The following is a 57,671-nucleotide window of genomic DNA, read 5'->3' as shown; positions in this document are numbered from 1 at the left end:
AATTTCTACTATTAAAATAATGCTAAATCCTAACGCATACGCTAAACGTGTGTTACGGCTATATATCATAATTCACTGAGTTTTAAAAAGCGTTCACTTATAAAATAGAGCACGGTTAATAGTGTTCCAAAAATAAAGGTAAATAACCATACTTCACTATTTTCTACGGGGGATAGGACAAATTGCAGCAGTGTTTTAAAAAGAACTGTAGGATTAGCTAAAATATCCCAAGAATTAAATCGTAAAATTCTACCAAGGTATATCCCCAAAGCTGATAAATATAATACAGCTATAATACCTGTATTTAAAACAGAAAGGTTGAATTTTTTTCTGAATATCATTTTAAGTTCATAAATAGATAAAAAACCAAAATATAATCCCGTTATCGCAAAGCTTATAATGAGAATACTATCATAGTAAAACCAGGACGGATTGCTGTAAGAGAGATGTATAAGATCTGTGAGTATATACGGTGAATTAGGTAAAAATAAAAGCCAAATACCAAATGCAAGTGCGACAATAAAATTATTTTTTATTAAGGTTTTCTGCTCCTTCAACAGCCAGACAATCCCTAAGGGTATAGAAGCTAAAAAAAGATTCCATACGAGAAACAGACCAAAAAAATCACGTGTGATTTTGAGTCGGATCATTAATAATACTGCACAGCAAATCGTTGCTATACATATAAATTTGAGCTGCGTGTAATGAGTTTCTATACGTGTTTTCATAAATACAGATAGTAATCAGCCAACGGGTATGTCTTACCTGCCGGCTGATTAGTTTAAATTTAATTAAGCATTCCAATCAATTTTCCGCGAAGCGTACATAACTAGCGCAAGAATTATAAATAAGCCAATGCTGCCTACAAGCAATGCATAATTTTCAAGCTGAATTATTACATATATAAAGCTGTATAATACACTTAGTGAAGCACCTATAAATAAAGGGAACTTTACACTTTTGAGAATGCTTCTAGAATAAAGTGTGATTAGAATAACTACAGAACAACCGGAAACAAAATAGGCATTGAGGTAACTGCTGTGCTCAGAAATGGAAATGAGTAGTGTATAAAACATAACGAGTGAAATACCAATCATCAAATATTGAAACGGATGAATGCTTATTTTACTTAGGGTTTGTATTAAAAAGAAAATAAGAAAGGTGAGCCCAATAACCAGAAAACCGTACTTAGCAGTTCGTTCACTTTTCTGATATTCATCTACCGGAATCATAAAATTTACACCAAAAGCATACTCATTTAATTCAGGTAACCGGTCAAAAAATTGTTGTGAGAAAGGGCGGTTGATATCCAGCACGTTCCAGCGTGCATCAAAGCCGGTATCGGTAAGTTTGTCTTGATTATACGGTAAATAGTTACCCGTAAAATTGTTTGTTTCCCAGCTAGAAGTAATTTGAGCTTCGGTAGTTTTACCTATGGGTACAAAACGTATTTGTTCGCTTCCGTTTACTTCTAAATTAATGCTAAATGCAACTGCTTTTTCCTGCGGAAGTTGCGCAACTTCAATAGGTTTGCTTTCCATTAAATGCATATTCAACCCACTAGTCCTGGGATTTTCATGAGTATCATATTTTGAAGAAAAGGGATAATTATGTTCATTGAGTTTAATTTTCACTTCGGCGCTTACGCCTTTTAAATTAGAGGTTTTTAAAATAACGCGCGCTTTATCCCACAGGATATCTTCAGGCTGAAGCGATACGTCTGAGAAGTCTGGGATGGCAAACATACCGTTTAATAGGGTTTGCGAACTAAACACTGTGGTTTTGTAAATACTTCGGTTTTTAATTTCAGGGTTGACCGTTGAGGTTATACCTAATTTTTCAGGAAAGAAATAGGCATATTTAATTTCTTCTATAACTTCAGTTAAAATCTCTTTGGTTTGTTTATTTGTAATAGCCTTCTCGTGGTAAGTTCTATACGGGATTTTTAAAATAGGACCATAAATTAGAACTTCATCACCCCATTTATTGTTGATTTCACTTACGACTTGCTTTTGCCTAATGGCGCGTTCTTCAATGAGGTTTTGCACAAAAAATAATGGTATTAATAGAATAAGAGTAAGAAAGCCTACCATAAACATACGGGCGGTGATCGAGTTTTTTACCCAATAGATAATCTTGTTTTGCTGTTGTGGATGTTGTTCGCTCATAATAGAAATTTTAAAGTGTGATTAGTGTCTTTTGATAAATGAAACTCGTTAAAATAAAGTACTTTGAAATTCAAAGTAAATAGATAAAAAAATAGATTTGTTATTAAGGGTTGATCAGTTTTTCTAAGGCTTCGATATGCTTTGTAAATGCTTCTTTCCCTAAAGGCGTAGCAATATACCGTGTATTGGGTTTTCGGTTAATAAATGATTTTTCTACTTGTATGTAGGACTCTTTTTCAAGGGCTTTTGTATGACTGGCAATATTACCATCAGTAGCGCCTAGTAATTCTTTCAGCATATTAAAATCTGCAAAATCATTAACCATAAGAATGCTCATAATACCCAGTCTTATACGGTGGTCAAAAGCCTTATTTATATGTTGAATGATGTTTTTCAATGTATTGAATTCGTTATCTGTTTTAGCTTTAAATTCGCTTTGTGTTAACCGTAATTAAAAGATTTACCGGTCGTATTTATTGTATAAAATAGCTCCATAAATAATATGGAGAATACCAAAACCTAAGCTCCAAAAATACAATCCGTATCCTATAAATTGAGTGGCTATTAAGCTAATTAGTATATTGACTAAGCCCAAATATTTAATATCACCGATTGTAAATTTACTGGCATTTACCAGGGCAAGTCCATAAAATAAAAGTGTAGCAGGAGCAACCAGGCCGGCAATATTATACTGAATAAGTACTACACAAAATAGACCACCAGCAATAAGCGGAATCGCAAAATTTGCCAATAAGCGTTTTGAAACCGGATTCCAGATTTTCTCGTTCTGTTTTTTTGCTTTGCGTAATGTGAGTATAAAGCCGGTTACTACGGCTGCAAAAAGAACAAGAAGAGCAATACCAATTAAATTAAAGAAGAGCGTAGTATAGGTGTCATCTGAAATATACTGATTCTCTGTATAGCTCAACTCTTCAAACTTCTGAATCTGAAAGTAGGCAGCTACAGCACCTATAAGAGCATAGATGCCAGCAAGTATTCCTGAGAGTCCGCTAAGTGAAATAAATCGAGACGAACGACTCATCATGTTTTTGATGTCGCTAATATCTTTGAGATAGTTTTGTGTTTCCATACAAAAGTACTTTGAAATGCAAAGTAAGTATATATTTGGATAGTGTACAACAAAAAAAAGCTTCATTTTATAATGAAGCTTAAGTACAAGTTTAAAATCTATTTTACTATGAGTAGTGCGCTTATCAAGCTTTCATTAAAAAGCTCTTCGGTAAGCCCTCCTATGAGCAGCGAAGAAATATTACTTCCGCCTTTATCAGAAAGGATAACGAGGTTAGGTTTTCGTTTCTCTATTTCAACTAAAAACTTCTGACCTATACTCTTATCATTAGCATAAAGGAATTCGTTAGTATCTGGGGTTGCTACTCCTAATTTGCTAAAAAATTTGATTGATTTTTGTTTTAGGTGTTTCTCAATTTTTTCAATAGCCTCAGCACGTTTTATGTAGGGTGAAAACTGCATAGGGATTTGATAGATATGTATTGAAGACAATTGTGAAGAAACACGCTCTTGCAAATCATTAGCAAAAAAGAAAGATTTTCTTGAATGGCTAGAAAAATCTGTACCCACCCATACGGTATCTAAATTTAACTCTGCTGTTCTAGGTACTGTAAGTATACTGCATTTTAATAGCCTTAATAATTTTGAAGTAACAACGCCAGTACCGTCTTTAGCAGATTTATTACCTACAATAGCTAGGTCAATGCTATATTTATTAGCGATGTAATGTATCAGGGATTCTGTATTTGAATCTTCAGAAATAAGAACCTCCCAATTTACATTTGCTGTAAATATTTTTTCAATATTTTCGTTAAGTTCGTCGCCTATAAGCTGGTCAAGATTTACTTTTTGTAACTCCTCTTCAAAAAGATCTGATATCTCATATTTTTTAATGTTATGCACAAAATAGACATTTTCTGCATTCAGGCTATCTGCTAGAAAAGAGCTATATGCTATTAAATGATTGTCTAATGAAGAGAGATCTAGTGCAACCAGTATGTTTTTTGCTTTTTCCATAGTTAATCGTTTTGTTTTCTACGTGCTACAATTTCTTTTACTACATCTTCGTAATCATCCATTTGCTTTTCAGATTTTTTCTTTTCGAGTTTTTGATAGTCTTCCCGAAGGCCTTTGTACAGAGAATAGCACATTATAAGTAAAATCACAGCAAAGGGTAAACCGGTAACAATGGTAGCGGTTTGAAGTGCTTCGAGACCACCGCCTATTAGAAGTACAGCTGCTACCGTACCTTCTGTAATGGCCCAAAAGATACGTTGACCTACCGGAGCTTCAATTTTTCCGCCAGAGGTTAAACTATCTATCACAAGCGAACCAGAATCTGATGAGGTGATAAAAAAGCCGGCAATTAGAATTACAGCAACTACATTTATTACCATCGAGAGCGGGTAATCTTCAAAAAAGACAAACAATGCAGTAGCAACATCATCTTGTACTGCTGTCACAATGCTGGTGTCCCCGCCCAGAGCTTGTTGTATTGCAACACTACCGAAAGCCGACATCCAGAAAAATGTTACTAATGCCGGTACTAGTAATACACCTAAAATAAATTGACGTATGGTTCTACCTTTAGAAATACGAGCAATAAACATCCCTACAAATGGGGACCATCCTATCCACCAACCCCAGTAAAAAACCGTCCAGTCATTTTGCCATGAGGAGCCTTCAAAAGTCTCACTCCAGGTAGAAATCTGTATAAAGTTGAATAAATAGCTTCCCGTGTTTTCTACAAAAGATCTAAAAATAAATAGAGTAGGACCCAGAATTACAGCCAGCAGTAGTAATACTACAGCCACTCGCATATTCCACTCACTTAAAATCTTAACTCCTTTGTCTACACCTAAAACTACCGAAGTTGTGGCTATTAGCGTTATCCCTGCAATTAAAAGAACTTGAGTTAGCGTTCCGTCAGGAACTCCAAATACATGATTAAGACCACTTGCAATTTGCTGCACTCCAAATCCTAAAGAAGTTGCCAGACCAAATAGTGTTGCGAGTACTGCAAAAATATCTATTGCGTCACCTATTCTCCCATGTATTCTATCTCCTAAAAACGGGTAAAATATAGATCTAATAGTGAGGGGCAAACCGCGTGAATAGGTAAAATAGGATAATGCCAGGCCTACCAGTGCATAAACACCCCAGGCGTGAAAACCCCAGTGCAAAAAGGTGAAATTCATCGCTTCCTGGGCAGCAGCAACTGTATTAGGATCTGCAGTAGGTGGCGCAATTAAATGTTTTACAGGTTCTGCAACTCCAAAAAAGAGCAGACCTATACCCATACCTGCACTAAAGAGCATTGCAAACCACGACATGGTTTTAAATTCAGGTTTTGCTTTTTGACCACCTATACGCATATTACCATACTTACCTACAGCCAGATAAATAAGAAATATGAGGAATAAATTTATTGTGAGTATAAAAAACCAGTCTGCCTTTTCTGCAACTGCATGTTGTATATCACCAAATATTTTTTGTGCTTGCTCTTCAAAAACAATTGTAAGCGTAATGCTTATAATGATAAAGATAGCCGAGGTAAAAAATACCGGACCGTTGACTTCAAGACCAAATATTGATTTCTTTTCGTCACTGCGTGTAATTTTCTTTGCCATAATTTTATTCTATTAAAAGTAGTAACCAACATTTATATTAAACCGAGCTTCCCATTTTGCATCGGGATTACCTACTGCAAAATCATCTACAAAGTTTCCGCCTAGCCATGAATGATTATAACCGGCAGCATAGTCTATATAAGTATAAACACCCCCTGCAGTAACCAAAACTCCGGTTACATTTTGAAAGGAATCTGTAAATTCTTTCTCTTTCTTTTGCATATAACCAAAATCATTATACAATTCAATTTGTGAAATAGGTCCCCAGTTAACTTCAATTTTTTTAGATATAGCGGCAGTATACATAGTAAAATCACTAGCAATGGCATACGGGGTACCGTAAGCTCCCTTCATAATGGTTTTATTAGATTCACCTAATTTATTTTCTGGCGAATGAGAGACAGTTATAGCCTCTGCTTTTAAGTTCCAGTTTTTGTAATCTAGCTCATAGTGAACGGCAAGGGCATAATGACTCCCATTTTTATCTGTGTCTATATTGTACAGACTCCCATACTGCCCTGAAAAACCTAATCTTTGCGCAGCCTCATTACCAAATTTACGTACTACCTTTCCATTAAATTGATTGGTTTCTTTATTGCGGCCTACCACATCGTATGAATACCTGCTTGAGCTGTTTTCTACATCTCCTCCAAAATTTAATTCTTCAGCGTTTTTTAAAAAAGCAAACGCATATTCCCAGTCATCATCTGTATGCACGTATTTTAATCCCATATCGTGATCATCTTCGAGACCTACGTAATAGGTAATATTGAAAAACCAATTATGTGAATTGTATTGCTTGATACCAAAAGGCACATAGACTAGGCCGGCGTGCAGCTCATTTTTTTCATTAAAGCGATATCCTACCCAACCTTGCTTTAAGAAACTACCACCAAAAGCATCGGAGTAAAAGCGATATTCGGCATTTAAGAAAATATTTTTATAAGAAGCTTTTGCATTAATTCTAAACATATCATAACCCAATTCACCTCCTCTGGTTTTTTGCTCTTCCTTCCAGGAAGAATACACATAATTAAATCGTAGCGCACCGCCCAATTCAAGTTTTGGTTTTTCTTCTTCCTGACTAAAGCACCACATAGGTGTCATAAAAAAAATAAGTATTTTAAAGAAGGTTGGGGGCTTTAAAATCTGGTACATTGTTGTTGTGAATAGTGTTAATTTGGAAAACTAAGCGGAAATTTATTTAATACTGAATTTTGACTTATCAATTAATATTTATTTAAGATGCTAAGCTTAACTTTAAGAAAATATTTAGATTTAAAGTAAGATCTACAATGAATCCTGCAGAAGACTACATTCTTAAAAAGCCTGAACCGTATAGAAGTATTTTAATTGAATTACAAGTACTAATTGAGCACGCCGTGCCACAGGCAGCTTTATTGTATAAATGGCACTTGCCTTTTTATTATTTAAATGACAGGATGTTTTGCTTCCTAAATTTTCGAAAAAACCTTTGTTGAACTAAGTTTCCCTAAAGGAATAATGCTCAATGACCCTAATGAAAAACTTACAGCGGGAGAAAACCGAAAAAATTTACGTTCGCTGCGGTATCACAGCGTGGAAGATATAAATGCCGAAATCGCAATCGGATTTTTAAAGGAGATGAAAAATAAGTTGTAGTTCAGAATCATTAATTGATACTAATGAATTCGAGCCTAACGAGAGGATTAGAAGGTTAAATGCAATTAAAAAAAATCCGTGTAGAATGAATTTTCTACACGAATTTTTTACTTCTATAATTTTTTTTTTACTCGGCAACCACTTTGCGTATTGCTACCAGCTTGGTTAATAAATCTTCTAGCAAACTTAAATCAAGCATATTGGCTCCGTCACTTTTTGCATTTTTAGGGTCAAAGTGCGTTTCTATAAATAGACCATCTACACCTGCAGCAATACCGGCTTTTGCCATAGTGCCTATAAGTGCAGGACGGCCACCGGTTACGCCACTGGTTTGATTGGGTTGTTGCAAGCTGTGGGTTACATCAAGTACGGTAGGTGCATATTGACGCATAGTTGGGATGCCTCTAAAATCTACAATCATATCCTGGTAGCCAAACATGGTCCCACGATCTGTAATCCATACGTTTTCATTGCCGGTTTCTGTTACTTTAGTAACGGCGTGTTGCATAGATTCCGGACTCATAAATTGTCCTTTTTTAAGGTTGACAACTTTACCGGTTTCGGCGGCAGCCACAACAAGATCGGTTTGACGTACCAGAAACGCAGGTATTTGTAAAACATCAACATAAGCAGCAGCCATAGCGGCATCTTCATTTACGTGAATATCGGTTACGGTAGGTACGTCAAAAGTTTCAGAAACTTTGCGTAGAATTTTTAGAGCTTTCTCATCTCCAATTCCTGTAAAACTATCAAGACGGCTACGATTTGCTTTTTTAAAACTTCCCTTAAATACATAAGGAATATTCAATTTGTCAGTGATTCCAACAATTTTTTCAGCAATGCGTAATGCCATTTCTTCGCCTTCTATAGCACAAGGCCCTGCAAGTAAGAAGAAGTTATTAGAATCTGTATGTTTAATTTTAGGAATATTTGTGAGTTTCATTGTCTGGGATTTAAAGCTGTAAAGATAAGGCTTTAGAAATAGGAAAAAGTTAGAAGTTAATGGTTAAAAGTAGAAAGTAGAAAGTAGAAAGTAGAAAAGAGAAAAGAGAAAAGAGAAAAGAGAAAAGAGAAAATGAAACTTAAAACTTTAAAAATAAAGCGGTATGTCAGTTCGAGCGCAGTCGAGAACTTATTGTTGATTACAACTACCAACAATTAAGTACAAAATAAGAATAAACAGGAAATATAAATAATTACGATTTTCAATTAACTGGAAACAGCAACAGCAATAAATATAAACCCGCGGCAGGGATAGTAGCGGCATCCTTTTTTGTAACGAGAGACTTTCTACGCCCTTTGGCGTATTCCGTAAAGTTGTTAGCGAAAAAGATATAGCGAATAGCCAGGTTGCTGCTTGTGACTGATTTTCAATTTTTTAGAAGTTTTTTAATAAGCAGCAAGCCGCCCAGATTATAATTAAAAATAAGTGCTTAAAAATTCATTAATTAACCATATCTTTGCGCCCTTAAAATAAGGGCATCTTATGGAAATTAAAAACATTGCGATTATCGCTCACGTTGACCACGGTAAAACTACGTTGGTTGACAAAATCATGTACCATTGTCAATTGTTTCGTGAAAACGAAAACACGGGAGATCTTATCCTGGATAACAATGACTTAGAGCGCGAACGCGGTATTACTATTACGTCTAAGAACGTATCAGTAATGTATAAGGGTACAAAAATTAACATTATAGATACTCCTGGTCACGCCGATTTTGGTGGAGAGGTAGAGCGTGTATTAAACATGGCTGATGGTGTACTTTTATTAGTTGATGCTTTTGAAGGACCAATGCCACAAACCCGTTTTGTACTTCAAAAAGCGATAGACTTAGGTCTTAAGCCTTGTGTGGTAATTAATAAAGTAGATAAAGAAAACTGTACTCCAGAAGAAGTTCACGAGAAGGTTTTTGACTTAATGTTTGAACTGGGTGCCGAAGAATGGCAGCTAGATTTTCCTACCGTTTACGGTTCTGCTAAGAACAACTGGATGAGTGATCATTGGGAAAATCAAACCGAAAATATAGAACCACTTCTTGATATGGTTATGGAGCATATTCCTGCACCAAAAATAGAAGAAGGTACAGTACAAATGCTTATTACATCATTAGATTTCTCTTCTTTCACCGGTCGTATCGCGATAGGTCGTTTACAAAGAGGTACTCTTAAAGAAGGTATGCAAGTATCTTTAGTGAAGCGTGACGGTACCGTTAAAAAAGTAAAAATTAAAGAATTACACACTTTTGAAGGTTTAGGACGTCTAAAAGTTCCTGAAGTTCTTCCGGGTGATATTTGTGCACTCGTAGGTATTGAAGGATTTGAGATAGGGGATACTATCGCAGATTTTGAAAATCCTGAAGCTCTTAAAACAATCGCTATTGATGAGCCTACAATGAGTATGCTTTTCACTATTAACGATTCTCCTTTCTTTGGTAAAGACGGAAAATTTGTGACTTCACGTCATATTAAAGACCGTTTATGGAAAGAACTTGAGAAAAACCTTGCATTACGTGTTGAAGAAACCGGGAGTGCAGATAAATTTATGGTTTTTGGTCGTGGGGTATTACACCTTTCAGTTTTAATTGAAACAATGCGACGTGAAGGTTATGAACTACAGATAGGGCAGCCACAGGTAATCATTAAAGAAATTGATGGTGTTAAATGTGAGCCTATAGAAGAGTTAACAATAGATTTACCAGACTCAGTTTCCGGTAAAGCTGTTGAGATGGTTTCTATGCGTAAAGGTGAGATGCTAAGTATGGAGGCTAAAGGTGAGCGTATGATTTGCCAGTTTATGATCCCATCACGTGGTATCATTGGGTTACGTAACCAGTTGCTTACAGCTACTGCAGGTGAGGCTATTATGGCACACCGTTTTAAAGAATATCAGCCTTTTAAAGGTACTATTCCAGGACGTATTAGTGGTTCTCTTGTCTCTATGGAAAACGGAAATGCAATTCCATATTCTATAGATAAATTACAGGATCGTGGTAAGTTCTTCGTATCTCCAGGGGAAGATATTTATGAAGGTCAGGTAATTGGTGAGAATTCACGTCAGGATGATATGAATATCAACATTACTAAAGCTAAGAAACAGTCTAACGTACGTTCTTCTGGTGCAGATGATAAAGCGAAAATTGTACCTGCAATTAAATTCTCTCTTGAAGAAGCATTAGAATACATTCAGAAAGATGAGTATGTTGAGGTAACTCCTAACCACTTACGTTTACGTAAAGTTTGGTTAAATGAAAATGATCGTAAACGTAACAAGATTTAATCTTACGTTTTAAATTATAACAGAAAGCACTTCCTAAAGGAGGTGCTTTTTTTTTTGAATTGGTTTACAAAATGACGCAACCCTTTTTCTTATTTTGCATCTGTTTTATACAACGCTAAAACAGTTTATATGTTAATTAAATTTAAGTTTGTATTGGTTTTAATGGGGATCTTACTTGCAGGAAGCTGTTCTGATAATGATAAAGATTTCCCTACTACTACCGCAGAGTTACAGGTAAAAGTTAATGATACATTACTCATTGCATCTAGAGATACCGCACCTGTTGAAGGTGGTCGAGATGTTTCGGTAGAACCAAAACACGGTAAAGTATTTATTGATGCATTTACAATTAAATACCTGGCAGATACAGGTTACATGGGTGAAGATTTTATAGAAATTACAAATAAAGGTTCTATAGGAGATGGTAATTATTTCACTACATCTGTAGAGCAATATTCATTAAAAATTAGTGAATAGATAAAATCGCAATAAACGTTATTTTTTAAAGCACTTCTTCTAAGAAGTGCTTTTTTAGTTTAGCATATTTCCAGAATTAATCCTAAACTTTGATTGCTGTTGCTCAAATCAATTTTTTGTAATTTACCCTGTTCTAAAACCGCACGTTTGTCAACTTTTAAAATTGTAAAATATACTACAGCATACAAATCCCGTTGGGATCGTTTTGTAGCCTCGTTAAACGGAACTTACAAAGGTTCTAAAAATACTTCATTTTTATTTCAACGTGATTTTATGGATTATCATAACGACCGGTTTGAAGATTACAGTTTAATGGTTTTTGAAGGAGACCAGGTGCTTGCGGTGCTCCCTGCAAATAAAAATGGAAACACAGTTTATTCACATCAGGGTTTAACTTATGGCGGTCTCGTACTTAAAGCCGAAATTCGCCTGCAGACTGTCTTAGAGGTATTTAAACAGTTACTTCAATTTCTTTCGCAAAGCGGAATACAAATGCTTGAAATTAAAGTATTGCCGCAATTTTATCAGGAATTACCGGGGGATGAACTTGATTATTTATTATTTCTAACCAAAGCAGCACTCATAAAAACTGAAGCAGCTTCTGTAATTGATTTGCGTAATCGCATCCCACTGCACAACTCTCGTAAAGACGGAATACGAAAAGCAAAAAATAACGGTTTAGAACTCATAGAGACTAAGGATTTTACATCTTTTTGGAATACTATTCTTATCCCAAACCTGCAGTTACGACACGACACCATTCCCGTTCATAGCTTAACGGACATTAGTATGCTTGCTAAAAAATTTCCATACAATATACGACAGTATAATGTGCTTGATCGTGAAGGAAGATGCGTAGCGGGCGCTACTATTTTCGAAACGCCTACAGTAGCACACGTTCAATACATTTCGGCAAACGAAGACCGGCAGCGATTAGGAAGTTTAGATTTGCTTTTTGATTTTTTAATTTCAAAATATAGTAAAGAGAAGTATTATTTTGATTTTGGAACTTCAAACGAAGAAGCCGGTAAAAAGCTAAATGGCGGACTACAATTTTGGAAAGAAGGTTTTGGCGCTCGAACTCGTGTTCAGCGAACTTATAGCGTCGCTACAGCAAATCATTGTCTCCTTAATGATGTTGTACTATGATCCCGTTTTTAGATCTTCAGAAAGTTAATACGCCATATACAGACTCGTTTAAGAAACGCTTTGATGATTTTTTACAGGATGGTACTTTTATTTTAGGTAAAACCGTTACTCAATTTGAACTGGAATTTGCAGAATACTGTAATACTTCAGAATGCATAGGTACAGGAACTGGTTTTGATTCACTTCGGCTTATTTTTGAAGGCTTAAAGCTTCAAAAAAAACTAAATAATGGAGACAGCGTTATAGTCGCTGCTAACTCGTATATAGCTACTGTTCTTGCGATTTTACAGGCAGGGTTAAAACCTGTATTTGTGGAAGTTGAAGAGCAGTTTTTTAATATTGACTTACAGAAGATCGTTGTGGCTGGAGCATCAGTAAAAGCGGTATTGATCACGCATTTATACGGACAATTAGAAGCAGTTGAAGCAATTTCTACCTATGCAAAAAAATATAATTTGCTGTTGATTGAAGATGCAAGCCAGGCACATGGAGCACATTTAAAAGGTCAAAAAGCAGGAAGTTTTGGTGTTGCGGCGGCCTTTAGTTGCTATCCTACAAAAAACCTTGGTGCATTAGGCGATGCAGGTTTGATCACAACTTCAGATGCAACTCTGGCGGAAATTATTAAAAAACTAAGAAATTACGGAAGAAGCTCAAGTTATGAAAATGAATATGCAGGTTTTAATTCGCGTCTAGACCCGTTACAAGCTATATTTTTAAGTGAGAAGCTAAACGATTTAGATGCACAAAATACCCAGCGCAGATCAATTGCCGCGCGCTATGCTGCAGAAATTAATAATGAACATATAAAACTTCCGCTTTGGGATTTATCTGAAAATCATGTTTTTTATGTTTACGTAATTCGGGTTAAAAACAGATCACATTTTTTAATGTATTTAGAATCTTGTGAAGTTGGTTTTGCACTTCATTATCCTATACCGCCGTATAGGCAGGCGGCTTTAAAAGACTACAATTCACTCAGCTTTCCCATAACGGAAACCTTAGCAAACGAGAGTGTAAGCATCCCTTTAAATACAACACTTACCGAATCTGAAATTACAATCATAATAGCAGTTTTAAACGCGTATAATGCTTAAGTATTTACGACTGCTTATCGCACAAAATATACTGCTTAAAGTAAGTTCGTTTAATGCCATAGGTATTTTTGTGCGTGTGGTTTGCGGATTAATCACTTCAAAATTAATTGCGTTTTATCTGGGCGCTTCGGGAATGGCAATTCTTGGGGATATGCGTAACTTTTTAAGCTCGGTACAGAGCGTAAGTCAGTTGGGTATTAGCAACGGGGTCATTAAATATACTGCTGAATATAAAACAGAGAACCCTAAATTTAATCGTTTAGTAGCGACTGCTCTAAAAATAGGATTAGGATGCTCGATAGTAGTAGGTGGTATTTTAGTAGTGTTCTCTAATCCCATAAATTATTTTGTGTTTAATGGAGTACATGACTATACATCTATAATTAAAATTACAGGTTTTGTATTGCCTCTATTTACTCTTAATGCATTACTGGTAAATGTTATTAATGGGATGGGAGCTTATAAAAAAGTCATTCAAATTAATGTAGCCACTAATGTTCTGGGTGTGGTCGTGTCTGCCTTATTAATTATTTACTTCAATCTTTTTGGAGCTTTACTGGCCTTAGTGATTTCAGGAGTAATGGCTTTAGGGATAACAGGTGTTTTTCTGTTGAACAAGCGGCATTGTTTTTTGCAAATTGTAAGAGCGCGCATAGATATTGAAATCGTAAAAAAGTTAGCATCTTATGGCGGGATGACTCTTTTTTCTGCAATTGCATCTCCTTGGGTTTATATAGCGATTCGTAAACATATTATTAAAACTGACGGAATTGTAAATGCCGGTTACTGGGATGCGATGCTGCGCCTTTCTGAATATTATATGATGTTTGCCACCACATTGATGACGCTTTATTTTTTACCTAAGCTCTCTGCGGTTGCCTCAAAAAAGGAATTTAGAACAGAAGTTTTAAATTTTTATAAAACCATTTTGCCATTTTTTGGAGTTGGTTTAATTCTTATTTTTTTGTTGAAATCATACATTATAATGATTGTATTTAATGCCTCATTCTTAGAGATGCGATCTATTTTTATATGGCAACTTGCAGGAGATTTTTTCAGGGTGGCTAGCCTGGTAATTGCATATCAATTAGTAGCAAAAAATAAGTTTTGGTTATTTATTGGTACTCAAATACTTTCATGGACAATCATTTACTTATCTAGCCGGTTTTTTATAGATGCTTATGGCTTTATAGGTGCAGCAATGGGACATTTATTAAGTTATGCCTTGTATTTGCTGGTTATGGTTGGGGTATTTTACAAATCCTTATTCGGTAGATTATGATTAAATCACTGGCTTCATTGCGTTTTGTGTTTGCTTTTATGGTGTTTTTACATCATATAGGTATTTTACAAGATGCTATAGGTCACGCCTTTTTTTACAGTCTCAGCGGTTTTATACTCTCGTATGTTTATCAAGAGCGATTTGTGCAACAGCGGTTTACTACACGTGCATTTCTAAAACTTCGATTTAGTAGATTATATCCTTTGTATATTCTCACACTGCTGGTTGCAATTCCTCTTACAATAGATGCATTTGCGCTTGAGCCTACTCACGAAATTTTAAAATTGGTGAGCAGTATTTTTATGCTTCAAAGTTTTATTCCTGTAGCAGATTATTATTTTTCTTTTAACGGTTTGGCGTGGAGTATATCAGATTTATTCTTCTTTTATATGCTCTTCCCAATACTTATTAAAAGGATACCTAAGGCTTCCGCGAAAGCATTACTGGGAAGTTCTATTTTAGTTATGCTGGGTATTTTTGGCTTAATGCAAATTGTACCCGAAGCCTGGCAGCACTGGTTTTTTTATGTGAATCCGTTTTTGCGTTTAGCAGATTTTGTATTGGGAATGGTGCTCTTTCAATTATTAAAAAATGTAGTATTTAAAAAATACGAATCTAGATTCACATTTTACGAAATAGTTGCGTGTTTACTGCTTATAGGATTTTACTGGGCGGCACCATTGTTTCCTAAAGTGTTGCGGTATTCAATCTATTATTGGATTCCTATGACGGTTTTTATTGGTGTTTTTGCAGTTCAAAAAGGATATATATCACGTCTTTTAACTAATAGGGTGATGCTATTTTTAGGAGAACTCAGTTTTGGGTTTTACCTCTGGCATCAGCTAATTATACGTTATGCCTATCGTTTTGTAAATCATTACCAATTGGGAATAAATATATGGCTTTTGATAAGCCCGTGTTTTATACTAATACTTGTAGTGAGTTGGTTCTCGTATCGCTATTTTGAAATGCCACTCAAGCGGAAATTGCGTCAGCTTTGGGTTTAGCCGTTTCCCAGGCTTTAATGTATTTTTTTGCTATAGCAGTACTATCGTGATATTCTTCTATAAACTTTCGGGCATTCAAGCCTATTTCAGCGATGCGAGAAGGATTTAAAATGAGTTGCTCCAAATCATCAGCGATTTTTTCAGCGTCAGGTATAGTATGTATAGCCACACTTTTTTTAGCAAGCTTGTAGTGTTTTGTAAAAAGCTCACCGGCACCGGTAAACACTACTTTGCCTTTTGCCATCGCTTCCAGGGCATTGTAGCCTTGATCTTCGGCGTAGGTCTGATCTAAAATGATATGTGCATTATCGTATGCGTTTATATATTCGGCGTACGGAATATTAGAAACTGAAACTACCTGAATACGATTGGGATATTTATTCTGAATAATTTCAAGTGCTGCTTCAAAATAGTTGTTTCCCTTTTTATAATAATTTACCTGATTGATGCCGTGAAAAATCACAATAGGATTCGGTTTAGGAAATGGTAGCGCAACGAGTTTTTCTAAATGAATAGGATTGGGAATAAGGCCATAATAATCATCCACGTTTGTATAAGCAAGATGGTAATCAAAATCTGTACTTATAATGAGGTCCTTTAATTTAAATATGAAGTCGTGGTATTTTTTATGGCTTAAAGAAATATACTGCTCACTATACGGAAACTCAATTTCAGGATGTTGTAAGATAGGATGATGCTTCAGTTTATTAAGATTGCTCAAATAAATTAAATCATCGCCACAAGCCAAAATAATTAATTTAGGTGTAAGTTGGCGCAGCCGTTCTATAATTCTACGTTCTATAAAATAAGGAGTTTTTAAGGGGTATTCATTGATGAGCTGTATAACATCATAAGGTTTTTGATCTACCAGATAATCTAATGCTCTGTAACCAATTTCAAGCGTAGCAATATCAAATTTTGTGAGTCGGTAAAGGGCTTTTCGATAAAAGTTTAACAGCGAGTAACCGGTTATACGCTTTGCTTTTAGTTTTACGTCTGAAGGGTAATCTTTAAAAGCATCACCCGTACTCATTAAGGTCACGCTGTGACCTAAATTTTCCAGTCCGGCTTTTAGACTGTTGTGCAGATTGCTGTATTCACCTACAAGCAGAATTCTCATAATTTGCGTTACTTTAGCTTGAAAAGATACACATTCTCTGAAATCAAAGCTTAAAAATATAGGTATTCTAACCGAGTCACTGGCTGGAGGCGGTGCAGAGCGATCTGCGGCGTTACTCTCAATAGAACTTACAGATTTAGGCTATGAGGTGCATCTTTGCACAATTACAGATGCAGTAGGGTATGCCTATAAGGGGAAGTTGCTTAATCTTGGATTATTGAAGAATACCGGTAATGATCCCTTTAATAAATTAAAAAGGTTCCTCTATTTTAAAAACTACCTGAAACAGCATCAGATTCAGGTGGTGCTTGATTTTAGAATGCGCAACTCAATTATAAAGGAAATTGTAATTAGAAAGTTTCTTTACAAAACGAGTCTTCCGGTTTATATGGTACGCAGTTCTCACGTAGCGTATTACTTTCCAAAAAATAAAACGCTCAACAAATGGTTTTTTAAGAATAGCTTTATAAATGTACTCAGTCATTCAACAAGATTAGAGCTAGGAAAATGCTACAAGCTTCAACATATTGAAGTTATACCTAATTCTATTTCGTTAGCATCTTACGCAGATTATTATGATTTGCCAGAAGGTATTCAAAATACATATATTATTGCTTCTGGAAGATTAGAACGGGGTGTTAAGCAATTTGACAAATTAATCGAAGCGTATGCAGAAAGTATATTGCCCAAACATAATATAGATCTGTTGATTCTCGGACAGGGCGAAATGCTTGAAACTTTAAAAGCACTGGTGGCAAGGAAACATTTACAACATCGTGTGCATTTTAAAGGCTTTGTAAAACATCCTGAAAATTATGTAGCCAATGCGCTTTTTTCGGTTTTGTGCAGTAACTACGAGGGATTTCCCAGAGTTATTCTTGAAAGTCTGGCGTGTCAAACTCCTGTAATTGCGACCAACTGTCCTACCGGTCCCGCTGAAATTTTAGATGGCAGTAACGGCGTTCTCGTACCGTATCAAGATTTTAAAGGCTTAACTAAGGCCATGAATGAATTAGCCTTAAACACCGAACTTAGACTTAAATTTAAGGCTGCTGCCCGAGCTAGTATTCGTAAATTTGACACTTCAGTAATTAGTACAGACTGGCAAAATTATTTGGAACGCATTTATGAATATTCCCAGACGCATAGCATTACCTAAGATAGAGGATCAACGAGGAAATCTTTCGGTAATAGAACAAGATTCGCTCCCTTTTAAATTTAAAAGGGTTTATTATTTATATGATGTGCCTAGTGGCGCTTCGCGTGGCGGCCATGCACACCGTAAACAGAGTGAATTTCTAATTGCGCTATCAGGAAGTTTTGATGTGCTTATAAAAACGGGCTTAGGTGAAGAAGTTTTTACGTTGAATAAACCTAATGAAGGTTTGCTGATCCCTAATGGATATTGGCGTGAGCTTGATAATTTTTCAAGTGCTGGTATTTGCCTGGTTGCAGCAGAAGAAGCTTTTGAAGAAGACGATTATATACGAGACTATGATGATTTTGTCGCTTTTAAAAAGTCGTAAGTCGCTTTCCTTTTAAAAGCATTTTCTGTTTAAAATAGTGTAGGCCGTTAAGTATTGCGGTAGGTGCGTTTAATAAAAATCGTTGCTTACTATTTAATAAGTCGGTATCCACATTTTTCCTCATTTCTGTAAAGGCTTCTGTGGCTCCTTCTGCCTTATAATAATTACAGATGTAATAATAATTAAGATTAATAAACTTTTTTAAAGACTCATTATGCGCGTTTTCTAAAAGATACTTAGCATAATCTGGTTGTTTTCTAAAACTCAATTTACTACGCGTAATTTGATTTTCACTTTCGTATCTATAGTGACAACTAGTAGTAGTGTCAAAAGCCAATTTGTAGTTTAGGTTTGCACGTATAAAAAAATCGGTATCCTCAGCATAGGTTATTGTTGGATCAAAGCCGCCTATATGCTGTATGATTTCTTTTTTAAAACCGAAGCTGCTGGGAGTAATAAACGGCTGTTGTGCACTTGTTTTAAAATAATTTTCAATGAGAAGAGTAGTTTTTTTAAAGCTTGTGTTTGTTTTTGGTTTTATGAGTAATCCGTTAGGCAATAATTCACTATAAGCAGTGCCGTAAAGCTGAGCTTCAGGATAGGAATCAACGAGATTGGCAATCTTTTGAAGATGATTGGGAAGCCATACATCATCTGCATCAAGAAGACAAATTACTCTACCCGAAGCGTGGCCTATTCCGGTATTTCTGGCATTCGAAAGCCCGTTATTAGGCTGATTTATAAGTTTTGTTTTTTCATTTTTAAGACTTAATACGTGATGCTCACTTCCATCGGTACTCCCGTCATTAATAACCACTACTTCATAATCTGTAAAGTTTTGAGCATACACAGATTGTAAGGTTTCTTTAATGAAATTTGCCTTGTTATATAGCGGTATGACGACAGTGATTTTAGGCATCTTCTTTCGTGATTTTAAGAAAATAATACAACCGATAGGCATCAAAGAGTTTTAACGAGGGTTTTGTAGAAAGTAAGTTTTTTACCACCTGCTTTTGAATGCGATGGAACAATTTTATATAGCCGTTAGCAACACCTGTTTTTTGCATTTTGAGTGCGATTTGCTGTAAGGGTCTGTAATCTTCTGCAATAAGATCGTGACGCTGCAAATAGACTAAAGTTTGCAAACCTTCATAGGTTTTTTGAAGATATGATTCAGAATCTTCAAGTCCTAAATGCATCACCGGGTTTTCAAGATGCAAAACAACTGCCTTAAGTTTTTTTAATTGGTAGGTTAGGTAAATGTCTAACCCATACAAATTAGTGAGAGGAATCTTTAAATCCAGATAAAGATTTTTAGTAATTGCTAATCCCGCTGCGGTGATAGATTTATAGGGATTTAATTCACGTTCGTTTTTTAACCGGCTTTCGCGGTTTTTACCATAAACCCATCGCAGCATTTGATTCTTCTCAGGGATTTTTTCAGCATATGCGATACCCCCAAAAATAACCTGAGCGTTCTGAAGGTTTGAAAGTATTTTTTCAAGAAAATATGAGTTAACCGGCATTACATCTGCATCTAAAAAAAGAAGCCAGTTATAACGCGCCTCTTCTGCAAGAAATTGACTGGTAGCGGTTCTACCTCTATTGATCTCAAACTGCGTATGGGTACAATGTTGAAGACCTATTAAAAACTGATTTTTAGAGCGTGTCTGAAAATCTGTAGATGCATCATCTGCCACCCGTATTTCGTATACGAGATTTAAGGTTTTAGCCATATTACGAATGCTGAAAACCAATTCTGAAACATCAGTATTAAAAACCGGTATGAGAATAGATAACATACCTACAAGTTAAACTTAAATGGTCTTTTGTACGACTTCGAAGATTTTATTTCCGTCGCATTTAAGGGTTTTTGAAGGGTATTTTAAAAGCAATGCATAATCGTGAGTAGCCATTAAAATGGTATTGCCATTTTTGTTGATTTCCTGTAATACGCCCATAACTTCAACAGAAGTTTGCGGGTCAAGATTTCCGGTAGGCTCATCTGCTAAAATAAGCTCAGGGTCGTTGAGCAAAGCACGGGCAATTGCTACACGTTGTTGCTCACCACCAGATAGCTGGTAGGGGTATTTAAAACCTTTAGTTTTCATACCTACTTTATCTAAGACTTCATCAATCTTAGTATCCATATCTGCCTGAATTTTCCAGCCGGTTGCTTTTAAAATAAACTTTAGGTTTTCTTTTACGGTACGATCATTTAGTAATTTAAAATCCTGAAAGACAACGCCAAGTTTTCGGCGTAAAAAAGGAATTTGCTTCTCTTTTAAGGTAACTAAATCAAAATCTACTATAGTGCCTTCACCTTGTTGCAAAGGCAAATCACCATAAAGCGTTTTCATAAAACTACTCTTACCACTTCCTGTTTTACCTATGAGATACACAAACTCACCTTTATTTATTGAAAGACTTATATCTGAAAGAATAAGACTTTCACGCTGAAAAATAGATGCATTTTTAAGTTGCAGAACCGGTGTTGACATAAAACAAAATAAATAAAACCCACACAGTGTGGTGATTAACTGCTAAAAATCTGCCGTTACTCGTTGGCTGATTTAATTCAGTTTTTAAAGAGACATTGATCATAAGACTTATATGCCGCCATTTTTAAAACCGAAATCAAAAGTACAATAACTATTTGATTTGATTGCAGGCCCCGCACGTCAAAGCCTTGTTGAAAACTCGTTTAAAATAAGCGTTTAAAGTTCTTTTGAAGAACTGTACTCTAGATATAATTATCCTAGTTTTGTAGCGTTACTGGTAGTAGTCATTTAGTTTAGCTAACGCTGAAGAATCGCTACTAATTGAATTTAAACACAACCATTTTTATGATGAAGAAATATGTACTTCTGGCACTAATAACGCTGGTTACGTTGCCCGCAGTTACTGCACAGCAGTCTGAGGCTTTTACAAATGAGCTTGCAAAATACAATAAGGCACTTACCTTATACAACAGTAAACAATATCTGGCTGCTCAGGCTCTTTTTGGAGAAATTAAGCAGGAAACTACAGACCCTACGATAGAAGGAGATTGTGCGTATTATATCGCTAATGCTGCAGTACGACTCAATCAGAGTGGTGCAGATGCTTCTATGGAAAAGTTTGTAGAAACCTACCCCACAAGCACAAAACGAAATGCGGCGTACTACGATGTAGCAGAATATTATTTTGAAAACGGTAAGTACGCAGCATCAAAACGCTGGTATGAGCAGGTAGATTTAGACCGCTTGAGTTATTTAGAACTGGAGCGTTTTAACTTTAATATGGGCTATGTTCATTTAAAAACAAACAGTCCTGAAGAGGCTAAAGAATACTTTAGACGCGTACGCAACTCAGAAAAATACGGACCGCAAGCCAAGTACTACGAAGGGTTTATGGCTTATGAAAACGATGATTATGAAGAAGCAAGTCAGCTATTTGAAGAAGTAGAAGCAGAAGAAGGCGTTCGAGAAGATCTGAGTTATTTTAAAGCCGATTTAAACTTTAAAAAAGGAAATTTTGAGGAAGCTATACAATTAGCTAAAGAGCAATTGCCTAGCGCAACTCGCTTAGATGCTTCAGAATTAAATAAAATAATAGGAGAGAGTTATTTTAATCTGGGTAATTTTTCAGAAGCTCTTCCCTATTTAAAAGAATATAAAGGAAAACGCGGTCGCTGGTCAAATACAGACTACTACCAGTTAGGTTACGCGTATTTTAAACAAGGTGATTTTGAAAGTGCTATAGGTGAGTTTAATAAAATTGTAGATGGTAAAGATAGTGTAGCTCAAAATGCATATTATCACCTTGCCGATGCCTATTTACAAACAAACCGTAAGCAAGAAGCGCTTAATGCGTTTCGTAATGCCTATCAAATGGATTTTGTGCCAAAAATTAAGGAAGACAGTGGTTTAAACTATGCTAAGTTAAGTTATGAGATAGGTAATGCTTATGAGCCGGCACCACAGGCAATAGGGAATTACTTAGAAGCTTACCCAAATACACCAGAACGTCAAACTTTAGAATCGCTGTTGATTGATTCTTACATTACTTCTAAAAATTATGAAGGGGCTATGGCGCTGATTGAAAATAATAGAAATTTTCAAGATAAAGAAGCCTACCAGAAAGTAGCATTCTACCGAGGAATCGAATTGTACAATGACGGAAACTACAGTGAAGCTATTGCAAATTTTGAAAAGTCACTTAAAGACCCGCGTACTGCTAATTTTACAGCACGCGCATTATACTGGAAGGCAGAAAGTGAGTACACGCTTAATAACATAGACGATGCACTACTAACGTTTAAGCAGTTTGAGCAAAGCAATGCGGCGAGTACGTTGCCAGAATATAAGGACCTGGGTTACAACTTAGGTTATGCATACTTCAAAAAGAAAAACTATGATCAGGCGATAAAGTATTTTGAAAGCTATACGAAGTCTGGCGCTTCAGACAATGTGCGTAAAGTAGATGCGTTTATGCGTCTGGGAGATAGCTACTTTATAAGCAGTAAATACTGGCCGGCTATGGAAGCTTACAATTCGGCAATAGAGATGCCAGGAGGTGATCGCGATTATGCAACTTTTCAAAAAGCAATTAGTTATGGTTTTGTAGATCGTAACCCTCAAAAGATTGAGGCGTTGAACAGTTTTACGGCTCAGTTTCCAAAATCGAGCTACCGTGATGATGCTTTATATGAATTAGGTAATACCTACGTAGCTACGGGAAATAATGATAAAGGTATTGAAGCCTATGATCGTCTGGTACGTGAAATACCAAAAAGTAAGTTTGCTGCAAAAGCGCAGCTTAAAAAAGCACTTATTTACGATAATACCGGTCGCAGTCCGCAGGCTTTAGCACTGTTTAAAAAAGTAGCTCAGGATTTTCCGGGAACTCCAGAAGGGGTTCAGGCAGTTGCTTCTGCAAAGTTGATTTACATAGACAACGGGCAAGTAGAAGAATACGGTCGTTGGGCAAATGGCCTTGATTATATTTCTGTAGAAGATTCAGAATTAGATGATGCTGCTTTTTCTTCCGCGGAAAAACAATTTGTAAACAGTAACAATCCTGTTGCTATTCAGAATTTTGAAAAATATCTAAGAGAGTATCCTAACGGACAACGTGCTATGGAAGCACATTTTTACCTGGGGCAGTTGTACTTTGGTAAAGAGGAGTTTGCGAAAACAATCCCGCATTACAAGTATGTGATTGATAAAGAGCGTAGTGAGTTTACAGAGCAGGCGTTAGCACGTTTAGGGCAGGTTTATTTGAGTGAGCGTAACTACGCCGCTGCGGTGCCTGTGCTTCAGCGTTTAGAGAATGAGTCTGATATACCACAGAATACCATTTTTGCACAGAGCAACTTGATGAAGTCGTATTACGAACTTAAAGACTACGTGCAATCTGTTTCTTATGCAGAGAAGGTTTTAGCAAATGCTAAAATTGATAATAAAGTAAAAAGTGATGCCCAGGTAATTATTGCACGTAGTGCGATGAAAACGAACAATGAGAGTCGAGCGGCAGAGGCTTATGCTCAGGTTTTAAAAATAGCAACAGGAGAATTAGCTGCAGAAGCCTTGTATTACGATGCATTCTTTAAAAACAAAAAAGCAGACTTCAAGGGCTCTAATGTACAGGTTCAAAAACTGGCTAAAGATTACAGCGGCTACAAAGAGTATGGTGCAAAAGGTCTGGTGTTAATGTCTAAAAACTTTTACGAGTTAGGTGATGCATATCAGGCGACTTACATTTTAGACAGTGTAATTACAAACTTTACAGATTATCCTGAAGTAGTTGCAGAGGCGAAACAAGAACTAAAGCGCATCAAAGCAGCAGAGTCTAAAACCAATTCATCTTTAGGAGAAAATTAAACTTCAGCAATATTAAAAATCTGTTGAATCAACTTAATTAGAACAATCAAACAATGATTAAAAATATAAAATCAATTTTCACTTTAAGCTTTATACTAGCAGCAGCAAGTTTTGCACAGGCACAGGATAAAGATAATTTAGGAACTGAAGTTGTAAATGTAGTTAAGCCTTATACTCCTGAAATAGGTGATGCGTTTAAAGTAAAAGCGACTCCGGCTTTAAACGATTCGGTGAATACGGCTAAGAAGAAAGTAACTTACGGGATCTTTAGCGTACCGGTAGCCTCTACTTTTGCACCTGCAAAAGGTAAAGCGGCAGCGGTAAAAAAGGCTAAGCCTGTAAAGTTGTATGATAATTATGTGACGTTAGGTTTTGGTACCTACACCAGTGCTTTGGCAGAATTGTACACCAATTTTGAAATAGACCGTAATTCTAATTTCGGTATTTATTTAAATCACAATTCATCGCAAGGTGGTATTGAAGATGTGGTACTCGACGATAAGTTTTATGATACCGATTTAAATTTGAATTACAGCTCGCGTAATAACAATTTCAACTGGCGTACAGATTTAGACCTGGGGCACAAATTATACAATTGGTACGGTTTAGATCCGCTTGTGGCACAAACGCAATCAATTGTTCAAAATATAGATCCTACACACAGCTTTTATAATGCCGGCTTAAGTGGTGCTATAGAATTTAATGAAGGATTCTTTGAAGCAGCAACAGCAAGCGTAGGTTATTTTGGAGACTCATTTAAATCTAGCGAAATACGTGCAGTAGTTGCACCAGAATTTATGGTGCCTATTGCTAAGCAAAAATTAAGCTTAGACCTTAAACTTGATTACGTAAACGGTAGTTTTGAGAATGAAGATTCTAGCAACCCACAATCAGATTATACCCATTTAATTGTAAGCGGAAACCCAAGTATTCAAATTTTAAAAGAAGACTTAACACTTGATTTAGGGGTGAATGTAGCTGCAGATTTTAATCCTGATGCTTCTAAAACAGATCTTAAAGTATATCCTAGTGTACGTGCATCTTACCGTCTGGTAGATGAGTATTTTATTATTTATGGAGGTTTAGAAGGTGATTTAAAACAAAACAGTTATCAGGAGCTAGCTTCAGAAAATCCGTTTGTATCGCCAACACTAGATTCAATAGCTCCTACAGATCAGAAATTTGATTTGTATGCAGGTATAAAAGGGAAGTTAAGCAGTGCAATGAGTTATAATTTGCGTGCAAGTTACTTGTCTCAAGACAATCGTTTATTGTTTAGAAATAATGCCAGAACAGTAGGTAGTGCAGATGCAGTAGGTGCAGCGGGCTATCAATTTGGAAACTCCTTTGGAGTAGTAAATGATGATTTGCGTACGCTTTCCCTTTTTGGAGAATTAAACTTTGACGTAAACAGCAATTTAAAAATGCGTGTTAACGGAGAGTTATTTAGTTATGAAACAGAGTTAGAAGAAGAAGCATGGAATTTGCCAGACTTTAAAGCTTCTTTCTTTGCAGACTACCAGATCGACAAAAACTGGTTTGCAGGAGTTACCCTATTCTACGTAGGTGAGCGTTTTGATCAGACAGATGTGCGCACTACAGCGATTAGTTCAAATCCTATTAAAGTCACTTTAGAAAGTTTCTTTGATGCAAATGCACACGTAGGATACCGCTTTAATGATCAACTTTCGTTCTTTGCACGCGTAAACAATGCGTTAGGTAACAATTACCAGCGTTATATTAATTACCCGGTACAGGGATTACAGGGGATGGCAGGGGCGACTTACCGTTTTGACTGGTAATTTTTAGTAAAATAAAATCTTTAAAAACTCCCGAATTTCGGGAGTTTTTTGTTTTAGGAGATACATGCTTAATTTGTACTTTCGTAAAAAAAAAATAAATATGCGTTTTGCTTTGTTGGGACTCTTAAGTCTCTTTGTAGTGGTAGGTTGCCAGGATAAAAAAACTGAAAAAGAGAGTGTAGATCTTCTCGTAATTAATGCAAATATTTATACAGTAGATGCTCAGTTTTCAAAAGCACAAGCTTTTGCTGTGCGAGATGGGAAGTTTGTAGCAATAGGATTATCAGATTCTTTGCAGGCAAAATACTCTGCAAAAGAGGTTCTTGATGCTCAGGGAAAAACCATTCTTCCGGGTCTAATAGATGCCCATTGCCATTTTTATAGATTTGGTCAATCGCTGCAGAATGTAGATCTAGTAGGTACTACAAGTTTTGATGAGGTGGTGGCACGAGTTGTTGCTTTTCAAAAAGAAAATCCTTCAGAATTTATCTACGGAAGAGGTTGGGATCAAAACGACTGGGAACAAAAAGAGTTTCCGAATAAGAAAAAATTAGATTCACTTTTTCCTGATACACCGGTTGCGTTACAACGTATAGACGGTCACGCTTTGTTAGTAAATCAGAAAGCTTTAGACCTGGCGCAAATAGATGTAACAACACAGACTGAAGGTGGTGAGATTATGCGCGACGGTAAGGAACTTACCGGGATACTCATTGATAATCCTATGGATCTGATTACGGCTATTATGCCGCAAATGACCCGCGATCAAAAAGTAAAGGCGTTGCAAGATGCGCAACAATACTGTTTTGATTATGGTCTTACAACCGTAAATGATGCCGGCTTAGATCGCAATACCATTCTGCTTATAGATAGCTTACAACAAGCGGGAGGCTTAGATATGCGTATGTATGCGATGATAAGCAATACACCTGCAGACGTTGACTATTTTCTAAAACGCGGTATTCTAAAAACCGATAAAATGAATGTGCGTTCTGTAAAAGTGTATGGTGATGGGGCTTTAGGTTCTCGTGGCGCAGCTTTGAGAGCACCTTACGCAGATCGTGACGGGCATTATGGCGCTTTAGTTACTCCTGTTGATAGTATGTATAAACTGGCTCAAAAACTGGCTAAGACAAACTTTCAAATGAATACGCATGCTATAGGTGATTCTGCAAATACTGTTATTCTTAATGCATATACCGAAGCTTTAAAAGGTCAGTCAGATAAGCGTTGGAAGATAGAACACGCGCAAATTATTTCACAGGAAGACTTTGATTATTTTGACGATAACATTTTACCTTCTGTACAACCTACACACGCTACTAGTGATATGTACTGGGCAAAAGATCGCTTAGGAGAACGTCGTATGAAAGGTGCTTATGCATATAAGCGATTACTCCAAGAATCTGGTGTTATCGCTCTGGGAACCGATTTTCCGGTAGAGCAGGTGAGTCCGTTTTATACATTTTACGCAGCGGTTGCCCGTAAAGATTTAAAGCAATTTCCAGAAAACGGTTTTCAAATGAAAGATGCCTTAACTCGTGAAGAAACTTTACGTGGAATGACCGTTTGGGCTGCATTTTCTAATTTTGAAGAAGCTGAAAAAGGAAGTATTGAAGTGGGTAAGTTTGCAGATTTTATTTTAATGGATGAAGATATTATGACTGTTGAAGAAGATTTAATTCCCAATCTAAAAGTGAATCAAACCTGGTTAGGTGGTAAAAAAGTAAAGTAGATTCTAATAACATCTAACAAAAAAAGCACCCTTCTGATTTTTTTCAGAAGGGTGCTTTTTTTTGTCATTTTAATGCGACCACAATACGTATATAAAATAATTGAGATTACTTAAAATAAATATTTCGATCTAGTGATCCTAATGCTACTTCTGCGAGATATGGAGATAAATATGCCATTAATGTATTGCAGGAATTATATTTATTTACATTTTTAATTTGAATTGTAAACAGATACCTATCAGCATAAGAAGCACTAAAATTCGCTTCTTTTTCTAAGTCTTTATATACCACATAAGCATTTTCAAAGTTGTCTAAATTCACGGTCATCATTCCCACACCTTCCGCAGGTAAATAATCTGTATTTAACTGTTTAGCCACGTTAAACATCGTTTTAAAACTATTTATTAATTGCAACCTGTTAGCGGTATAAGAAACATTTTCCATTTCAGCAGGTATCTCAATACCACGTTCCTTAAAACGCTTCTTCATACCCTCAATAGATTCTGTAAATTCTTGTTTACCTTTAATATCTGCAAGATCTAAATCTGTGATAGTAACAATCATTTCAGAATTACCCTGGTCTACTTTTATATATTGTTTGAGCTCATATTTTTGTGCGGTATTTTGATAAGAAGGATAAAATATAGTGTTGCTGTTATTCGGATTATTATAATTAGCATCACCTGTATATTTGTAATCTCTAATTTTAGGAAGTACATCAAACAAATGTATGGCAGCATCAGACCCGCTTTGTAAGCAATGATTGTAAGTGTCTTTTTTTAAAACTTTAAAACACATTCCGTCAAGATTATTTGTTTGAGCACATAAATTAAAGGAGTAGCTGACGACTAGAAATAAGAATAGTTTTTTCATAAATTGTATTGAAATAGTTGGGTGTTTATGTATAGCCTAAAGTATTAAATACTTATAATTTATATTCTTTTTGCTCAATTACTCAAACAAAATACAAACAGGAGCAGGAGCGGTTACCTGAGCAACATAGGTTAGCAGACCGGTTATAGAATCTCGTTTGTAAGAAACCAGATTATTACCGTTTTGATTGGCTACTATTATGTATTTCTCATCTGGAGTGATTTGAAAATTACGCGGATCTTTACCTTTTGTAGGCTCGTTAGCCACAAGTTTTAAGCTTCCATCTTCCTGAACCTCTAAAATAGAAATGCTGTCGTGACCGCGATTAGAAGCATAGACAAACTTACCATCCTGAGAAATGTGAATGTCTGCCGCTTTAGTAAAGTCGGTAAAATCTTCCGGAAGGATTGAAGTCGAGCTGACAATACTGTAATTTCCGTTTAGGGTTTCAATCTGACTTATGGTATTATTAAGTTCGTTCAACACGTAAACGAAGTTTTTTGTTGGATGAAAAACCAAATGACGCGGACCTGCTCCTTCTTCAAAGTTTAGTTTCTGAATGGTTACAGGTTCCAGTTTATTAGTTTCAGTATTGACTGAAGAAAACCACAGTTGGTTAGTTCCTAAATCTACCGAAATAATGCCGCTACCATCGGGAATAAACCAGGCAGAATGCGCGTGCGGGCCTTCCTGACGATCTGTGGTGCCTTTGCCTTCGTGTTGCTGTACATCTAGTAACTCGCTTAAACTACCGTCTTCCTTCAGTTTCAGTAATCCTACATTACCGCCTGTGTAATTAGCGACCAAAACATAATCCTGATCATTTGTAACTACAAAACACGGGTGCGCTCCGCCGGTTTGACTTTGATTTAATTGCAATAGCGTATCGGCTTTAACCTGAAAGGATTCAATCGTACCGGGATCATTTTCATTAACAGCCAGCAATACATTTTTGTTTTTATTGAAGCTTATAAATGAAGGATTTGATACTTCAGCAGCAAGAACTGGTTCTGTAAAGCTCCCGTCTTCTTTTAATGCTAATTTGTAAATACCTTTACTTGCTCCATCTGTATAGGTGCCTATGTAAAACGAGGTGATTTCTTCTTCGTTTGCTGTAGATTGGGTCATTGAAGTTTCGGTTTTTGTTTCGGTGTTTTTACAGGATATAATGCTGAACAGACTTAGAGCAAGTACTATAGATTTCATAAACAGATGTAAATTAGTGTTGAATTTCCGCTTAAGCGAAATCTAAAATTAATGTATTTCTCGAGTCTATTGTAAACTTTGAGTGAAAAGCAAAAAAAATCCCAATACGAAGGTATCGGGATTTTTAAGCGTTAAAATTGATTATTCTGTTTTGTTTGGGTACCAGTCTAGCATAATTACTTCGGTATCAATGCCTGCAGCATTTACTAAGCTCTTAAATTTATCGGTATCACTTAAGCCGTCCTGACCTCTAAAATGATAAGGATACACTTGTTTAGGAGCGAAAGCAATTACACCATCGGCAGCGCGATCTACGGTCATAGTATAAGGTAAATTCATACATACAAAGGCTTTGTCAATATCTTTAAGATTACGCATCTCGGGAATATCTTCTGTATCGCCAGAAAAATACACACGCATCCCATCTTTTTCGATCACATAACCATTACCACGACCTTTAGTGTGAAATTGTTTTGCTTCTTCTCTTAGGTTGTACATAGGTATTGCAGTAAGCTCATAACCATCCCAGCTTTTAACTTCATCATTTGCGATAACCGTTACTTTGTTTTTAAGATCTGTTTTTAAAGCATCTACAACGGCTTGAGGTGCAAAAATCGTGGTTGCAGAATCTGCTACCGCATTTAAAGTTTCTTCATTTAAGTGATCTCCGTGAATGTCTGTAACGAGAATTACATTAGGTTTTGGCTGACCTTCAAAAGCTGCCGCACCACCTACAGGGTCGATGTAAAATACCGCATCGCCAAAATCAAAAACTGCAGTTGCATGTTCAATAGGAGTGATGTTAAATGTTGCTTCTACCACAGTTGAGTCTGAAACCATTGCAGTCTCTTCAAGTTCTGAAGAACGTTCTGATTTATTTTCATTTTTACAGCTGAATAGAAGCGTAGCTGTTAACGCTGTTAGTACTAATGTTCTCATTTTCAATTTTTTTAGTTTTAGAAGAACAAAGAAACTAAGAAAAATAATGAAAACGTACTAAAGAAATTGTAAAGCTTAAAGCTTGATTTGCATTTTTATATCTGCCCGTAAATAAGGATTGGGTTGTTCTAAAGGAATCTCTATAAAACCGAATTTACGATACAGGTAAATTGCATTTTCCAGTTTGCGGTTAGAGTAGAGTATAAGGGTTTCTAATCCTTTTTTACGCGCAAAATCAAGGGTAAATTGTAACAATTGCTGTCCTATTTTTTGACCGCGTAACTGAGCATCTACAGCCATTTTTGTAAGTTCAAATAGGCCGTTTTCATCGGGCATTAATGCTACGACGCCCACAACCTTATCTTCGTGCTTAGCAACCAGAATATCGCCACCGGTTTGTATAATAAATTTTGAAGGGTCGCTTAAAACCTCTTTGTCGTGCGGTTCTACTACAAAAAATTGTTCAAGCCAGTTGAGATTAAGGGCTTCAAAAGCAGTAGCATATTGCGGTTTGTAAGTGTCAAAAATCAAAAGAATCATCTTAAAGTGAACGGTAAAGGTAAAACAGATTGTGTATTTATTTTAAGCCTTTGGCTTCCATTTTATAAAGCCTTAACGTCATTTTACTCCTGCTTTTTGTAAATTAGATGCTCATTAAAATTAAGTTGCATGACCAATTCTAAATTCGGAAAAAATACAATTTGCACCCACGTGGGTGAAGTGGAAGATACCCAGTTTAAAGGGGCTATTTCGCCTATATATATGTCAACTTCATATGCTTATGAAGATGTTGAAGTAAAGCGCTATCCGCGATATTTTAATACTCCTAACCAGGAAATGCTCGACAAAAAAATAGCCGCTTTAGAAGGTACTGAAGCTGGGATGATTTTTGGTAGTGGTATGGCTGCGGTAAGTACTGCTTTATTGGCGTTTTTAAATGCCGGCGATCATATTGTTTTACAAAAAACACTGTATGGCGGTACCTTTAATCTGGTAGAAGAGGAGTTTTCAAAAATGGGTATTGAATACACCTTTACAGATGGTTTGGCTCGTGAAGATTTTGAAAAAGCCATTCAGGCAAATACTAAGGTCTTATATATTGAGACGCCTTCAAACCCATTAATGACCATTACCGATATGCAAATGATTGCAGAGGTTGCAAAATCTAAGGGTATCGTAACTATGATTGATAACACATTTGCTTCACCTGTAAATCAAAATCCAGCGCAATACGGTATAGATATTATTTTACACAGTGCTACTAAATATATGGGTGGTCATAGTGATATTCTTGCGGGCGCGGTAGCTGCATCTAATGCACATATGGAGCAGATCTGGCATAAAGCCAAAAATCTGGGTGGTAGCTTGAGCGACTTTAGCGTGTGGATGCTTGAACGCAGTTTAAAAACACTAGTATTACGAGTGAAGCAACAGAATAAAAATGCGAAGAAGCTAGCGAAATGGTTAGATAAAAAAGAGGAAATACAGGCCGTTTATTATCCGGGTTTAAAGTCGCATCCAGACTATGAGTTGGCAAAATCTCAAATGAGCGGTTTTGGGGGAATGTTATCTTTTGAACTGTCTGAAGAATTAGATACAGCAGCCTTTCTAAAGGAATTAAAACTTATTAAACCTTCTATGAGTCTTGCTGGGGTAGAGTCTACTATTTTATCACCTACACAAACCTCACACGCTTTGTTGAGTGCAGAAGAGCGCAAGCATCAAGGTATTAATGATGGTTTGTTACGATTTTCGGTGGGGATAGAAGACAAGGAAGATCTAATCGCAGATTTAGAACAAGCATTAGAAAAAGTAGTTAAGGATAGTTTGAATTTTAGTATTTAACTGTTTTGCACTTTTATTAATAGGTTTAACGTCAAAGATTATATTTTGAGTCAAGTGTAATTGATAAAAGTTGAGACAGTAGGTTTAAAAGTAATATTGTAAACTAAATAGCTACGCTAAATAGTGAACGACTAACTCTAAACAACTAAAGCCCCGAGTTAGTTTAAATAGGTTTTTACGACTTAATTACCTTATAAAAAAACAACGTATTGAAATTAGATATATTAGCTATTGGCGCTCACCCCGATGATGTAGAATTATCCTGTGCGGGCGTACTGGCAAAAGAAATAAGTCGCGGTAAAAAGTGTGGCGTTTTAGATTTAACCAGAGGCGAACTTGGAACACGTGGTTCTGCAGAAATACGTGATCAGGAGGCAGCAGCCGCAGCAGCAATTTTAGGTTTAAGCGTACGCGAAAACATAGGATTGGCAGACGGGTTTTTTGTAAATGACAAAGAGTCGCAATTGCGTATTATTGAAATTATACGCAAGTACAAACCCGAAATTGTGTTATGCAATGCCATAGACGACCGTCATATCGATCACGGTAAAGGCAGTAAACTCACCAGTGATGCGTGTTTTTTAAGTGGACTCAAAAAAATTGAAACACATATAGACGGGCAGCTACAGGAGGCATGGAGACCCAAACATGTGTATCATTACATTCAGTGGAAAAACTTAAAACCCGACATAGTTGTAGATATTACCGGGTTTATAGATATTAAGATGCAATCTGTGATGGCGTATGGGTCACAGTTTTACGATCCTAAGGCAGGAGAAGACAATACGCCGATAAGCAGTAAGAATTTTCAGGAAAGCATACGATACCGTGCGCAAGATCTGGGAAGATTAATAGGAACTGAGTATGCAGAGGGCTTTACAGTAGAACGTTACGCAGCTGTAGACTCAATTTTTGATTTGATTTAAAATTTTTATTATAATGTATTGCTCATAATAGGTATTTGCTTTACATTTGCACCCGCATAAATCGCTAGCGAATTATGTTTTTAAATGGTGGTTGTAGCTCAGTTGGTTAGAGCGCCTGATTGTGGTTCAGGAGGTCGTCGGTTCGAGACCGATCTTCCACCCGGAAGTAAAAATCCTCACGGAAACGTGGGGATTTTTTCGTTTGTATAGGTGTTGAATTGAAGTTGCTGGTTTAGGATATAAGGAAGATCCTATTTTACGAAGCTTTTAAAATATTGTCTACTTTCTTTCCTTTATTGAGCTAAGGCTCATCAACTAATTTTCTAAATGCCACACCCGTTGCGAAGTGGAAATTCAAAAAGATAGCAAAAGATTACACATTTTGAGGATGCGCATTTAAGTTTAGAGTAGATTTTTCCAATATCATCTTAAATTATATCTTTATTGCTTTAATACAAGATTCGATCTCTTTAATTTTTTTTTCTTCTTCCGATTTTTTGTTCAATAATTCTGTCGCTGGTTGTAAAAGCTGGTCAAGTTCTTTATTGATTGCAACAAATTCCAAAGCTTTAAGTAAATTCAAGGTTTTTTCAATTAATAATAAGCCATTATACTTATTCGGATTTTTCTATTACATTAGATTATTCATTGATTTTTCTTATACTAATTCTTAAAGATATATAAATTCTAAAAGCTTCTTTTACGCTTATCTATAATCAAACATATTAGAATTTACCAGTTTATAGGAACTGTAAGCCCCACAGCCGCTGCACCCGAGAATTGTTCTAAAGCAGGGTGGAAGTAGTAGGTAAACTCAAGATCTACATTGTTTTGAGGTCCCAGAGCAAGACCCAGCGTAACCGGGATGTGTACAAAAACGCCTTTTTTATCAAGAGAGGAAAATGGAGTGAAGGTTTTAAACGATCCTGCAGAAAGTCCCACACCTAACTCGACGTAAGGAGCAACCCACGGGATGGGTGCAACTAAGCGCGCTTTACCACCTAGCAAAAAAGCATTTGAGGTTACTTCATAATTAGGTGCATCTGCATATTCAGAGCTATTTCTATCTGTGGTTAAAATAATGCCGGCATAGGGGCGTAAACTAAACCAGGTTTTAAGACCCATTACATATTCTCCCTGTGCATAAAACCCGGTACTTATAAAATCTTCATTGCCGGTTTCACTTTCGTCCATTGGGGCAGTTATACCTAATCCTATAGAGACATCCAGAAATCTTCCTTGTTTTTGTGAAAGCAATTGCATACTGCAAAAAAGAGTAAAGAATAGTGCTGCTGTGGTGCAATAATTATTTGATTTTTTATTCATTGTTAGTTGATTGATTACTAACGAATATAATTATTCAAATCTTAATAAATCAAGTTATTTTCAATCTAAATATCCGTTGAAATTCTTTTTAAAATTAAATTCATTTGTATAAATAATTTCTGCATTTTTTTACATAAACCCCATAAAAAATGCCCGAGAGCTTATGCAGCAATCGGGCATTTTATATATTCTAACGTCTAATTTCTACTCGTCTTTAACGTCATAACGGTCTAGCATCATCACTTTATCCCAGGCAGCTATAAAGTCGTGTACAAAACGCTCTTGTGCATCATCTGCAGCGTAAACTTCAGCCAGGTTACGCAGTTGCGGATTAGAACCAAATATTAAATCACAGCGGGTTGCGGTGTATTTAGTCATTCCGGTAGTGCGGTCGTTTACATTAAACAAAGTTTCTTCCTCATTTTGAGGTTTCCACTCATAATCCATACTGGTAAGCACTTGAAAGAAATCATTAGTCAATTGGCCGGGACGCTCTGTAAATACCCCGTGCTTAGAATAATCAAAATTCTGATCTAAAACACGCAGTCCACCTACAAGTACGGTCCATTCTGGAGCAGATAAAGATAGAAGTTGAGCACGATCTAAGAAAATACGTTCGGCTTCAACTTTATAACCTACCTTGTCATTATGATAATTTTTAAAACCGTCAGAAACAGGTTTTAACCAGTCAAAGCTTTCTACATCAGTTTGTTCTGGTGTTGCATCGGTACGACCGGCAGTAAAAGGAACTTCTACTTCAAAACCAGCATCCTGCGCTGCTTTTTTAACAGCAACACAACCACCCAGAACTACTAAATCTGCAAGAGAAACTTGTTTGTTTCCGCTCTGCATATTTTTAAAGTTGGCTTTTATGTCTTTTAGCGTGTTTAAAACCTGATTAAGTTCTGCAGGGCGATTTAGGTCCCAATTATTCTGAGGTTCTAAAGCAATACGAGCACCGTTTGCGCCTCCACGTTTATCACTATGGCGATAAATTGCAGCAGAAGACCACGCAGCATTTACTAATGCCGAGATGCTAAGACCGCTATTTAGAATAGATTGCTTTAATGTCGCAACATCAGCAGCATCAATAAGGTCATAATCACGTTTTGGGGTAGGATCTTGCCAGATCATATCCTGCTCAGGAACTTCAGGACCTAAATAACGGTCTTTTGGTCCCATATCACGGTGCGTTAATTTATACCAGGCTTTAGAAAAAGCATTTGTAAAATAGTCAAAGTCATTTAAAAACTTTTCACCAACCTCACGATAAGCAGGGTCTACTTTTAATGCGATATCAGACGTCATCATCATTAAATCGTCCATCTTGCCCGGTATATGGGCATCTGGTGTTTTGGGAGCACTTGGGTCTATAGGTGTCCATTGTCCTGCGCCTGCAGGGCTTTTTACTTGCTTCCAGTCAAAAGCAAAGAGATTAGTAAGATACGTGTTGTCCCAGTTTGTAGGGTTGGGCGTCCACGATCCCTCAATACCATTTGTAGAAGTATCGGCACCGTTACCATTACCTACGGGATTGTGCCATCCAAAACCTTGCTGATGTAAAGGTGCTGCTTCTGGCGCTGCGCCTATTTTATCTGCAGGTACTGCGCCATGACTTTTACCAAAAGCGTGACCACCTGCAATTAAGGCTACCGTTTCTTCATCATTCATCGCCATGCGTTTAAACGACTCGCGAATGTTACGTGCAGAATCCATAGGGTCCATATTTCCGCCCGGCCCTTCAGGATTTACATATATTAAGTTAGAGTGCGTTGCCGCTAACGGATTTTCTAAATCGTGATATGCATCTTTAGGACCACCTACCCAACGTAATTTTTCACTTACCATCTCATCAGGATGACCTAAATGATCTGTGCTTTTAGGAACTTCATTTACTCGCTTACCATCCCAAAATTCTGGTCCCCAATAGGTACTGCGATCGGGTTCCCAGGCATCGCGACGACCGCCAGCAAAGCCAAAGGTTGGGAAGTTCATAATTTCTAAGGCACAATTACCCGTTAATACAATTAGGTCTGCCCAGGAAAGTGATGCGCCATATTTCTTTTTTATAGGCCAGATAAGACGACGGGACTTATCTATATTTCCGTTATCCCACCAGGAGCTAATAGGTGCAAAGCGTTGCATCGCTTGGGCTGCACCACCACGACCGTCTGCAATACGGTAGGTACCGGCAGAGTGCCAGGCCATGCGTATCATCTGCGGACCGTAATTGTTGTAGTCTGCAGGCCACCAATCTTTAGAAGTGACCAGGAGCTCTTTAATATCTGCCTTAAGCTGTTGTAAGTCTATCTTATTAAAAGCTTCTTTGTAGCTCTCATCGCTTAACGGATTTGCAACAGGTTGTTCCTGATGTAATAATTCTACTTGTAAGCGGTTGGGCCACCAGTCATCAATTTGTGGTGCTGTTCCTAAAGCGCCTCCTACACGTGTACCGCGAAATGGGCATTGCTCGAGACCTTCAGGATTACTAATGTCTTTCATAGTTTTTTTTTTTTTGATTAAATGTATTTTGAAATGGGGAAGAAACGGGTGATTTACAAAATCAACAGAAGTTTTGAATAACATTTTGAATGCATTCTAGATCCTTATTTTAATACACCCTTTAAAAATATTAGATACCTCGTAAAATCTAGCGTTATGGGCGTTAAATTTTGTATAAAACCTAAAATTCAGGATGTTTTTCTGCGGAAAGTCTTGTTGTATTAAAACTTAATTTAAGGAATTTGAGCGATTAAGTAGTTTTTAAGCGTGATGTGACAAAAGCTTTTATTAATTGTTTGTAGAGCTGCAATTTTAGCTGTTACATTAAACTAAGAATAGTATGCCATTTTGTAGTTTAGAGTTTTCTTGACACTCATCCATTCGGTTTCTGTAATAGAAAATACTACAGTATCCCGGAAACTGCCGTCATCGTTTATGCGATGATTGCGTAAAATACCATCTTGCTTAGCACCTAATCGCGCAATAGCTTCCCGTGATTTTAGATTAAACCAGTTAGTCACAATTTGTACAGCTATACAGTTTAATTGTTCAAAGGCATACTGCAATAAAAGATATTTACAATGTGTATTTATGCCGGTACGCTGATAACTTTGGGCATACCAGGTATACCCTATTTCAAGTCGGCGATGTTCGGGCTGTAAGGTGTAAAAACGGGTGCAGCCTATGATAGTGTCTGTATTCACATCAAATACCGTAAATGGGTATTCAAGACCTTGTGCTTTTTGATTTAGCGCAGTTTCAATGTAAGCATCTATATTAGTTGCCGAAGGAACAGAAGTATACCATAACTCCCACAATTTTCCGTCTGAAGCTGCTTTTAAAAGTCCATCACGGTGTGTTTTCTCTAACGGAATTAATTTAACCGTATCACTTATTAAGACAAGTTTTTCTTCAATCCAGTTTTCCATGTGGTGCAATTAAGTATTGAAGTTTCAATAATTGGACTTGACTCCTAATAGAATTTTTGAATACTGAAAACTTCTCCTTAAATGTAGAAAATTATATTGAACTGTTTTTCTATTCCGCAGTAGGTATAAAGTTTTTGTGTCTAGATGTAGGTGATAAGTAGGTAAGTTAAAATAAAAGCAAATACAGGAGCGATACTCCAAACCGTAAAAAAGCGTTTTACCGTTTTGTTTTTAAAGGTCTCTTTAAGGCCATTTTTACTAATGCTTAAGGCGATAAATGCAGCACCGTTAAGTTGAACGAGTGAGGTAGGAATCCCCTTTGTAACAGATGCTGTTAGTAATAAACTGGCAACGAGCATGGCAATTATTGTAGCGTAAAACGGACTCACTTCTACAATACCTTTCCCGGTTTTTTCTGTGGCTTTATGGCCTAGTAATGAACTACCTATTGCAAAACAAGGCGCAACAATTAATACCGAAAGAATAATTATAGGTAAAAAGTTTTGAATGGCCTCTTCACCAATTTCGTTAGCCGTAAGAGAAGCAATAGGAGCTGCGGCATTAGCAACATTATTTGCACCTATAGAAAAAGCCACATAAAGAGAAGACATAACAAGCATAACCTTTAAAGCTTTATGCTTTCCTAAATGCGCATAGTTTGCTGTAACTACTCGTTTTTTTAACTGTGGAAAAATATATTTTGAAAGGATGAGCATTATAAGAAAAGCAACAAGTGGTAGAATAATCCAGGCCGGAATAACCTCATAAAAAAGCTTATATGTATTTAAACCGTCAAGTGCGGTGGCTGCACCGGCTATTGAAAGTACCGTTGCCTGACTCGTAGATTGTGGTACACCTAATAGATTGGATATAAAAATAGACAAGCCTACCGAAAATAAAATTACGGACGTATTAAACGGCGTAAAATAACTTTGCTCAAGCAAGCCGTTACCCAGTGTTAGCGACACTTCCTTACCGGCTAGAAGTGCACCAGTTATAACCATAATACCAAATAGTCCCGGTATTATAGAGCGCTTTATGACGTTTGCACCATAGGCTGCAGAAAAAGCCGGAGCTGTACCGCTACCGCCCATATTGATAGCCAGAAACATCGCCAGTAAAAAGGGAATGGTAAGTATATGAACCAGATTAGACATATTAACTCTTGAGCTTTAATTTATGATGAATGGTGAGGCGTATGATGTTGCGGTTGTAAAAATCTGTACCCGAAGCCCGTTGCTGAAACCAGTTAAAATAGCCCAACTCTATGCCTAGATTTTCAATAAACATATATTGGGCACTGGTGCCATATCGATTTTGATCAAAAACATTTTGAACGATGTTATTACCTATATTTAAGTGAATCTCGTCAAAGGCTTTAAAGGTGAGTTGCGCAGTGGGAGCATAGCGAAGTTCCAGCTTATATCTGGCCCGTATATTACCGAAGTCAAAAGAACCATCGGGTTGTTCAAAAAACCGAAATTCGCCCCAATAACGATGATTTAAAGATAGTTTTGCACCCAACTCCTGAGCATAAGCGAGCTCTGCGAGCGGTCTTAATTCGGCAGTCGTAGTGTATGATTTTATTGTGGGATCTTGAGGTGAAGTTTGTTCTAAATAGGCTAAACCTGCAGCAGCACTCCACCCTTTTGAAAGTTTGCGTTCTGCCATAGTACGTGCTATAAACTGGTGCTGTCTCCACGGAAACCAGTAAGTGCGCTCTTCTATTTCTTGCCGTAGCTGGTAGGATTCATTAATTTTTAATTTTAAAGAATAACCGGTCCAGAGCAGCTGCTGATGATCTATCGTTTTCTGTGCATTTAGAAATGTGCTAAATGCCAGCAAAAAGCTGTACGTAAAAAAACAGATTTTACTATTTATCATTTCAATTTAATATCTATAATTCCTATAGGGTTTATAGGAGTTAAATATAGATTTAAATTTGATTGATATATCTATCTGTTGAAATTATTTATAAGGAATTTTAGGAGCGAAAAGTAAACTCTAAAGAACGTGTCTTAATTTTCTAGATTTAAATTTGATACTTCAAAATCTGTTGATATTTTGAGCAAGCAAAACAGTTATTGAGACTACTTAGTTCCTTTTTTTAATAAAGACTTTAATGCACCTGTAGACCAAAGTGCCCAAAGAATTAGTACCGGTTGAAAAAACAAACGTATAAAACGTTTGCCGTCTGTATCAAGTCCAAAAGCATCTATGCCATTTGTATATTGTGAGATATTACCGGGGAATATTAAGACGTAAAAGAGCGCCAAAGCCAGTCCTACTTTGACTTTATGCCTCACTAAGAAAATCATAGACAGACCAAAAAGTATTTCTACCACCCCGGAAGCCAATACTACAAAGTCTATAAATGCAGGTTCTGTGGGTAGCCAATTAGGCACTTGAGCCTGAAATTCATCTCGCTGAAAAGTAAGATGGCCCACACCCGCAAGTGTCATTAAACTTCCCAAAAGTATTCTAAATACTTTTTGTGTTTTTGTCGTTTCGGTACTCATAATGATTAAAGTTGGCTTTAAGTAACAAAAGTAAGTAGCTCTCTAAACGGGTAGTGTTAAAGGATGTGTAAATTCTTGACACGGTACAGTCTTACAAGTTATTTGTATATAAAAAAAGCTCCTTAAAAAGTTAAGGAGCTTTGAAGTTTTCGCGTAGCGCAAAAATTATTTTTTATCAACCACAATACGGTCGGCACGATTGGCAAGTTCCCAGGCGGTTAAAAATACCAACTGACTTCTTTTTGCAAGCATGGGGTAGTTAATTTTATCTGGCGTATCAGATACTTTATGGTAATCTGCGTGAACCCCATTAAAATAGAAAATTATAGGTACACCTTGTTTAGCGAAATTGTAATGATCTGAACGGTAGTAAAAACGATTTGGATCGTTTTCATCATTATAGGTGTAATCAAGATCAATATTCATATACTTGTTATTTACAGCAGTAGAAATGCTGTCTAACTCAGTACTCAATTTATCTGAACCTATTAAATAAATGTAATTCTCGTTGTCTTTGTGTGCATCGTCAACACGGCCTATCATATCTATATTAAGGTCTGCTACCGTATTAGCAATAGGGAATATTGGGTTTTCTGCATAATAACGAGAACCGTATAAGCCTTTCTCTTCTGCAGTAACATGTAAAAATACAATTGAGCGTTGTGGAGTATATCCTGCTTTTACAGCTTCATTAAAGGCTTCGGCGATTTCTAAAAGTCCTACTGTACCAGAACCATCATCATCTGCACCATTAAAAACCTCACCGGTATCGCTTACGCCCACGTGGTCTAAGTGTGCCGAAATTATTATATACTCATCTGGCTTAGTACTTCCTTTTATATAAGCAACTACGTTTTCTGAAGCTTTTATGCCACTGCCGGCTCTAAAAAAGCTTTCAGGTACTGTTTGAAAATAGGTGCTATCTAAAGCTGACGCTATTTCTTGATTTTCATAATATTCTTTTAAATAGGCTACCGCCTTTTTCTGACCTGGCTCACCGGTATTGCGACCTTCAAACTCATCTGAAGCGTACACATAAAGCATTTCTTTAAGTTCGTCTGCTGTGATGCTATTTGCAAATGGCATAGGATCAACATCGGTCATAGAAGTTTCAGAAGAGGTGCCTTTTGTATTTTCATTCATTTTTGGACCGCATTTAACGAGCAATACACTTGCCAATACACCGGTCATCCACATTATTTTTTTCATAAAGGATTTTGATTTTAAAGATTTTAAAAATACACTTTTGCGGTATGTGAATTAACTACATTGTTAAATTTTAGCTTAATTCTAACAATCTAAATCAACTTTTTAGTATTCAATATAGAATAAATCTCTAATTCCCTTAGAAAGCTTAATATGAGTATAATCAGGCATAAAATGCTGAATGGCTGGTATGGTAGAAAATTCTGACGCTGAATGTGTAGTGGTCAAAATAATTGATTTTGAATTACCATTTGCGGCAGCTTTTGCCCCGGTAGGACTGTCTTCAAAAATGAGACTCTCTGAAAGTTTAATATTAAGATGCTCTGCAACCATCTCAAATACCTGTGGGTCTGGCTTGCCGCGTTGTACCATATCACTGTGAACAACAGTTTTAAAATAGGGTTGTAGTGATAAAGCTTCAATTGCAAATTCTGCATTTTCTTTAGGTGCTGCTGTACCTATGCCCATAGGTATTTTTAATGCCTTTGCAGCATCTAAAAATTCCTGTAAACCAGGTAACATCGTTATATCTTCAACATAAATCTCCCGGTATGCGGCTTCCTTATCCCACGCAATTTGTGCGATTTCTTTTTCTGAAAAGCGATTCCCAAATAGTCTGCGTATAATCTCGTTATTAACCCCGTGAATATCTCGCTTCACTTCCTCAAGTGACATCTCTAAACCTAAATCTTTAAGTTTTTTTTGCCAGGCACGGTGATGAATCATCATGTTGTCGATCATCGTTCCATCCATATCAAAGATGAGCGCTTTTACAGGGATTTTGTGGGTATAGGTTGTTTTAGCCAAAAGACTTTAGTTTTGAATTCATATGATTTAAAGATAAGAACTCCATTAAAGTAATTAAACCTTACTTAAGGATAAGTAGAAGAAACCTTAATTAAAAATTTGAATATCTTTAAATGTTAAAAAGCACTCAAACATAAGTGCTGAGTGCTTTTTTACAATTTTCATAAAATTTTAGTGTCTATTCAAGACCAGTTAATACTTCGATACCTTCAGGCGCTACGGCACGCATTTCGAATTGTGTTAAAAAGTCGCGTTCCATTTTGTCAAGATAGTCGGTACGGTTTTCAATAGCATTCATACTGTCTACAAGTACCTGCATACTTTTTTTACCCGAACGTAAATTTTTAAATACATCCTGAATAAAGGCAGCCATTTTTTCTTTACCCAATTCGTTTTCCATATCAAGAAACTGTTCTGGTGTAATTAATAGAGCTTGTAGTTGTGGTTGATCGTTTAATCCTGCTTTTCGTTTATCTATATCAACAGCCTGACCTTGAACATAGGTAGACACGGTGGCATAATGTTGTGGGTTACTTTCTTCAATATATTTTAGCTTAACATACTTTGCTAAAGATTGCAACAGCATTTTGTCCAGTTTATCTTCTGGCTTAAATGCATTTGCTAAAAAGTAGTAGGCTTCATCTTCTTCAATAGTAATATCTATCTTGTTAGGATTTACGTTTTTTGTTGTATTTAAAATGGTGTTATAAACACTTTCACTTCCGTAGATAGGAGAAGAAACCTGCGCGTAAACAATTTTACCATCAGGATCATTTACCTTAGTAATATCTTCTAAAAAGCCACGAGTTTTTGCAAAGCGCTCTTCAAGTTTAGGGATATCCTGTGCATCTACGTTTATGTAATTTGCATATTTACCCTTCTGAAAATTTAAATTTCCGGCTAGTAAAATTATTCCGCCTTCAACCTGCTTGTTTTCAAATGTAGATCCGCTTGGTTTAGGTTCACCTTTACCTATATAAAGATTTTCACAGTCGTCACAGTTAGCAGTAATGGCATAGGTATAATTAAAGGGGTCAAGATATTTTGCAGAATTACTATTACGCTTCATAACCTCAGGATACCATTTGTTATTTTCTCCTGCACGCAAAACACCATTGGAGTAAACTAACTCACCTTTATATTTCTTAATGTCTTTAGAATCATCAATTTTTTTAAATTTCCCCTCGGTAGTAATTCTCAATTGAGACTGTGGTGTAATTACTACCTCGCAGCCTACAATTACAGTATATATGAGACAGTCTTCGCAGTTTTGTGGTACTTTACTCGACGCGATACGATCACCATCAAGCTCAATGGTTTTTACTTTAATGTGTTCATTAAGTTTAAAAGAAAGGGTCTGCGTATTTACAGGTAAATTGGTGAGTGTGTAAACACCGTCTATGGTTTCATTTTCTAATGAAATATTTACCTGCCCATCCATATGACTAGATTTTTGAGCAGTTACTAATTGTACAATTAGCAATAAAAGAATAAATACCGATTTTTTCATCAAGGCGTAATTTTTTCTTTATAGGGATCTATTTTTAAATGTTTTTTAAAAGGTAAATTATGCTACGCTTTTTATTAGAAACTGTCGCATTATTGACTCAGATAGCCTCAAAAATAGATTAATTGATACTTAGCGATTTACAAATAACGATAAGTGTGTAGTTAATCTAAAGAATGAATATTTTAGTCTAAAAGGGTGTTTTTCAGAGTGTATTTTATGTAGTTAAGCTTAGAATTTGATTGTTGATTTAACACTTATTTTGTTAAAAATTAGCTTATAAATCAATAAAAGCTTTTTACAAGTGTAAAACCAAATGTTTAAAGAAGAGAACCGCAGAGTTTCAAAAATCTGAAACTTAAAAATTAAGAAAAAATTAACACTTAAAATCTATCTGTCAGATTATTTCCATCTTTTTTAATCAATGAATTGTAGAAGTCTTGACTATTAGTTTCTTAAAGATTTTGTAGAACAGGAAACTATCTTTTTAGCGTCATATGACCTTTAAATTCTGAAATAACCCCGTTAATATCTGTAAGTGTAACTGTGTACCAATAATCGCTTGAAGGCAATGCAACTCCACGCGTGGTACCATCCCAGCCATTATCAAAACCATAAATTGATTTTAAAAGTTTACCGAAACGATCATAGATATATATCGTTACTGCACTATATTCAGTTTTGCTTAGACCCAGAGGAGTCCATGTATCGTGATAGCCGTCATTGTTAGGGGTGAAGAATTTTGCAAATCCCAGTACAGGAATCTGAATACTACTTATACCACATCCGTTTTTATCACGAATATAAAGTGTTCTTAAACCCGGAGAAACCTGCTCAAAAACAGGAGAATCCTGATAGGGTCCTAAAGCTTCATCTAAGGTATACTCATAGTCACCGGCTCCTAGGGCAGATACGTTTACAATACTTAAACTAGTCTGCCCGTCTAAAGTTGTAACTGCTATATTGTCTCGGGTTAACGTTGCTGATTCAGAAGCTATGACTGTAATTTCCTTAACTTCAGAATTACAACCAAAGAGAGTTTGCGCAGTAACAGTATAGGTGCCCGGTGATGTTATTACCAGTTCGGGATTAGTACCTACTAATGTATTATTTTGATCGCGCCATTCATAAGTATAAACGTCCTGTGCATTTATTGTTTGCAATGTAAAATTAGGATCGGTTACGCATATGCTTCCTAAATCTGCTAACTCAAATACAGGTATAGGTTCTACATTTAGCCTTACATAAGGTCCAATAGCATAACATGATCCCTGCGTGTTATCTTCTACACGAGCAAACAAAACCTGCTGATCTGAGATTTCGTTTTTATATGCATTTTGTGGTAAAATTTCATTTTGCTCGAGCAACGCATCTTCTTCAGTTCTAAAATAGCTAACTACAAAATTTCTTCCTGTTGGAAACTGCGTACTAATTCGGTTTGTCGCCTGAGTAAGGTCAAAAGTTGCGAATCCATCTACAGTACCATCAGTATCACAAGTGTCTAGTTGTTCTTCATATCCTGTAGGTAGGCTTGTTACAGAAACCGCCAGATCAATACGAGTTACTTTGTAGCAGCCGCTCGCTGCAGTGGTACGCGCAAAAACGGTCTGACCGTTTCTATTATTATAAGGTCTTGCTCGAATAGAATTTGAATCTAAATCTGCATCAGCCGAATTGCTGTAGAATGTAACTGTGGTATTTAAGTCTGAAGTTATAAAGGGAATTGCTTCCTCCAGATTAAAGTTCGTAAAACCATCAGGAGTACCATCTTCATCACAATTTGTGAATGTAATTTGATTTGCGGCTACTACATCATCTAGCATAACCGCGCGTACTGAAGTTCGTTTACCCCTTAGGCAACCCGCAGCTTCTGCTGCAACATAAAAATCCTGAGTCGACGTAATTGTTGGAGTATAGGTATCACCAGTAAAAACGGGAGTACCTCCTGAGGCAGCGGTGTACCAGTTAAGTGTAGTTCCATTTGATGTTGCACTCAAAGTAACTACTCCGGGACCACAACGCGTATCTCCTGTTGTTGCGGTGATCTCCGGAATAAAAATACGCGTGTCAACGGCGATATTTAGTTTAGGATCTCCCGGCATTCCGCCATATTCTACAATATATCCTTTTGCTTGATAATCAGTATTTTGTTCTCCTGTAGTACGCAAGTCATTCCAGGCACCGGGAGTGCCTATGTTAGGAGCTGTAATGTGCGCATAATCCTCACCGCCATTAGCGTCGTTGGGTTCATTTGTATTCCAGAAAGCAAAATTAGGAGTATTACCATCTGCTTTACCATTCCAAAATATTAGTCCGCCATTTGCGGCTTCGGGACCGGTAACCCATTTCCACACACCTTCGGTTTGTTCATCTGTGCCACCTATCCACCCAGAGCCTTGCGATTGTTCTCCACAAAGAATAGCTTCTTCCCTAGAGGTTAAAGTTGCGAGGTATCCTTGTAAGCCATAATATCTAGAATTTTCTGCCGCAACACGTGCATCTTGCCACGTGATTAAATTTGAGGGTATAAACATATAATAATGGCCCGTAGATGGGAGGTAATTTGCCTGACCTATAGTAATTGAAAATATGCGTTCACCAGATACGGTGGCAGAGTTACTTCTATAGGTTACCGCCTTAACTGCATCTTCAATTTCTGTTGTAGAAACTGCGGGATTAAAAGCAAGAGTAAGTTTTCCGGTAGCAATATCAAAATTAGTTGAGAGGTTAGGATTTGGAGGAAGTTCTAGAAAGTCACTTCCACGTTGATATCCGAATGAAATTTGAATATACACTGCACGCACTACATTGCCAGAAGGATTAGTTAACGAGAAATTTGTGACAATAGGAATAGTTGATAGCGGGCAATACTCTTGATCTCCAGTAGCTTTTAACTCAGGAGGATTCTGAGCTTTAACTTTATGAGTTATAGCAAAAGAGAGAAGGAATAGGAGTAAAGCTGAAATTTTAGTAATGCTATTCTTTCTCATCATATAAATTTATTCAAAAGTAGTGGTTTGGTAGGCTCCTGCATCGCTGCTTGCGGCACGGGAAATCCCTAAGATATCTAGAGGAACTTGTTGCGAGGCTTGTGGGTCGCCAATGTTTTTTGCTGGCGAAGTTAGATCTATTCGGTAATCGTTGCGCAAGGTGTTTCTAAAAAGTGGATTCTCACTTCGCACGATATCTTTATAGAAAGCTTCATTTGTAAAATCGTATTCGGCTACATCTGCAAAATCATTAAATTGATCATCAAACCGAATTAAACAATTCTCAAATTTAAAATTGAATCCCGCTGCAACCACCCGGCTAAGACTTAATTCTTCAGATTTATTGCCGTAAATAATACAGTTTGTGAAATAGGCTTTAGTAAGATCTGCAGTTTGTAGTTCAGCTTCCGTTTCTAAAAAATTATCAATTTGTACTGCAGGCGTATTTCTAAAACTTTGCGTCCAATAGTTTGCAAACGTACTATGCATAAATGTGTAATCGCCACCCAGCCGCAGCCATAGATTAGAAATCCCAGAGTTACCTACGACCAGATTTTCACCTAGAACAGATCCGTTCAAACCGTAAACTCCTACGAGTGCTGTATTATAAATTTGAGTATTAGTGAGTGTAACCGCTGCGGTAGTCGTTACAGAAGGTCCTTCGGCTAGAAGTCCAAAAGTATTATTCTTTATAGTGGTATAATTTAATTTACCGGTACTGCCTGGTGTAAACCAGATCGTTCCCCACTGACCGGGGATATTAGCAAATTGGGGTTCGAGGCGATCACCCTCGAGAATGATTTCATTTTCTAATAATGTCTGATCTTCACTTAGCAATCCATTTGCTTCTATACGTGCATTATTTGCGAGTATAATACCACTATTTTGATGAAAATGTAAACGCGCTCCGGGGTTTATGGTAAGGGTTTTTCCTGCTGCAATTCCGGCGTAGCCGTAAATCACATAGGGTTTCTCATTAGTGAAGGTAAGCTGCTCATCGTCTAAAATAAAACCTTCAATTTCTACAGATTCGCCAGCAGCGTTTGTTCCAAGATTGAGTGTTTCTTTTATGCCCTGAGTGTTACGATTCGGAAATAAAAAAACAGCATCTTGTATAAGTGTTACTAATTCTATTTTTTGCAAATTAGCACCACTGTCAAATTGTATTTGGTCTGTATATAAAAACTGATTTGTATTCTGAAGTGCTGCATCTGCTGTGATCTCAATAAAAATAAATACGCTGTCTTTAGGTAGGAGTTCAACATTTTGAAATGTTTTACCCGCACGACCATCTATATTTAATCTGTAAGCAGAATTTTCTCCTTGTGCCAGGACTACTTGTGGGATTGTAATAAGATTTGTAGACCTGTTATAAACCTTAAATCTATAAGTGCTACTTGCTATATTTGAAAAAACAGTATCTAGAAAAATGGTATCTCTAGAAAATTCTAATGCTCCATTACTTAAGGTAGCTTCAAAATCTTCACGGCAAGAACTTACGAGAATTACGGTAAGAAAAATGATAAAAGAATATACTAGTTTTTTCAAAGCCGTACTTATTTCTTAAGTATGCGTATTTCAAAAACCTTGTCCCAATGTTTACCTGTTACATAAAGTTTATTGGTGTTTTTATTGTAGGCAATACCATTAAGTACTTCGTTACCGGTGTCTTTAATCGTATTAATTTCTTTCTTTAAAGGGCGTAAATCAACCACACCTTCAATAGCACCCGTCTCAGGATTTATAATTGAAATACTGTCAAACTGATAGCTGTTTGCGTAAATTTTACCATCAACCCATTCTAACTCGTTAAACTTTGAACGCACTTTTTTAGAGTCTACAACTTGTATATAATCCTGTTCAGCAAGTGTTTTAGAATCTAGAATCCATATTTTTTCGGTACCATCAGATTTATAGATTTTTTGACCGTCATTACAAAGACCCCAGCCTTCTTTACTTTTAGAATATTGAAAAGAACCTTCCTTTTTAAAGGTATTGAGATCGTAAATAAAACCCTGATTAGATTGCCAGGTAAGTTGTATTATTTTCGAATTTATAATAGTTAATCCTTCGGCGAAAAAAGACTTATCAAGATCTATACGATTTAGAATAGTACCTGTAGCTAAATCTGTTTTTAGTAAGGCAGAATGCCCATATTCACCCACGCTCTCATATAAAGTATCGTTATGAAACTCTAGTCCCTGTGTGTAAGACTCCGTGTTATGAGGATAGGTATTTATTATCTCATAAGTGTATAAAGAAGGAGCTTCACTAGAAACAAAAGTTAGCGTTGTGTTGATAATCGCAGATTTACCTCCTGCAAATAGTTCAGCTTTTAGAACCTTAGTGCCTAGTTTAGAATTATTGATTTCAGTTTGCAGTGGAGAGGTGTCTTTTTTCTGTCCCAGTTTAACATCGTCTATATAATAGGAGACAGAATCTATCTCAATATCACCTTTAGATTTGAGGCTAATATTTAGCATTTCGCCGTTAATTAGAGTTTCTGAGGGCTTGTCTAAGACTAGAGAGAAACTTTTACCAAGATCTTTTCCGTTACCGCAAGAAGTTACGATAGCAGATAAAACAAAGATAACGAGAAGGTTATAAATGCGCATAAGGACTTAAATTTTGAGACCAAGTTAAATCATTAAATTCAGTTTAAAAAACGTTTGGTTTGCTATACTATTACTGTATATTTGCAGCTGGCAAGTCCTACACAACCAGCTCCTGTTGAACTCCCCCAGGGCGGGAACGCAGCAAGGGTAGATGGTCGTAGCGGTGTGATGTAGGTAGCTTGCCTTTTTTTATGCCTTATATTTACGTATTTTTCCCGCTCTAAAATTTTACTATGTCTCAAGTTGTCTTGATCACAGGAGCCTCTTCCGGAATTGGAAAATCTACAGCACATTATCTCGTTACTAAAGGATACAAAGTTTATGGTACCAGCAGGTCTCCTAAACAGCCTATAGAAAATGGAGTTCACTTTGTCGCTCTTGATGTTACAAATCGTACTACTATAAAAAATGCTGTTTCTTATATTCTTGAAAAGGAAGACAAAATAGATGTTCTAATTAATAATGCAGGTAAGGGTATAACCGGGCCATTAGAGGAAATCCCTGAAGAAGAACTCAAATCTATTTTTGAAACCAATTACTTTGGGCCACTCGCGCTCATTAAAGAAGTTTTGCCGTCTATGCGTGCAAACAGGTCTGGTCTTATACTAAATGTAACTTCAATTGCCGGCTTTATGGGTTTGCCGTACCGAAGCGCATATTCTGCTACAAAAGGTGCATTAGGTTTAACAACCGAAGCCCTACGTATGGAGCTGAAAGAGTTTAATATAAAGCTTTGTAATGTAGCTCCGGGAGATTTTGCTACTAATATAGCTTCCGGAAGATATCATGCACCTTTATCTACAGACTCTGCCTATGCAGAGAACTACGGAAAGTCACTTGCATTGATGGATGAACACGTTGATCAAGGAATGAATCCTCAACTTATGGGAGAAGTTATATATAAAATTATGAATACTCCAGATCCTGATGTAAACTATAAAGTAGGTGCATTTATGCAAAAGTTTTCGGTGTTTTTAAAAGGTATTCTACCCGGTAAAATCTATGAGCGATTGCTTCTCAATCACTATAAACTTTAAGTTGGGGGTTAATATAGTTTAAGTGCTTAAAGCGCTCTGTATAATAACTTTTCTTTACAATGAATGACGTTTTAATTGCTTAAATTTGAAATTGAAACTAATTGATAATTCAAAAATCTTTACATGAAATTTTTTATTGATACAGCAAACCTTGATCAGATTAAGGATGCCCAGGAATTAGGAGTTCTTGACGGTGTAACTACAAACCCATCATTGATGGCTAAAGAAGGCATTAAGGGTAGAGATAATATTTTAAAGCATTATGTAGATATATGTAACCTTGTTGATGGTGATGTAAGTGCCGAAGTGATCTCAACAGATCTTGAAGGTATGATTAAAGAAGGTGAAGAGTTAGCCGCTTTGCACGAGCAAATCGTTGTAAAGATTCCTATGATTAAGGATGGTGTTAAGGCTTTAAAATATTTTAGCGATAAAGGAATACGTACAAACTGTACACTTGTATTTTCTGTGGGTCAGGCATTATTGGCTGCAAAAGCAGGAGCAACGTATGTGTCTCCGTTTATAGGTCGTTTAGACGATATATCTACAGATGGTTTAGGCTTAATAGCAGATATACGTTTGGTCTATGATAACTATGCTTTTGAAACTCAAATTTTAGCAGCTTCTGTACGTCACACAATGCACGTTATTGATTGTGCTAAATTAGGATCTGATGTAATGACAGGACCTCTTTCTGCAATTGAAGGATTACTGAAACACCCACTTACTGATAGTGGTTTAGAGAAATTTTTAGCAGATTATAATAAAGGAAACTAGGAATATAGTTTTTAATATAAACAAAAAAATCCTGCTCATCGAGCAGGATTTTTTTGTTAAGATATTTATTTTAAATCCTGGATTTTTTATTTGTTGAGACCTTCTAAAAGTTCATTTTCAAAATTAGAACTGTATAAGTTGGCGTGTGCATTTATAATAAAACCCTTTCGGTCTAATATAAAAGTTTTAAGAAGCGAATTAATCGCTAAATCATCTGCAATTTCCTTATAGCGATCTGCAAATTGTATTTGTTTAGTCAAATCAAAATCATAACGTTTTGAAGTGTCTATCCAATCTTGATAATTATCGTTTACATTAATGGCTAAATATGTGTATTCAGGGTATTTCTCTATTAGTGATTTAGCGAGAGCTTGAGACCGTTTAGCTTGTGGTTTTTTAGCGTTTGACCAGAAGAAAACGAAAGTAGGTTTTCTAATAAGGCTTCTTAGGCTAATAGTATCTTGTTTTGAGTTAATTACCAATTCTTCTGGAATACGTTTTCCGGTTTCAATATTTTTATTAGCCTCGTATAGCGCTTTAATTTCTTTTTTATCATTTTCAGATGCTATACGCTCCATATACATATCGTAAAGAGTCTCACCACCTTTTTTATCATTACTATTAGCTAGATAATCTTTAATAGTACGGGTAAGTAAAAAACTCTCAACTTGCTCATTCTTTATCTTGGTTTCAATGAGACGTAATTTATGAAGATTGTGCGTAAACGATTGCGGATTGTAAGGTTCAGATTTATAATACAGTCTATAAGCAGCCTGGTTGAAGTAATTAATTAAGAAGCGCTGATAAGAAAATAAACTTAAAAGGGATTCCTCATTAAAGTCTGCTTCTTTTCTACAATCATAAAAGCTCACTGGTAGAGAATCCATATACGTTAAGCGATCATCTCCAAAATGAGAAGTTGGGTATACTTCTTTACGCGCGCAGAAATCATATTTAATAATCGCTTCAGCAATTTTTATAAATTCTGAGCTTACTTCGTTTTTCTCTAAAAAGCTCGCTAAAATCTGCTCACGCTCCTGCTTCAGTTTTAGAATATTTTGATTGAAAGTTTCGGGGTCTGTTTGATAAACATCTCCTCGAATCATTAAATCATTCTCTTCCTCATTCTGAAGGAAAAATTGAATTAATAAATTATTTTCAGCTTCCCCAAAACCGCCAAAGGTTAGAGTCTCGTCAAATTCATAAGTATTTACGCGCAAGAGTAAACTATCTCCCGGTTCTAGATAAATAAGTTGTTGCTCATTGTGAAAAATATTGTAAAGCCCTTTTTGAACTGATTTTACTTTATAAGAAAATCTATTGTTTTGATCAAGCTCAATAGTGTCGATTATTAGATCATCTTTTCTTAAAATGATATAATTTGAAGTTGGGTTTACAATTTCCCCGCCTATGTAAGTGCCCGTTTTTGAGTGTTTATTGTCTGAAGAACATCCCAGTATCAATGCAATAGAGAAGGATGCTAGAATTAGCTTAAAGCTCATAGGTATTTTTTAGTCTATAGGAGAAATTTTAGTTCAGACCTCAAATGTAACTTTGAAGCCCGAAGAGTCTTGTTAATTAGAAGTTAAAACATATATTATAAAAGTTAATATTTCTTGTTTTAGGTTATAAGCTGTACTTTTGCCAATCATTAAAAAATTAGGGTTTAAGCTATGTTATCAGTATCAAATTTATCTGTTCAATTCGGTAAAAGAGTTCTCTTTGATGAGGTGAATGTTTCATTTACACAAGGAAACTGTTATGGAATTATAGGAGCTAACGGAGCAGGAAAATCTACATTTTTAAAAATTATATCTGGTAAAGATGACGCTACCAGTGGTAATGTACATTTAGAAGCGGGTAAGCGTATGTCTGTTCTTGAGCAAGATCACTATGCTTTTGACGATTTTACGGTTTTAGATACGGTTCTTAAAGGAAACAAACCTCTGTATAAGATCAAGACTGAAATGGATGCGTTATACGCAGACTATACAGATGAGAACGCAGATCGTATAGGAGAGTTGCAAGTGAAGTTTGAAGAGATGAATGGCTGGAATGCAGATAGCGATGCAGCAGCTCTTTTATCGAGTCTTGGAATTTCTGAGGAACTTCATTATAGTCTTGTGAAAGATCTTGATAGTAAACAAAAGGTACGTACACTACTAGCACAAGCTTTGTTCGGTAATCCAGACGTATTAATAATGGATGAACCTACAAACGATTTGGATTACGAGACCATAAGCTGGTTAGAAAATTTTCTAGCTAATTATGAGAACTGTGTGATTGTTGTATCTCACGACCGTCACTTTTTAGATGCAGTTTGTACACATATTTCAGATATTGACTTCGGAAAAATATCTCACTTTAGCGGAAACTATACATTCTGGTACGAGTCTTCACAGTTAGCAGCACGTCAACGTGCTCAGCAAAACAAGAAGTCTGAAGAGAAGAAAAAAGAACTTGAAGAGTTTATACGTCGTTTTAGTGCGAACGTTGCAAAAAGTAAACAAGCAACTTCTCGTAAAAAAATGATTGAAAAGCTTAATGTAAATGATATTAGACCATCTAGCCGAAGATATCCTGCTATTATATTTGAACGTGAGCGTGAAGCAGGAGATCAGATTTTAAATATTGATAAGTTAGCTTCATCAATTGACGGAGAAATTTTATTTAAGAATGTAAATCTAAACCTTGCTAAAGGCGACAAGCTAGTGGTTTATTCTAAAGACAGCCGTGCTACCACAGCATTTTATGAGATTTTAAATGGGAAACAACAAGCTCTAGAAGGTAAATTTGATTGGGGAGTTACTACAAATCAATCGTATCTGCCTGTAGATAACCAAGAGTATTTTGAGAATGATTTGACTTTAGTAGACTGGTTACGTCAGTATGCAAAAACAGAGCAGGAGCGTGAGGAAGTATTTTTAAGAGGTTTCTTAGGTAAGATGATTTTTTCTGGAGAAGAAGCCTTAAAAACTTCTAATGTTCTTTCTGGAGGAGAGAAGGTGCGTTGTATGTTAAGTAGAATGATGATGCAACGAGCTAATGTTCTTATGTTTGATGAGCCTACAAACCATTTAGATCTTGAGTCTATTACTGCAATAAATAATAGCCTGAAGAATTTTAAAGGCACTATTTTACTTACTACCAGTGATCACGAGTTTGCACAAACCGTGGGTAATCGCATATTAGAACTCACTCCAACTGGAGGAATCGATCGTTATTTGAGTTTCGACGAGTATATGAGTGACCCTAAAATTAAAGAGCAACGTCAACAAATGTATACGGTAAACGTATAATTTGCTTTCGCATAGAACTAAAAAAAGCCTTAGTTGATTTATCAACTAAGGCTTTTTAAATTTAGTTCGTTGGTTTATTCTTCATCAAGAACTTCAAAACTAAAGCGGTTTCCTGGTGTTTGTCCTGAAATAGAAGTTTTTAATTCTACGATATCTAAAGTTTTGGCATCCTGTAAAACCGTATAAAATGCATCTACAGTGGTCTGATTATAGGGACCAAAGAAAAATTCTCCTGCCGTATTTAATTTTATGCCTAAACGTACTTTATAGGCTGTAGTGTCTTTTGTTGCTGTAAGAGCAATGCCATCTGCAGCTAGTCTGCCGGTGCCTTTACTAATAAAAACATCTGTTGTTTTAAATGGTATTGGCGTTTTACGCAATGTGTCTGCCTTTTTGTATCTAAATAAATAAAATTCAGCAAATTGTGCGTTTGGTACTAGTTCTGTAAGACTTATTGTTTCATTAGCATCAGTAGTAATTGATAACGGTACATTAAGGTCTAGGTATAGTGTATCATTTAAATTATACGTTGGGCTTGAGTTTGGGATGCTAACCAGATTTGAAACATTAAAAGAGCTTAAAATGGGTTGATAGTTGTCATCTGAGCTTGTGCACGCAATATTAAGTGCAAAAAGAGAAAGGAGTAAAAAGTGTGAAAATTTCATTAGTTGTTTGTTTAAGATTGTTTACTAATCTGTAGATGTACAATAATGAAATAGGTTGCGCTGGGCATAAAAATTTAACGATAAGGCATAAAAAAAACTCCATTACTAATCTAAGGGTGATTGAGTAATGGAGTTCAATATTTATTAAAAATTAGTTCTTAAAATGCTTAATTAAGGTATAACCACAGAAAATGGCAATAAAACCACTAAGTACAATTCTAAATGTAGGTAGGGTTTCTCCTTGAGTAAGGGGATATAAACGGTATAATGAGTATAAAAGTAAGCCTACATTTAAAGCAAGGTTCAAGGCAGATCTTTTAGGTTTATCATCTTTTTGTATAAGCGTAGCATTTGATTCTATAACAGGATCCTCATCTTCAAGTCTACTTTGAGTCGCTTGTTCTTCTAAATCTGTATCTGAGATTTCAGAATTTATAAAAGCTCTTTCTACAAGGTGTTTTGCCTTAACGAGATTTTCCTTTTCAACAAAAACTAAGGTCTGGTTAATATAACTAGTGCCAAAACCTGCGCGCACCGCGCTTTCGCCATCATTACGCACTACACTGTGAATACCAGCTTCTTCTAGAAGATTTTGAATAAACTTTCCATTGATTTCTGACCCTGTATAAACACGCTCGTAATTAGATTCTTTAATCATATAGCTTTGTCAAATTTGCATTTCCAAATGGCATTATTAAAATTTTTACCTAGTGCAAAGCCATAAAATAAAACCACTGCGGCAATTGATTTAAACATAAAAAAGAATACCATAAGATCCTGGCTAAAAGATTGCTCACGAGTAAAAAGACCATCAGGAACGAGCATTGTGGCAACAATGCTAGAAAGAAGAATCGTAAATATTAAATTTTCAAAATTCTTAAATGGCCACATCAATAGTTTTCTCAACGGGTGTAAATCATCTCCCCATTTATGAATTAAATAAAAATAACCGTTACCCATAGGAGCAAATAACAGCGGATCGTCTGTTTTATTCAAAACAAACATTTTTGAAGGCGCCATTATTTTAAAGCCGCTTAACGACAGATTATGCGTCTGTTCTAAGTGCTCTATTTCATTAAGTGCATCCTGAGGGAAAGTACCTTTAAAAAACCGCGTGTCTAAAAACCGAAGTCGGTAGTCAATACAGATTTTCTGAATACTCTTCTCGTGAAATATACGATTGGAGTCTAAAAGATCAAAGTCAAATTCATTTGTATCTTCAATCGAGTCACTAGCTAGATTTTCTAAGATACGTTCATTTGGAGACGGGGTCTTTTTCAAAAACTGGTTTACCCAATTTATAACAGAGTCTCCATTCGTTTTTTTAAACTGTTCACGCAGCAACTTGTCGTGAATATTAGTTTTCTTTAGTAGCATTTTTCTTTTTTTTAGCATTTAAAGTTAACTAATCAGCTACTAATTTACAAGACTACAAATGCTAAAGTATTAGCGTAGCGATGCATTTAAACGTTGTTCAAAACGCTGTTGCAGTTTCTGCATAATTTTATCTATTTCTTTGTCTGTAAGTGTTTTATTTTCGTCTTGTAAGGTAAAGCTCACTGCGTAACTTTTTTTGCCTTCTGGAAGATTAGAACCTTCATAAACATCAAAAAGAGAAACCTGTTTAAGTAGATTTTTCTCAACAGCATAGGCCTCTTGATAGACTTCATCAAAGAGCGTGTCCTTATCTAATAGCAAGGCAAAATCTCGACGTACAGCAGGGTTTTTAGGTATGGGTTTAAAGCTTATTTTATTTTGCTGTATAAGGTCTAGAATAGCGTCCCAATTAAAATCTGCAAATAAAATTTCTTGATCTAAATCAAAATGATTGCGTATAGGTTTTACAACAACTCCAAAATCAACAACCGCCTTTTTTTGTATAGTATAGCTTAAAC

General features: G+C 36.2%; 51 protein-coding genes, 1 tRNA gene and 1 other RNA gene (2 of these 53 only partly in view). 19 read left to right on the top strand and 34 right to left on the bottom strand.

Annotation, left to right across the window (positions count from 1 at the left end):
- From ACIGAM_RS15725 to ACIGAM_RS15690, 8 genes are all read right to left on the bottom strand, one after another.
- Positions 1–69, bottom strand: partial view of a DUF2809 domain-containing protein gene (locus ACIGAM_RS15725; protein WP_396512424.1) — the beginning only. 342 nt of this gene lie to the left of the window's left edge; 69 of the gene's 411 nt are visible here — the first part of the coding sequence; the start codon lies at positions 67–69; its stop codon lies off the left edge, out of view.
- Positions 66–728 (bottom strand): DUF1361 domain-containing protein, encoded by a 663-nt coding sequence (locus ACIGAM_RS15720; protein WP_396512423.1) that lies wholly within the window; start codon positions 726–728, stop codon positions 66–68. The genes ACIGAM_RS15725 and ACIGAM_RS15720 overlap by 4 nt, the downstream gene beginning before the upstream one ends.
- A gap of 63 nt (positions 729–791) precedes the next feature.
- A complete protein-coding gene (gene creD, locus ACIGAM_RS15715) occupies positions 792–2,168 on the bottom strand; it encodes a cell envelope integrity protein CreD (RefSeq protein WP_396512422.1) in 1,377 nt (458 codons plus the stop codon).
- A 103-nt stretch (positions 2,169–2,271) separates the two neighbouring features.
- Positions 2,272–2,565 carry a winged helix-turn-helix domain-containing protein gene (locus ACIGAM_RS15710; protein ID WP_396512421.1) on the bottom strand — a complete coding sequence of 98 codons (294 nt, stop codon included), beginning with the start codon at positions 2,563–2,565 and terminating at the stop codon, positions 2,272–2,274.
- Positions 2,566–2,628: 63 nt separating this feature from the next.
- On the bottom strand, positions 2,629–3,258 hold the full coding sequence (locus ACIGAM_RS15705) for a hypothetical protein (protein ID WP_396512420.1): 630 nt from the start codon (positions 3,256–3,258) through the stop codon (positions 2,629–2,631).
- Between the two features lie 98 nt (positions 3,259–3,356).
- Positions 3,357–4,214 carry a universal stress protein gene (locus ACIGAM_RS15700; RefSeq protein WP_396512419.1) on the bottom strand — a complete coding sequence of 286 codons (858 nt, stop codon included), beginning with the start codon at positions 4,212–4,214 and terminating at the stop codon, positions 3,357–3,359.
- Between the two features lie 2 nt (positions 4,215–4,216).
- Complete coding sequence (locus tag ACIGAM_RS15695; RefSeq protein WP_396512418.1) at positions 4,217–5,827, bottom strand: BCCT family transporter; 1,611 nt, start codon at positions 5,825–5,827, stop codon at positions 4,217–4,219.
- Positions 5,828–5,839: 12 nt separating this feature from the next.
- Positions 5,840–6,934 (bottom strand): hypothetical protein, encoded by a 1,095-nt coding sequence (locus ACIGAM_RS15690; RefSeq protein WP_396512417.1) that lies wholly within the window; start codon positions 6,932–6,934, stop codon positions 5,840–5,842.
- Between the two features lie 396 nt (positions 6,935–7,330).
- Between ACIGAM_RS15690 and ACIGAM_RS15685 the strand changes: the two genes are divergently transcribed.
- Entirely contained in the window at positions 7,331–7,468 is a 138-nt protein-coding gene (locus ACIGAM_RS15685; protein ID WP_396512416.1) for a hypothetical protein, read from the top strand.
- 127 nt (positions 7,469–7,595) lie between these two features.
- On the opposite strand, the gene kdsA is transcribed toward ACIGAM_RS15685, so the two are convergent.
- Positions 7,596–8,411, bottom strand: coding sequence for a 3-deoxy-8-phosphooctulonate synthase (kdsA, locus tag ACIGAM_RS15680; protein ID WP_028376147.1), 816 nt, complete (start codon positions 8,409–8,411; stop codon positions 7,596–7,598).
- 543 nt (positions 8,412–8,954) lie between these two features.
- On the opposite strand from kdsA, the gene typA reads away from it, so the two are divergent.
- The 6 genes from typA (at position 8,955) to ACIGAM_RS15650 (ending at position 15,760) form a co-directional block, all read left to right on the top strand.
- Complete coding sequence (gene typA, locus ACIGAM_RS15675) at positions 8,955–10,748, top strand: translational GTPase TypA (protein WP_396512415.1); 1,794 nt, start codon at positions 8,955–8,957, stop codon at positions 10,746–10,748.
- Between the two features lie 129 nt (positions 10,749–10,877).
- Positions 10,878–11,225: a hypothetical protein gene (locus ACIGAM_RS15670; RefSeq protein WP_396512414.1), complete on the top strand. Its 348-nt coding sequence runs from the start codon at positions 10,878–10,880 to the stop codon at positions 11,223–11,225.
- Positions 11,226–11,372: 147 nt separating this feature from the next.
- A complete protein-coding gene (locus ACIGAM_RS15665) occupies positions 11,373–12,374 on the top strand; it encodes a GNAT family N-acetyltransferase (RefSeq protein WP_396512413.1) in 1,002 nt (333 codons plus the stop codon).
- Complete coding sequence (locus ACIGAM_RS15660; protein WP_396512412.1) at positions 12,371–13,471, top strand: DegT/DnrJ/EryC1/StrS family aminotransferase; 1,101 nt, start codon at positions 12,371–12,373, stop codon at positions 13,469–13,471. Before ACIGAM_RS15665 ends, ACIGAM_RS15660 begins: the two co-directional genes overlap by 4 nt.
- Positions 13,464–14,753: an O-antigen translocase gene (locus ACIGAM_RS15655; protein ID WP_396512411.1), complete on the top strand. Its 1,290-nt coding sequence runs from the start codon at positions 13,464–13,466 to the stop codon at positions 14,751–14,753. Before ACIGAM_RS15660 ends, ACIGAM_RS15655 begins: the two co-directional genes overlap by 8 nt.
- The gene (locus tag ACIGAM_RS15650; RefSeq protein WP_396512410.1) at positions 14,750–15,760 is read left to right on the top strand and encodes an acyltransferase family protein; all 1,011 of its coding nucleotides are present in this window, start codon (positions 14,750–14,752) and stop codon (positions 15,758–15,760) included. The genes ACIGAM_RS15655 and ACIGAM_RS15650 overlap by 4 nt, the downstream gene beginning before the upstream one ends.
- Here ACIGAM_RS15650 and ACIGAM_RS15645 read toward each other — a convergent pair.
- A complete protein-coding gene (locus ACIGAM_RS15645; RefSeq protein ID WP_396512409.1) occupies positions 15,729–16,880 on the bottom strand; it encodes a glycosyltransferase in 1,152 nt (383 codons plus the stop codon). The two genes, ACIGAM_RS15650 and ACIGAM_RS15645, sit on opposite strands and share 32 nt — an antisense overlap.
- A 37-nt stretch (positions 16,881–16,917) precedes the next feature.
- On the opposite strand from ACIGAM_RS15645, the gene ACIGAM_RS15640 reads away from it, so the two are divergent.
- Positions 16,918–18,039, top strand: coding sequence for a glycosyltransferase (locus ACIGAM_RS15640; protein WP_396512436.1), 1,122 nt, complete (start codon positions 16,918–16,920; stop codon positions 18,037–18,039).
- Complete coding sequence (locus tag ACIGAM_RS15635; protein WP_396512408.1) at positions 18,008–18,406, top strand: sugar 3,4-ketoisomerase; 399 nt, start codon at positions 18,008–18,010, stop codon at positions 18,404–18,406. The genes ACIGAM_RS15640 and ACIGAM_RS15635 overlap by 32 nt, the downstream gene beginning before the upstream one ends.
- Here the strand turns inward: ACIGAM_RS15635 and ACIGAM_RS15630 are convergent.
- Genes ACIGAM_RS15630 through ACIGAM_RS15620 form a run of 3 tightly spaced genes read right to left on the bottom strand, consistent with a single transcriptional unit; the run spans position 18,393 to position 20,907 of the window.
- Complete coding sequence (locus ACIGAM_RS15630) at positions 18,393–19,325, bottom strand: glycosyltransferase family 2 protein (RefSeq protein ID WP_396512407.1); 933 nt, start codon at positions 19,323–19,325, stop codon at positions 18,393–18,395. The genes ACIGAM_RS15635 and ACIGAM_RS15630 overlap by 14 nt on opposite strands.
- Positions 19,318–20,208 carry a glycosyltransferase gene (locus ACIGAM_RS15625; protein WP_396512406.1) on the bottom strand — a complete coding sequence of 297 codons (891 nt, stop codon included), beginning with the start codon at positions 20,206–20,208 and terminating at the stop codon, positions 19,318–19,320. The genes ACIGAM_RS15630 and ACIGAM_RS15625 overlap by 8 nt, the downstream gene beginning before the upstream one ends.
- 15 nt (positions 20,209–20,223) lie before the next feature.
- Positions 20,224–20,907, bottom strand: coding sequence for a cell division ATP-binding protein FtsE (locus tag ACIGAM_RS15620; protein ID WP_396512405.1), 684 nt, complete (start codon positions 20,905–20,907; stop codon positions 20,224–20,226).
- Positions 20,908–21,252: 345 nt separating this feature from the next.
- On the opposite strand from ACIGAM_RS15620, the gene ACIGAM_RS15615 reads away from it, so the two are divergent.
- The 3 genes from ACIGAM_RS15615 (at position 21,253) to ACIGAM_RS15605 (ending at position 27,807) form a co-directional block, all read left to right on the top strand.
- Complete coding sequence (locus ACIGAM_RS15615; protein WP_396512404.1) at positions 21,253–24,270, top strand: tetratricopeptide repeat protein; 3,018 nt, start codon at positions 21,253–21,255, stop codon at positions 24,268–24,270.
- A gap of 53 nt (positions 24,271–24,323) precedes the next feature.
- Entirely contained in the window at positions 24,324–26,072 is a 1,749-nt protein-coding gene (locus ACIGAM_RS15610) for a TonB-dependent receptor (RefSeq protein ID WP_396512403.1), read from the top strand.
- 100 nt (positions 26,073–26,172) lie between these two features.
- Entirely contained in the window at positions 26,173–27,807 is a 1,635-nt protein-coding gene (locus tag ACIGAM_RS15605; RefSeq protein WP_396512402.1) for an amidohydrolase, read from the top strand.
- Between the two features lie 106 nt (positions 27,808–27,913).
- Here ACIGAM_RS15605 and ACIGAM_RS15600 read toward each other — a convergent pair whose 3' ends face one another.
- The 4 genes from ACIGAM_RS15600 to ACIGAM_RS15585 form a co-directional block, all read right to left on the bottom strand.
- Positions 27,914–28,681 carry a hypothetical protein gene (locus ACIGAM_RS15600; RefSeq protein ID WP_396512401.1) on the bottom strand — a complete coding sequence of 256 codons (768 nt, stop codon included), beginning with the start codon at positions 28,679–28,681 and terminating at the stop codon, positions 27,914–27,916.
- Positions 28,682–28,759: 78 nt separating this feature from the next.
- A complete protein-coding gene (locus ACIGAM_RS15595; protein WP_396512400.1) occupies positions 28,760–29,887 on the bottom strand; it encodes a lactonase family protein in 1,128 nt (375 codons plus the stop codon).
- 141 nt (positions 29,888–30,028) lie between these two features.
- Positions 30,029–30,826 (bottom strand): MBL fold metallo-hydrolase, encoded by a 798-nt coding sequence (locus ACIGAM_RS15590; protein WP_396512399.1) that lies wholly within the window; start codon positions 30,824–30,826, stop codon positions 30,029–30,031.
- 75 nt (positions 30,827–30,901) lie between these two features.
- A complete protein-coding gene (locus ACIGAM_RS15585; protein ID WP_396512398.1) occupies positions 30,902–31,366 on the bottom strand; it encodes a GNAT family N-acetyltransferase in 465 nt (154 codons plus the stop codon).
- 129 nt (positions 31,367–31,495) lie between these two features.
- Here ACIGAM_RS15585 and ACIGAM_RS15580 point away from each other — a divergent pair, with 129 nt between their 5' ends.
- The 3 genes from ACIGAM_RS15580 (at position 31,496) to ACIGAM_RS15570 (ending at position 33,759) form a co-directional block, all read left to right on the top strand.
- Complete coding sequence (locus tag ACIGAM_RS15580; protein WP_396512397.1) at positions 31,496–32,671, top strand: trans-sulfuration enzyme family protein; 1,176 nt, start codon at positions 31,496–31,498, stop codon at positions 32,669–32,671.
- A gap of 209 nt (positions 32,672–32,880) precedes the next feature.
- Positions 32,881–33,597, top strand: a complete 717-nt coding sequence (gene bshB1, locus ACIGAM_RS15575; RefSeq protein WP_396512396.1) for a bacillithiol biosynthesis deacetylase BshB1 — start codon at positions 32,881–32,883, stop codon at positions 33,595–33,597.
- A gap of 86 nt (positions 33,598–33,683) precedes the next feature.
- Positions 33,684–33,759: transfer RNA gene (locus ACIGAM_RS15570), tRNA-His, on the top strand.
- A 570-nt stretch (positions 33,760–34,329) separates the two neighbouring features.
- Here ACIGAM_RS15570 and ACIGAM_RS15565 read toward each other — a convergent pair.
- The 12 genes from ACIGAM_RS15565 to ACIGAM_RS15510 all read right to left on the bottom strand — a co-directional run bounded on the left by ACIGAM_RS15565 (position 34,330) and on the right by ACIGAM_RS15510 (position 49,998).
- A complete protein-coding gene (locus tag ACIGAM_RS15565; RefSeq protein WP_396512395.1) occupies positions 34,330–34,923 on the bottom strand; it encodes an outer membrane beta-barrel protein in 594 nt (197 codons plus the stop codon).
- A 204-nt stretch (positions 34,924–35,127) separates the two neighbouring features.
- Complete coding sequence (gene katG, locus ACIGAM_RS15560) at positions 35,128–37,425, bottom strand: catalase/peroxidase HPI (protein WP_396512394.1); 2,298 nt, start codon at positions 37,423–37,425, stop codon at positions 35,128–35,130.
- A 329-nt stretch (positions 37,426–37,754) separates the two neighbouring features.
- Complete coding sequence (locus ACIGAM_RS15555; RefSeq protein WP_396512393.1) at positions 37,755–38,354, bottom strand: GNAT family N-acetyltransferase; 600 nt, start codon at positions 38,352–38,354, stop codon at positions 37,755–37,757.
- A 140-nt stretch (positions 38,355–38,494) separates the two neighbouring features.
- Positions 38,495–39,511 (bottom strand): anion permease, encoded by a 1,017-nt coding sequence (locus ACIGAM_RS15550; protein WP_396512392.1) that lies wholly within the window; start codon positions 39,509–39,511, stop codon positions 38,495–38,497.
- A gap of 1 nt (position 39,512) precedes the next feature.
- On the bottom strand, positions 39,513–40,238 hold the full coding sequence (locus ACIGAM_RS15545; protein ID WP_396512391.1) for a DUF2490 domain-containing protein: 726 nt from the start codon (positions 40,236–40,238) through the stop codon (positions 39,513–39,515).
- A 206-nt stretch (positions 40,239–40,444) separates the two neighbouring features.
- The gene (locus ACIGAM_RS15540) at positions 40,445–40,873 is read right to left on the bottom strand and encodes a MauE/DoxX family redox-associated membrane protein (protein ID WP_396512390.1); all 429 of its coding nucleotides are present in this window, start codon (positions 40,871–40,873) and stop codon (positions 40,445–40,447) included.
- A 165-nt stretch (positions 40,874–41,038) separates the two neighbouring features.
- Positions 41,039–42,082: a M28 family metallopeptidase gene (locus tag ACIGAM_RS15535; protein ID WP_396512389.1), complete on the bottom strand. Its 1,044-nt coding sequence runs from the start codon at positions 42,080–42,082 to the stop codon at positions 41,039–41,041.
- Between the two features lie 102 nt (positions 42,083–42,184).
- Complete coding sequence (locus ACIGAM_RS15530; RefSeq protein WP_396512388.1) at positions 42,185–42,886, bottom strand: HAD family hydrolase; 702 nt, start codon at positions 42,884–42,886, stop codon at positions 42,185–42,187.
- Between the two features lie 178 nt (positions 42,887–43,064).
- The gene (locus tag ACIGAM_RS15525; RefSeq protein WP_396512387.1) at positions 43,065–44,396 is read right to left on the bottom strand and encodes a hypothetical protein; all 1,332 of its coding nucleotides are present in this window, start codon (positions 44,394–44,396) and stop codon (positions 43,065–43,067) included.
- 476 nt (positions 44,397–44,872) lie between these two features.
- On the bottom strand, positions 44,873–47,386 hold the full coding sequence (locus tag ACIGAM_RS15520) for a T9SS type B sorting domain-containing protein (protein WP_396512386.1): 2,514 nt from the start codon (positions 47,384–47,386) through the stop codon (positions 44,873–44,875).
- A gap of 6 nt (positions 47,387–47,392) precedes the next feature.
- Complete coding sequence (locus ACIGAM_RS15515) at positions 47,393–48,931, bottom strand: hypothetical protein (protein WP_396512385.1); 1,539 nt, start codon at positions 48,929–48,931, stop codon at positions 47,393–47,395.
- A gap of 8 nt (positions 48,932–48,939) precedes the next feature.
- Positions 48,940–49,998, bottom strand: a complete 1,059-nt coding sequence (locus ACIGAM_RS15510; protein WP_396512384.1) for a glutaminyl-peptide cyclotransferase — start codon at positions 49,996–49,998, stop codon at positions 48,940–48,942.
- 88 nt (positions 49,999–50,086) lie between these two features.
- On the opposite strand from ACIGAM_RS15510, the gene ffs reads away from it, so the two are divergent.
- The 3 genes from ffs (at position 50,087) to fsa (ending at position 51,812) form a co-directional block, all read left to right on the top strand.
- Positions 50,087–50,186: signal recognition particle sRNA small type (gene ffs / locus ACIGAM_RS15505), an RNA gene on the top strand.
- A 45-nt stretch (positions 50,187–50,231) separates the two neighbouring features.
- Positions 50,232–51,035, top strand: a complete 804-nt coding sequence (locus tag ACIGAM_RS15500) for an SDR family oxidoreductase (protein WP_396512383.1) — start codon at positions 50,232–50,234, stop codon at positions 51,033–51,035.
- A 123-nt stretch (positions 51,036–51,158) separates the two neighbouring features.
- On the top strand, positions 51,159–51,812 hold the full coding sequence (fsa, locus tag ACIGAM_RS15495; RefSeq protein ID WP_396512382.1) for a fructose-6-phosphate aldolase: 654 nt from the start codon (positions 51,159–51,161) through the stop codon (positions 51,810–51,812).
- A gap of 86 nt (positions 51,813–51,898) precedes the next feature.
- On the opposite strand, the gene ACIGAM_RS15490 is transcribed toward fsa, so the two are convergent.
- Positions 51,899–53,314 carry a TlpA family protein disulfide reductase gene (locus ACIGAM_RS15490; protein ID WP_396512381.1) on the bottom strand — a complete coding sequence of 472 codons (1,416 nt, stop codon included), beginning with the start codon at positions 53,312–53,314 and terminating at the stop codon, positions 51,899–51,901.
- 171 nt (positions 53,315–53,485) lie between these two features.
- Here ACIGAM_RS15490 and ACIGAM_RS15485 point away from each other — a divergent pair, with 171 nt between their 5' ends.
- Positions 53,486–55,111: an ABC-F family ATP-binding cassette domain-containing protein gene (locus ACIGAM_RS15485; RefSeq protein ID WP_396512380.1), complete on the top strand. Its 1,626-nt coding sequence runs from the start codon at positions 53,486–53,488 to the stop codon at positions 55,109–55,111.
- Between the two features lie 74 nt (positions 55,112–55,185).
- Here the strand turns inward: ACIGAM_RS15485 and ACIGAM_RS15480 are convergent, their stop codons facing one another.
- The 4 genes from ACIGAM_RS15480 to pheT form a co-directional block, all read right to left on the bottom strand.
- Positions 55,186–55,776, bottom strand: a complete 591-nt coding sequence (locus ACIGAM_RS15480; protein WP_396512379.1) for a hypothetical protein — start codon at positions 55,774–55,776, stop codon at positions 55,186–55,188.
- A gap of 151 nt (positions 55,777–55,927) precedes the next feature.
- Positions 55,928–56,434 (bottom strand): hypothetical protein, encoded by a 507-nt coding sequence (locus ACIGAM_RS15475; RefSeq protein ID WP_396512378.1) that lies wholly within the window; start codon positions 56,432–56,434, stop codon positions 55,928–55,930.
- Positions 56,431–57,153, bottom strand: a complete 723-nt coding sequence (locus tag ACIGAM_RS15470; protein WP_396512377.1) for a hypothetical protein — start codon at positions 57,151–57,153, stop codon at positions 56,431–56,433. Before ACIGAM_RS15470 ends, ACIGAM_RS15475 begins: the two co-directional genes overlap by 4 nt.
- Before the next feature lie 69 nt (positions 57,154–57,222).
- On the bottom strand, positions 57,223–57,671 hold the 3' portion of the coding sequence (gene pheT, locus ACIGAM_RS15465; protein WP_396512376.1) for a phenylalanine--tRNA ligase subunit beta. The gene runs 1,978 nt beyond the window's last position; the window shows 449 of its 2,427 coding nt (coding positions 1,979–2,427); its start codon lies beyond the right edge, outside the window — the gene reads right to left on this strand; its stop codon occupies positions 57,223–57,225.

Origin of the sequence: Leeuwenhoekiella sp. NPDC079379 (assembly GCF_044542075.1) — a bacterium.
In the GTDB taxonomy this organism is placed as follows: domain Bacteria; phylum Bacteroidota; class Bacteroidia; order Flavobacteriales; family Flavobacteriaceae; genus Leeuwenhoekiella.
This window is presented reverse-complemented; position numbering and strand designations above follow the sequence as displayed.

Coding starts and splice junctions, on each gene's coding strand:
- ACIGAM_RS15660 (WP_396512412.1), top strand. CDS start 12,371: ATGATCCCGTTTTTAGATCTTCAGAAAGTTAATACGCCATATACAGAC.
- ACIGAM_RS15470 (WP_396512377.1), bottom strand. CDS start 57,153: ATGCTACTAAAGAAAACTAATATTCACGACAAGTTGCTGCGTGAACAG.
- katG (WP_396512394.1), bottom strand. CDS start 37,425: ATGAAAGACATTAGTAATCCTGAAGGTCTCGAGCAATGCCCATTTCGC.
- creD (WP_396512422.1), bottom strand. CDS start 2,168: ATGAGCGAACAACATCCACAACAGCAAAACAAGATTATCTATTGGGTA.
- ACIGAM_RS15645 (WP_396512409.1), bottom strand. CDS start 16,880: ATGAGAATTCTGCTTGTAGGTGAATACAGCAATCTGCACAACAGTCTA.
- ACIGAM_RS15565 (WP_396512395.1), bottom strand. CDS start 34,923: ATGAATAAAAAATCAAATAATTATTGCACCACAGCAGCACTATTCTTT.
- ACIGAM_RS15695 (WP_396512418.1), bottom strand. CDS start 5,827: ATGGCAAAGAAAATTACACGCAGTGACGAAAAGAAATCAATATTTGGT.
- ACIGAM_RS15670 (WP_396512414.1), top strand. CDS start 10,878: ATGTTAATTAAATTTAAGTTTGTATTGGTTTTAATGGGGATCTTACTT.
- typA (WP_396512415.1), top strand. CDS start 8,955: ATGGAAATTAAAAACATTGCGATTATCGCTCACGTTGACCACGGTAAA.
- ACIGAM_RS15525 (WP_396512387.1), bottom strand. CDS start 44,396: ATGAAAAAATCGGTATTTATTCTTTTATTGCTAATTGTACAATTAGTA.
- ACIGAM_RS15655 (WP_396512411.1), top strand. CDS start 13,464: ATGCTTAAGTATTTACGACTGCTTATCGCACAAAATATACTGCTTAAA.
- ACIGAM_RS15590 (WP_396512399.1), bottom strand. CDS start 30,826: ATGAGAACATTAGTACTAACAGCGTTAACAGCTACGCTTCTATTCAGC.
- kdsA (WP_028376147.1), bottom strand. CDS start 8,411: ATGAAACTCACAAATATTCCTAAAATTAAACATACAGATTCTAATAAC.
- ACIGAM_RS15620 (WP_396512405.1), bottom strand. CDS start 20,907: ATGTCAACACCGGTTCTGCAACTTAAAAATGCATCTATTTTTCAGCGT.
- ACIGAM_RS15535 (WP_396512389.1), bottom strand. CDS start 42,082: ATGAAAAAAATAATGTGGATGACCGGTGTATTGGCAAGTGTATTGCTC.
- ACIGAM_RS15490 (WP_396512381.1), bottom strand. CDS start 53,314: ATGAGCTTTAAGCTAATTCTAGCATCCTTCTCTATTGCATTGATACTG.
- ACIGAM_RS15585 (WP_396512398.1), bottom strand. CDS start 31,366: ATGATTCTTTTGATTTTTGACACTTACAAACCGCAATATGCTACTGCT.
- ACIGAM_RS15520 (WP_396512386.1), bottom strand. CDS start 47,386: ATGATGAGAAAGAATAGCATTACTAAAATTTCAGCTTTACTCCTATTC.
- ACIGAM_RS15720 (WP_396512423.1), bottom strand. CDS start 728: ATGAAAACACGTATAGAAACTCATTACACGCAGCTCAAATTTATATGT.
- fsa (WP_396512382.1), top strand. CDS start 51,159: ATGAAATTTTTTATTGATACAGCAAACCTTGATCAGATTAAGGATGCC.
- ACIGAM_RS15595 (WP_396512400.1), bottom strand. CDS start 29,887: ATGAAATCTATAGTACTTGCTCTAAGTCTGTTCAGCATTATATCCTGT.
- ACIGAM_RS15610 (WP_396512403.1), top strand. CDS start 24,324: ATGATTAAAAATATAAAATCAATTTTCACTTTAAGCTTTATACTAGCA.
- ACIGAM_RS15555 (WP_396512393.1), bottom strand. CDS start 38,354: ATGGAAAACTGGATTGAAGAAAAACTTGTCTTAATAAGTGATACGGTT.
- ACIGAM_RS15580 (WP_396512397.1), top strand. CDS start 31,496: ATGACCAATTCTAAATTCGGAAAAAATACAATTTGCACCCACGTGGGT.
- ACIGAM_RS15540 (WP_396512390.1), bottom strand. CDS start 40,873: ATGAGTACCGAAACGACAAAAACACAAAAAGTATTTAGAATACTTTTG.
- ACIGAM_RS15615 (WP_396512404.1), top strand. CDS start 21,253: ATGATGAAGAAATATGTACTTCTGGCACTAATAACGCTGGTTACGTTG.
- ACIGAM_RS15600 (WP_396512401.1), bottom strand. CDS start 28,681: ATGAAAAAACTATTCTTATTTCTAGTCGTCAGCTACTCCTTTAATTTA.
- ACIGAM_RS15625 (WP_396512406.1), bottom strand. CDS start 20,208: ATGTTATCTATTCTCATACCGGTTTTTAATACTGATGTTTCAGAATTG.
- ACIGAM_RS15475 (WP_396512378.1), bottom strand. CDS start 56,434: ATGATTAAAGAATCTAATTACGAGCGTGTTTATACAGGGTCAGAAATC.
- ACIGAM_RS15690 (WP_396512417.1), bottom strand. CDS start 6,934: ATGACACCTATGTGGTGCTTTAGTCAGGAAGAAGAAAAACCAAAACTT.
- ACIGAM_RS15550 (WP_396512392.1), bottom strand. CDS start 39,511: ATGTCTAATCTGGTTCATATACTTACCATTCCCTTTTTACTGGCGATG.
- ACIGAM_RS15510 (WP_396512384.1), bottom strand. CDS start 49,998: ATGCGCATTTATAACCTTCTCGTTATCTTTGTTTTATCTGCTATCGTA.
- ACIGAM_RS15605 (WP_396512402.1), top strand. CDS start 26,173: ATGCGTTTTGCTTTGTTGGGACTCTTAAGTCTCTTTGTAGTGGTAGGT.
- ACIGAM_RS15545 (WP_396512391.1), bottom strand. CDS start 40,238: ATGATAAATAGTAAAATCTGTTTTTTTACGTACAGCTTTTTGCTGGCA.
- ACIGAM_RS15480 (WP_396512379.1), bottom strand. CDS start 55,776: ATGAAATTTTCACACTTTTTACTCCTTTCTCTTTTTGCACTTAATATT.
- ACIGAM_RS15700 (WP_396512419.1), bottom strand. CDS start 4,214: ATGGAAAAAGCAAAAAACATACTGGTTGCACTAGATCTCTCTTCATTA.
- ACIGAM_RS15685 (WP_396512416.1), top strand. CDS start 7,331: ATGCTCAATGACCCTAATGAAAAACTTACAGCGGGAGAAAACCGAAAA.
- ACIGAM_RS15500 (WP_396512383.1), top strand. CDS start 50,232: ATGTCTCAAGTTGTCTTGATCACAGGAGCCTCTTCCGGAATTGGAAAA.
- ACIGAM_RS15705 (WP_396512420.1), bottom strand. CDS start 3,258: ATGGAAACACAAAACTATCTCAAAGATATTAGCGACATCAAAAACATG.
- ACIGAM_RS15485 (WP_396512380.1), top strand. CDS start 53,486: ATGTTATCAGTATCAAATTTATCTGTTCAATTCGGTAAAAGAGTTCTC.
- ACIGAM_RS15650 (WP_396512410.1), top strand. CDS start 14,750: ATGATTAAATCACTGGCTTCATTGCGTTTTGTGTTTGCTTTTATGGTG.
- ACIGAM_RS15635 (WP_396512408.1), top strand. CDS start 18,008: ATGAATATTCCCAGACGCATAGCATTACCTAAGATAGAGGATCAACGA.
- ACIGAM_RS15630 (WP_396512407.1), bottom strand. CDS start 19,325: ATGCCTAAAATCACTGTCGTCATACCGCTATATAACAAGGCAAATTTC.